The following is a 56,360-nucleotide window of genomic DNA, read 5'->3' as shown; positions in this document are numbered from 1 at the left end:
TTGCGGACCGAAAGCCGAGGGTGGCTGTCCTTCACGACCGGCGCTTCGCTTGCCGTGCGCGCCGCGGCGACGCTGGTCTTCTCGATACGGGCGCCAAGCATCATCTCGACGATCTTTTCCTCGACGCCAGGCTCGATGTCGACGACGCCGACGGTTGCGCCGTCGCGCAGCACTGTGGCGCGGTCGCATAGCGCGGAGATCTCGACGAAACGGTGCGAGATGAAGATGACCGAGCGGCCGCTGTCGCCCTGGCGGCGAACGACTTCCAGCACCTTTTCGGCAAGGTTGGCGGGCAGCGCGGCCGTCATCTCGTCGAGCAGCAGAACGTCGGGCTCGGCGGCGAGCGCGCGCGCTAGGTCGAGCACACGCAGGACGGCCAGCGGAATGTCGCGCGCGGTCTCGCGTATGTCGAGGTTCGGAATGCCGAGCTCGCGCACCCAGGCGCGGAACGGCTCGACCGGCGTGCCGGTGAGCCTGAGATTGGAAAGCACATCGAGGTCGGGGATCAGCGCCGGTTCCTGGTAGACCGGCAGCAGGCCGGCGCGACGCGCGGCGGCCGGAGAGCGGACATCGCGCGCCTCGCCGCGGATCAGGATGCGGCCGGCATCCGCCGGGATCGCACCGGTCAGGATCTTAACAAGGGTCGACTTGCCGGCGCCGTTGGCGCCCATCAGCGCATGGACTTCACCCGGCAGCACCGATAATGATGCGTCACGCAGCGCCGACACCGCGCCGTAATTCTTCGCCACGCCGGTGGCGTCCAGCAATGTATGGTTCGGCAATTCGTTCGTCGTCAAAACCAGCGTTCTCGCATCAAGCGCCAAGGACGGCAGGTTCGCACCTGCCGTCCCGGCGACCCTATCTCCCGCAGCTCCTTATCGCAAAACCGTAGGATGCTTTTTGCGACATCTGCGGAGTTGAAGTCGCTCAGGCGACTATTCGCCCGGACCCTTGCAGGCGACGATCTGCTCCTTGGTGTAGGTGGTCCAGTCCGGGATAGAGATCGAGACCGGCCATTCGGGGCTGAGCGACGGGTCGGCGGCCGCCTTCAGCTTGGCCTTGCCTTCCTCCGTGACATTTTCCCAGAGCTGCGGCTCGACCAGAACGGTTTGCTGCGCCGGCTTCTTGCCGTCGAGGATCTGCAGTGCGAGCGAAACGCCGGCGCCGCCGATCGAGCCGGGATTGGTGACGGCAGCGCCGACCAGACCCTTAACCGTGTTCAACTGACCGACGAAGCCGGCATTGTCGGCGCCGACAACCGGCACCATCGGCGCCTGCTGCTCGACCAGAGCGTCGACGATGACGTTGTCGATGCCGGAGGTCCAAATGCCGTTGATCGGCGTTCCGGTGGCGAGGAAGGACAGGATCTGCTGCTTGGCCTGGTCCTGCTGCCAGCCGGTGAAGACTTCCTGCGCGACCTTCACGTCGGGGAATTCGGCCAGCGCCTTCTTGAAGCCCTTGTCGCGGTCGCTGTCGGCGGAAGCACCGGCGGCGCCGCGCATGTACAGCACCTCGCCCTTGCCGCCCATCTGCTGGAACAGCCACTTGGCGCCGAGATAGGCATACTGTTCCTGGTTGTTGGAGATGATGTATGCGGACGGCTCGGTCACCGCCTGGTCGACAGCGACGACGACGATACCGGCCTTGGTGGCTTCCTCCAGACCGGCCTTGATGCCGGCCGGATCGGCCGGGTTGACGACGATGGCGTTTACCTTGGCGCTGATCAGATTGCGGATGTCCTCGAGCTGGCCGGCGGCGTCGGTGTTGCGGTGGGCGATGTTGAGCTTCGCCACTTCGCCGGAGGCGAGCGCCTGGGCCTTCATGGCGCAGATCATTTCCTCACGCCAGCCATTGCCCTGCACGGTGTTGGAGATGCCGATCGTGTATTTGCCTTCGGCGGACGACACGCCCACCGAGGCAAGCAAGGCAGCGCCGGCAAGCAGCGGGGCCATGGTCAGGTATTTCTTCATTTCAGTACTCCTCCACATTGATTTCAGTTCCTGGGCTCCGAAACGATCGAAGCCTAGCCGTTTGTCCCCTCATTTGACGAAGGGGCGCAGCACGTCGCGAGCCAGCAGAAAACCGCGCTTGACCTTCTCGTCGCTTCCCTCGAACCGGCGGTCCTCATGCTCGATGACCACCGGCCCGTCATATCCAGCCCGGTAAAGGCCCGAAAAGATGCTGCTCCAGTTGATGTCGCCAAGCCCCGGCATGCGTGGCACCTGCCAGCCTATGCCTGCGGAAAGGATCCCGCGCTCATACAAACCATCATGATCGATCATCAGGTCCTTGGCATGCACATGCAGCATGTGCGGGCCGAACTCGCGGATGAAGCGTTCCTTGTCGATCATCTGCCAGACGAGATGCGAGGGGTCGAAATTCATGCCGACGTCGCCGCCCCAGGCCTCGAGAATCCGGCGCCAGACATAGGGCGAATAGGCGATGTTGTGTCCGCCCGGCCATTCGTCATAGCTGAAGATCATCGGGCAGTTCTCGAAGGCGAGCTTGACGCCGTGCTCGCGCGCGTGGGCGATGATCGCGGGCCAGATTTTCTGCGCGGCCTGCCAATTGTCGTCGACAGTCTTCGAGGCGTCGCCGCCGCAGAAGGTGTTGACGGGCGAGACACCCATTCGGCTTGCCAGCACGATCACCTTCTTCAGGTGATCGATCACCGCATCGCGATGCGCCTGATCGGGATGCAACGGATTGGGATAGAAACCGAGACCGGAGATCGTCAGGCCCTTGCCGGCGAGCTCGGCGGCAATGTCCTTGGCTTGCGCGGGGGAGGTGCCGGCGGCGTCGATATGGCTGGTGCCGGCATAGCGGCGGCTGGCGCCCGAAGTCTTCGGCCAGCAGGCGATCTCGAGCGCTTCGAAGCCGGCCGAGTTCGCCCAGTCGGCGACATCGCCGAGGGAAATATCCGGAAATGGTGCCGTGAGCAGTCCAAGCTTCATGATGCCTCCCGCTTCGTACTATGCAGATCGTGCTGGTCGCTTCAACCGTGCATCTGTTGGATCAGCGCACACATGTCTGACAAAGGCCATCGGATCATCTGACAGCAAACCATCGAGGCTGGTGACGACATTTGCGTGGAACATGTCGCTGGCGGCAAGTGACGGATGGAAGATGGCTTCGACGGCAAGGATTGCATTGGCAAGGGCCCTGCTGTCCGAACCAACGCGATCGGCGATGGCCGCAATCTTTTCGGCAAAAGGATCGGACACCTGCCAGGCGCGGCCGAAGCGCGACGATGCCTTGATCAGATAGGCTATCCAGCCCGCGACCGGAACCGACAGCAGCGCGATGCTTTGGCCCTTAGCCAGGCGATCACTGACCGGGTTGAGCAGGCGTTGGACGATCTTCTGCGAGCCGTCGGTAGCGATCTGGTGATTGCGGTGGCGGATCGCCGTGTTGGCGAGGCGCGAAAGGCTTTGCTCGACATAGGCCGACGGCGAGATGCCGGGCACGGGCATCAGCGTCGGCAGCGTCTCTTCCGTCAGCATGCGGCGGACGAAGGTGGCAAGCAACGGGTCGGCCATGGCATCCGATGTGTGCTCGAAGCCGCCCAAAACGCCAAGATAGCTGAGCGTCGTCTGGGCGCCGTTCAGCACCCGCATCTTGAGATGCTCGAACGGCGTGACGTCGTCTACGAAAGCGGCGCCGATGCGGTCCCAGCGCGGCACGCGGCCGGCGAAGCGGTTCTCGATCACCCATTGCCGAAAGCGCTCGCCGACGACGACGGCGCTGTCGCGATAGCCGAAGCGCTGCTCGACCGTCTCGATATCGGCCTCGGTCGTTGCCGGCGCGATGCGGTCGACCATGGCCGAGGGGAAGGCGACATTGGCGGCGATCCAGTCCGCCAAGCCGTTGCCGCGCCGCTCGGCGAATGTCTGCACGACATTGCCGAGGATAGTGCCGTTGGCCGGGATGTTGTCGCAGGAAAGCAGCGTCACCGGGCGGCCATGCGAGCCCATGCGCAGCTCAAGCGCTCGTGCCAGGATGCCGGGCACGCTGCGCGGGGCCTCAGGGTTGGCGAGGTCGTGGACAATGTCGGGATGGTCTAGGTCGAGCGCGCCGCTCGACGGGATGTGGCAATAGCCCTTTTCGGTCACCGTCATCGTGACCATCTCGATATCAGGCGAGGCGAGCACCTCGAGTGCGGGCGCGGCGCTGTGCTGGCTGTCGACCACGCGGACGATGCTGCCGATGACGCGGGCCTCGACCTCGTTGTTCTGACGGATGAGCCGCGTATAGAGGCCGTCCTGCCGGCCGAGCGTCGCGGCGAGCACGGGAGGCCGGATGTTGATGCCGACCAGTCCCCAGCGGTCTAAATCGTCCGCCAGGAGGTCATCGGTGTATTCAGCCTGGTGGCAGCGGTGAAAGGCGCCGACGCCGATATGGGCAATGCCCGGCTGCAGCGCCGAGCGAGCGTAAGCCGGTCTGCGGACTTCAGGCGGCACAACGCCGAGCAGGGCGGGGCCGAGATTGGCGGAGGGTGAGATGCTCACCGGTTCGCTCCGATCACCCATTGCTCCTGGTCGATCAGCGCGCCGGTCATCGGCCCGGCCGCGTCGGAAAGCAGGAAGACGGCGAGGTTCGCTACGTCGGCAACGGAGAGTAGCCGGCCGAAGGGCTGCGCGGCATTGGCCGCGTCTAGCCAGCCCGGGCCGTGGCCGAGCGTTTCGGCCTGCATGACGCGTTCGGCGGGCGTGTCGGTCCAGCCGACATTGATGCCGTTGACGCGGATGCGATCGAAGCGGTGCGCGTTGGCGGCATTCTTGGTCAGCGTCGCCAGAGCGCCCTTGGTGGCGGAATAGACGGCGAGGTCCGGCGCGCCGCAATGCGCATTGATCGACAGGATGTTGACGATGGCGCCGCCTTGTCCGCGCTTTTTCATGTCGGCGATCGCCGCCTGCATCAGGAAGAACGGCGCACGCGCATTGACGGCGAACAATGATGTCCAGTCGTCGAGGCCGGCATCGACGAAGGAGGTCCGGTCGGTCAGAGCCCCTGCATTGACCAGCCCGTCGATGCGGCCGAAGCGCTCGGTGCATGCGGCGGCGAGCAGGGCCGGAGTCTCCGGGTCGCCGAGGTCGGCTGCCAGGAAAGCGGACGGCGCCCCGATCGCCGACAGTTCCGCCGCGACCGCTTCGCCGCGCTGCCGGTTGCGGCCGGTGATCAGCAAAGCTTCGGCGCCGGAACGGGCGGCCGTCCAGGCAATCGCGCGGCCGATCCCTTGCGTCGAACCGGTGATCAACAAGACCTTGCCGTCGAGCCGAACCTCCATTCCTCCTCCCGGAACAAAGTTTCTATTTTCTCGAATATGGAACAGCAGTTCCTTGCAGTCAACTGCGCCGATCAGCCTGTCCGCCGCGCGACGACGCCGTGGACCAAAGCCATGCCGACGGCGAGCGAAGCGGCGAGCGAGCGGAAGCCTGCGAAGTCCTGTTCCACCACTTCCAGCCAGGTGTCGGAGAGTTTCACCAGCGGTGAGAAGGTGCTGTCGGTGATGGCGACGATGCGTGCTCCGCGATCCTGCGCGAGGGCGACCAGGTCTGGGGTGATCGAGTTGTAAGGGCTGAAGGAAACGGCGAGCACCGCGTCGCGCTGGCTTATGCAGCCGACTTGATCGAGCGCGGTCGAGCCGACATTGTCGACCAAGACGTTGCGCACGCCCTGTTGCGACAGCGTCAGCGACAGATAGGTGGTGACCGGGAAAGCGCGCTTGCTGCCGATCACATAGATCAGCTCGGCTCCCGCCAGCAGGTCGGCCATCTTCTCGAAGCTGTCGGTGTCGAAGCCATTGCCGATGCGGTTGAGCGAAGCCTGCGAGGCGCCGACCATGCCGTTGAGGAAATGCAAGTCGGCGTGGGGTTCGGCTGCTGCCGGTTCCTTGTTGTCGCGCGTGCGTCCTTCCGGCCAGGAGCCTTTCATGTGGTCCTTGAACAGGCCCTGCAAGTCGGAAAAGCCGGCATAGCCGAAGATCTGCGCGAAGCGTACCAGCGTCGAGGGCTGCACGCCTGCCTGCGCCGCCACCTGGGCGATGGTGCCAAGCGCAACGTCGCTCGGATGCTGCCATAGGAAGATGGCGACCTGGCGCATCCTTTTCGGGAAATGCACGGTGCCGGAGGAGAGCACCGCGCGCAGCTCCTCATAGGTTTGTGGTTTCGTGTGGCCAAGTGCCGCCAGCGAACGGCCGCGTTTCCGGGTAACGCTCTCGCCGGGTGAGGTTCGTGCGCCGCTCATAAGATGGGCCGGATTTGAGCTGTTGTACGTGAGGCGACCCGAACTTGCGGTGAAGATCGCGAGTCGCCGACGGTTGGAAAAAGGGGAGAATTCAAAACTTGAAGCGATTGTCTTGCTTCCATCGCCTCGACAAGCCGGCGGGTAGCCATGCGACCCTTCACCATCCGAACCCTCCTCCACCGGTCTCGCACAAGGCTAGTGCGGCACGATCGTTTTACAAAACAAAATTTGGAAAGGCTGTTCGAAATTGGGGAGGCGCCTCCTATAGTCCCTGTGCTGGACGGCATCCGGGAGGACCCGAACCATGGTCTACGCAACCGCTGACGGAACCTTACGCAAGCGCCTGACGGTCGGCATGGTCGGCGGCGGTCGCAACGCCTTCATCGGCGCGGTTCATCGGTTGGCCATGCGGCTCGACGACCAGATCGCGCTGGTGGCGGGTGCGCTGTCCTCGGATGCCGAAAACGCCGCGGCATCGGCCGCCGAGATCGGCATCGCGCCGGAGCGCAGCTATGCCGACTACCATGCGATGGCAAAGGCCGAAGCGGCGCGGACGGGCGGCATCGAGGCGGTGGTCATCGTCACGCCCAACCATCTGCATGCGCCGATCGCCACTGCTTTCCTGGAAGCCGGCATCGACGTCATCTGCGACAAGCCGCTGTCGACGACGCTTGCCGAAGCTGAGGCGTTGGTGGCGCTCACCAAGGCGAAGAAGCGCCGCTTCCTCGTCACATTGAACAACACCGGTTACGCCATGGCGCGGCAGGCGCGCGAAATGGTGGCAGCGGGCGAACTCGGCCGCATCCTGTCCGTGCACGGTGCCTACATCCAGGACTGGCTGACGCAGCCGATCGACGCGCAAGGCCAGAAGCAGGCCGAATGGCGCACCGACCCTGCGCGCGCCGGGCAATCGGCGGTGCTTGCCGACATCGGCGTGCACGCCTTCAGCCTGGCGAGCTTCATCTCCGGCTTCGAGGCTGACGCCGTATCGGCGGACCTTTTCACCGCCGTGCCAGGTCGTCGCCTCGACGACAACGCGCATGTCCTGGTGCGCTGGACCGGCGGGGCGCGCGGCACCATCCTCGCCAGCCAGACTTCGCCCGGCCACTACAACGATCTTTCGGTGCGCATCTATGGCGACCGGGCCGGGCTCGAATGGTCGGGCACGCGGCCAGAGGAACTGCGCTTCGCGCCGTATGGCGAGGAGGCCCGCACGCTGGTGCGCGGCGGCCACGGCCCGACGGCGGAAGTCCGGCGCGTCTCGCGCATGCCGGCGGCGCATCCCGAGGGCTATATCGAGGCCTTCGCCAATTTCTACCGCGATGCCGCCGACATCATACGCGCGCATCGAGCGGGCACTGCGGTTGATGTTGGGCGCGCGGCGCAGGTACCGGACGTCGTCGACGGCGCTCGTGGTGTGAAGTTCGTGGCGGCGGCAGTGGAGTCGAACGCGGCTGGAGGAGCCTGGACGCCGGCGCGGTTTGAATAGACGCCGGCTTGGTGCTTTAGATCGTTCAATCCGCTTTACAATGCGCGGCGGCGCGACCGGCCGACGTGTGGCCAATCAGCCGAACGGCCGAGGTCGGCCTCATCGATGACGTCCCGCACCGATATGGCCTCGTGGCCCTGCACCGAGCGCACCCGAGTGCTTGGGAGGCACGTCGTTCTCATCCGGATTGGGAACGGGTTCCTCGTCCGGCAGCCTCTCCGGATCCGGTTCGCGCATCGGTTTTGGGTCGGGAAACGGCGGCGGCGTGGGGACCGGCGTTGGCGTGGGGTCGGGAGTGGGGAGAATAGCCATAAGCTGGTCCCTCGTTGCGCTGGCGGAGCAGTCCGCGAGATGCGGTTTGGGCGACCGGTATCTGCCCGACCAGAACATGATGGGTAGAGCCGCCTCATCCGACGCTTCATCGACACCTGATCACCGGCGGCTGACGCATGGCAGAACGGCCTCGACCGGGGATGGTTCCACAGCGATCCCGCCGCGCTTCGGCGGGGTCGGACACGAATGACGATCAAATGATTTCCCGTCGCCCATTTCGCCCTTGCCGGCGCCATGCAGCGCCTTAGTTCCGTTTGCGGGGCGGGTGATCATCTGCCGACATAGGAGGCGGCCTTGAAGCACCAAACCGTAGACCAACTCAATGCCGTTGCCGACGTTCATGCTGAAGCAGCGGTTCTCATCGCCAGTCGTGGCCAACGCCTCGAACGCTGGGCGCAACTTCTCGAGCAGGATCCCGGCCGGCGCCTTATGGCGCTTGCGGGCACCGAATATGCCACACCCGACGTGCGCGAAAAGATGCGTTCCACCGGATCGCCGATTACTGTCGCCTTCGAAGACCCGATCTTTCGTGCTCAGGGCCTCAAGGACGACACCTACGGCGAAGCAAAGCGCTTCTTCGAACTCAGCGACTGGCAACTGCACGAGGTCGTCTGCCATTGCCATGTCGGCGCCAATCTGCCGGCACGCTGGGCGGCGTCCCGCGTTCGCGCGGCCATCTCTCCAGGCTCGGGCATTCTTGCCTGGCTGAGATCGGTGTTCATGCACTAAGACGACTGCCGCGGTTCGAAGAACCGCGGCAAGTTCAATCCTTATCGGAGACGGAGGGGAGTTGTCCCCAGCCGTCGGTAGCTAGAGCGATTCACCGTTTTGCGAGAACGTCGAACCGCTCTATCTTTTTGCTTTCGCTCATTCGGCTGTTGATGCAATTCCGGGCGAAGTTTGAGACTGTGTCTGGAACTGCTCTAAGGGCTGCCTGCGCCGCACCTCCGCTCAGCGATCGATCTCTCCGAACACGATATCCAGCGATCCGATGATGGCCGCGACATCGGCGATCATGTGCCCGCGCGACAGGAAGTCCATCGCCTGAAGGTGGGCGAAAGACGGCGCACGTATCTTGCAGCGGTACGGAACATTGCTGCCGTCAGAGACAAGATAGACGCCGAATTCGCCTTTGGGCGCCTCCACCGCGGCGTAGACCTCGCCCTGCGGCACATGATGGCCTTCGGTGTAGAGCTTGAAATGGTGGATCGTCGCCTCCATGGAACGCTTCATGGTGGCGCGCGGCGGCGGCGTGATCTTCTGGTTCGGTACGGCGACCGGGCCGTGCCCGTCGGGCAAGCGTAGCTTCTCCAGACATTGCCTCATGATCCTAACCGACTGCCGCATCTCCTCCATGCGCACGAGATAGCGGTCGTAGCAGTCGCCGTGCTTGCCGACCGGAATGTCGAAATCCATTTCGGGGTAGCATTCATAGGGTTGCGCCTTGCGCAAATCCCAGGCCGCGCCCGAGCCGCGCACCATCGGGCCGGAGAAACCCCATGCCCAAGCATCGTCCTGTCCGATCACGCCGACGTCGACATTGCGCTGCTTGAAGATACGGTTTTCGGTCAGGAGTTCATCGAGATTGCTCAATGTTCCCAGGAACGGATCACAGAAATTCCAGATGTCGTCGAGCAACTCTCCCGGCAGATCCTGATGCACGCCGCCGACCCTGAAATAGTTGGCATGCATGCGCGCGCCCGACGCGCGCTCATAAAAGACCATCAGCTTCTCCCGCTCGGCGAAGCCCCAGAGCGGCGGCGTCAGCGCGCCAATATCCATCGCCTGCGTGGTGACGTTGAGCAGGTGCGACAACAGCCGGCCGATCTCGCAAAACAGGACGCGGATAAGCTGTCCGCGCCGGGGAACCGATATTTCGAGCAGCTTCTCGGCGGCGAGGCAGAAGGCATGCTCCTGGTTCATCGGCGCCACATAGTCGAGCCGGTCGAAATAGGGCAGGGCCTGCAGATAGTTCTTGTATTCGATCAGCTTCTCGGTGCCGCGGTGGAGCAGGCCGATATGCGGATCGGCGCGGTCGACGATCTCGCCGTCGAGTTCCAGCACCAGCCTGAGCACGCCATGCGCCGAGGGGTGCTGCGGTCCGAAGTTGAGCGTGAAGTTGCGAATTGCGGTTTCGGCCATGGCGGCCTCTTCGCGGACTCTCGTTTTTTTTGGCGCGCGGCGGCGCCGATCATGTCGTGGTCTGGATGATCAGCGTCAGCGTGCCGTCGCCATCCATGTTGGCGGCGACGACCTGCGAGGAATTCAGCCCGTTCGCATGCAGAACCGATACCGCCTCGGGCGAGGCATCGATCGATTTCTGCAGCCTGGCCAGGTCCGTGGCGGTTGTCCTGGTGACCACGGCTTCGGCCTGGACCTTGATCTCTGCGGGCAGGTCCTCCATCGCCACCACCACGACGTTGGTAACGGTTTGGCCGGAACTTCCCGGATCGGGTTGCACCTGGTCGAGCCGACGTTGTTCAGCCGGGGGCAGAACCTGGGGCGGTTGCGGATCGGCGCGTTGAGCCGAGACCGGCTGCGCCAGGGCAAGGGTCGAAAGAGCGAGCATCATCGTCACCGTCCGCATCGTCTTTCCTTCCATGTCTCGAAGTCTGACGACACAACCCCTCCGCCCGGCGATGGTTCCGGCCAGGAGGGCAAGTGACGGTAAACGTCGGCGGGCGACGGCTGGATATCTCACACAGTCAACACTGACAGCGCGGCAGCCTGCAGGCGTTCGAACGCGGCAAAGCGCCTGTCGTGGCAGGCAGCGAGCGCCGCGTTCGGCGAATAGACCTCGCCCACCTCCGACATCGCCGCCATGGCCGCGGGAAGGTGGGAGTGGCGCCCGGCGGCGACCGCGCCGAGCATCGCTGAGCCGAGCAGCACCGGCTCGGGGGACGTTGGCGCGTAGACCACCTTGCCGGTGGAGTCGGCGATGAGCTGCCGCACGAGCGGGCTCTGCCCTGCGCCGCCGCTGATGGCGATGGTGTCGGCCTTGATGCCGCGGCCATGCATGGCCGCCAGGATCTGGCGGGCGCCATAGCCGAGGCCGCAGAGGCCGGCGACATAGAGCGCGACGAGACTGTCGGCCCCGGTCGCCATGTCCAAGCCGGCGATCAGTCCGCGCGCGTCGGGATTGGCCAAGGGGGCACGATTGCCTAGAAATTCGGGAACGACATGCAAGCCGCCGACCAGTCTGTCCGCCTTCGCCGCACCGCCATGCCGCTCCGCCTCCTGCGCCAGCCACTGGCTGAGGTTCTGGCCGCCTCGCGCCGCGATCCCTGCCAGCCCGACGGCGGCGGGGTGCATGCCGACCAGGCGATCGATGGCGGCGCCCGCGGCCGACTGGCCGCCTTCGTTCAGCCACAGCCCCGGCACCATGGCGGAGAAATAGGGCCCCCACACGCCCGGCACGAAAGCCGCCTGTTCGGTCGTCGTCATGGTGCAGGCCGAAGTGCCGAAGACATAGGCCATGCGCGTGGTCACATCGCCGGCGCCGCCGCGCGCGCCGACCGAGCCGATGCCGCCGGCATGCGCATCGATCATGCCGGCGGCGACCGGCGTTCCGGGCAAAAGGCCAAGCTCGGCCGCCGCCTCGCTCGTCAAGCCGTTGGGCAGCGCGCTCCCCGGCGCCACGACCTCGGTGCCGATCCGGGCAAATTCCTCATCCGCGAGCGCGCCGAGCCCGACCTTGCGAAAATAGCCATCATCCCAGCGTGCCTCATGCGCGAGATAGGTCCATTTGCAAGTCACCGTGCAGGTCGAGCGCGCCAGGCTGCCGGTGGCGCGCCAGGTGAGGAAATCGGCGAGATCCATGAACTGCCATGCCGCGGCGAAGGTCCGCGGCATGTTCTCGGCGAGCCATAAGAGCTTCGGGGTTTCCATCTCGGGCGAGATTGTGCCGCCGACATAGCGCAGCACATCCTCGCCGGTGCCGTTGATCCTGCGCGCCTGCTCGGTGGCGCGGTGGTCCATCCAGACGATGATGTTGCGCTCGCGATCCCCTGACGGGCTGACCGTCAGCGGCTCGCCACCCGGCCCTAGAACGACAAGCGAGCAGGTGGCGTCGAAGCCGATGCCATGCACCGACTGCGCCGAGATGCCGGCAAGCGACACCGCCTCGCGGACGGTCGTAGCAACGGCGCGCCAGATGTCATTGCTCGATTGCTCGACGATATGGCCCTCGGCATGCCAGGTGGCGATGTCGGCCTTGGCGGACGCAAGCATGGCGCCCGCTTCGTCGAAGACGCCCGCGCGGGCACTGCCGGTGCCGATGTCGATGCCGATGAAATGACTGCTCATGACTTCAGATCCTTCGCCCGATCCGTTCGGTTGCTATACGTCATTGCTTTGCCGCAGGATGACAAGGTCGCGGACGGTGATGTCACCTTCGTTCCCTATCGGTGTTGCCGTTCCGGCTAGCGGCGCAGGCAAAGCTTTGCCTTGCCGCGCACGTTTGCCCATGCCAATTCGACGCCGCTGCTTGTCGTGCCGGCTGGCTAGGCCGCTTTCGCCAGGTTGATGTTGTGCAGTGTCAGCCGCCGGAAATGCGAGGGCGTCATGCCCTTTTCGGCGAGAAACTGCCGGTTGAAGTTGGAAAGGGTGTTGTAGCCGACCTCGAAGCAGATGCTGGTGATCGAAGCCTGCTCGTCGCTCATCAGCATCTGGCAGGCCAGGTTGATGCGCAGCCGCTTCACATACTGAACCAGCGTCATACCGGTGTGCTGGCGGAAGGAGCGGGAGAACACACTGGGCGACTGGCCGGCGATGGCGGCCAGGTCCGTCTCGCTGAAGGGCTGGGTCAGGTTCTCGCGCAGATAGGCAAGCGCCTTGTTGATGCCGGCCGACATATAGCCCGACGGATCGGGCAGGTAGCTCGCGCTGGCCAGCATGCGCGCGCCTTCGGCGCGGCTGAGCAGACCCATTATCATCATGAACAGCTCGATGCGGCGCACGCCTTGCGAATTCATGATCTCTTCCATCAGCGGGCCAAGCTGCTTGCTGGTCTGGCGGCTGAACAGCACGCCGCGGCGCGAGGCTTCGAGCACCGGCGTCAGCGCCGCGAGCTCGGGGAAGGTGTTGATTGCGCCGTCGATAAAGCCCTCATTGAACTGAATGATGCGGCAGCGGAGCGGCACCGTCGCGTCCTTCGGCACATCGCTCACCCAGTTGTGCGGCAGGTTGGGGCCGGTCAGCACCAGATTGCCCGGCTCGAACTCGCCGATGAAGTCGCCGACGAAATAGCGGCCGCGGGTGGCGACGATGAGATGCAGTTCGTATTCCGGATGGAAATGCCAGCGCACCGTGCGGAACGGGTAACCGTGCGACCAGGCAGTGAAAGACTCGCCCGGCCTGATCTGCACAACTTCAAGATCGGGTTTCATCGCTGCTCCTCCCGTATTGAAGCCAAGGCGCGTCCCCTCTACGACGCGCCGTCCGGTTTCGGCCTCATGTCAGCCAAGCTATCGAGCCGACAAGATCTTCGCCACCATGTTCGCGCCACTCCATTGGTACTTTTTTGACTATTCTGAGCCTCCACGGCGCTGAGCGGCGCCTCAAACGACGCCGCGTTCCTCGCTCCTTATGCGGAAGGCATCGACGGCGATCGCAAGCAGGATCATCGCGCCGCCGATCATCTGAATGTAATAGGCCGAGACGTTGATGAGCTGCAGGCCGGTCTGGATGACGGTGATGAGCAGCGTGCCGCCGAGCATGCCGATGACGCGGCCGCGCCCGCCGAACAGCGAGACGCCGCCGATGACGGGTGCTGCCACGGCATAGAGCAGCGTCGTGCTGCCGACGGTCACGCTGACGCCGCCGAGATAGGAGGTGTAGAGGAAGCCGGCCACTCCAGCGAGGAAGCCGGAAGCGCTGAAGGCGCCAAGCCTCGCGCGCTTGACGTTGATGCCTGCGGCATTCGCCGCCCGGCGGTTGCCGCCGGTGGCATAGAGGTTGCGACCCCAGGCCGAATAAGCAAGCACGACATGCGCCAGGAGATAGGCGACGAAGAGGGCGATCGGCATTACCGGCCAGCTGCCGATGGTGGCGCTGCCTATGTAGCTGTAGCCTTCATCGGTCACCACCATGGTGCGGGCCTGGGTGGCGCCGAGCACCGCGCCTTGCAGAAAAAGCCCCATGGCCAGCGTCGCGATCAGCGAATTCATGCGCAAATAGGCGACGAAGTAGCCGTTGAGCAGACCGACGAGCACCCCGGCAACGATGGTGATGAGCACGGCCAGCGTCCAGTGGACGCCGAACTGCTGCATGGCATAGGCGCCGATCATGCTCGAGAAGACCAGATTGCCGACCACCGAGAGATCGATCTCGCCGATCAGAAGCGTGAAGGAGACCGCAAGCACCAGCACGCCCAGCGTGGTCGCCTGCACCAGCACGTTCTGCAGATTGCCTTCCGAAAGGAAGAAGGGATTGAGGAAGCCGGCGAGGATGCTGAACACGATGATCAGGATCCAGACCACATTGTCGAGAAGGAATTTCTTGCTGGTCATGTCCGATACTGCCCCTGTCATCGCGCCGCTCTCGCTTCGGCGATCGCATCGATGGTGATCTCGGCGCCGCGCAGCATCCGCGCGATCCGACCCTTGGAGAAGATCACCACGCGGTCGACGAGGCGCTGCATCTCTTCCGGGTCCTGCGCGAGCAGAAGCACGCTAACGCCCTTCTTCGTCGCATCGTTGATCAGGCGGTGGATCTGCTCCTTGGCGGCGACATCGACGCCGACGGTCGGCTCGTCGAGCAGAAGCAATCTCGGCTTGCGTTCCAGCAGCCGGCCAAGCAGCACCTTCTGCTGGTTGCCGCCAGACAACTCGCCGATCTCCTGGGCGCCGCTGCCCATGACGATCTCCATGGCGCCGCGCGCCTCGCTCATGCGGCGGTTCATGCCGGCGCCGCTCACCAGCCAGCCGAGCGATAGCGGCCAATTGCCGAGGTTGAGGTTCTCGGTCACCGACATCGAGCCGACCAGGCCTTCGCCGATGCGGTCATGGGTGAGGTAGGCAATGCCCGAGCCGAGGCTCTGCCCCGGCGAGCCGAGACGCGCTTCCCGGCCATCGATCAGGACGGCACCGGCCTCGATGGGCAGCAGGCCGCCCAGCGCCCGCATCAATTCCTGCGGCCCTTCGCCGAGCAGGCCGACGAGGCCGACGATCTCGCCGTGGCCGATCGCAAGATCGACCGGGCCGCCGCCGGAAAAGGATAGCCCGCTGAGCTCGATGGCCGCGCCATGATCCTTGCGGGCGCGGTGGAATTCGGCGACGTCGGCGCCGGTGATGACGCGCGCCATGGCCTCGGCCGAAAGCTCCGCCGCTTTGCCGCTGGCGGTCACCTTGCCGTCGCGCAGCACCGTGTATTCCGAACAGAGCTGGCGCACCTCGTCGTTGTGGTGCGAGATGTAGATGAAGGACGTGCCGCGTTTGGTGAGGCTTTCGACCCATTCCAGCAGATGGAGCCGCTCGGCCGCCGCAAGGCCTGCCGTCGGCTCGTCGAGAATGATCAGCGAGGCTTCGGCGGCGACCGCCTTGATGATGGCGAGCCTGCGCCTGTCGCTCGCACCGAGGTCGCCGGCGCGCCGCCTCGGGTCGACCGGCATGCCATGGCTTTCGAGCTGGCGCGCCGCCAGGCGGCTGAGCGCGGGCCAGTCGATCAGGCCGTAGCGTCTCGGCAGATCCGGCAGCAGAAGGTTCTCGCCGATCGAAAGGTCTTCGAAGATCTCCGAATGCTGCGACAGAAGGTGGAGTCCGCGCTTCTTGCGCGCCGGCAACGGCAGGACCGACACGTCTTCGCCGTTGAGCAGGATCGAGCCGGTGTCGAGGCGCAACAGGCCGGCGATGATGTTGGATAGCGTCGATTTGCCGGCGCCGTTCTTGCCGAGCAGGCCATGGATCGCGCCGCGCGACACGCTCAGCGAGACGCCGTCCAACACCGCAAGCGGGCCGAAGCGCTTGAAGATGTTGTCGACGGTAAGAACAGCGTTGGCGCCGTCCTGCGCGAGACTATCGGGCACGATCGTGCCGTCGGCGATGACCATTGGGATAACCGGCAATCTCGAAATGAGGTGAGAACGCGATGGGCGCGTTCTCACCCGCCTCGTCGGCTGCGATCTCAGCCGGCGTTCTGCTGCATCTTCCACACCTGGGTCACGACATTGGCCCAGTGGCGCGGGTCGTCGGCATTTTCCTTGGTGAGGAAGTAGGGCGGGATGGTGAGCAGCGGGCCGGACGGGCTGTCGGCGATCGTGCCCTTCTCCCAAAAATACTTCTTGTTTTCGTAAGGTCCGATCGGAACCGGCTTCCCTTTCAGCGTGTACTCTTCCAGCAGGTCAACGACGATCTCGACATAGGCGATCGGGTCCTGCGCAATGTCGGCGTCGATCTCACCCGCCTTCACCCATTCCAGCGCATTCGGCGAGGCATCGATGCTGGTCAGGATGATGTGCTTCTCATGGCCGACCGGAAACAGTCGTTTCTGCGTTTCGAGTGCCTTGCGGGCATCAACAACGAAGATGTCGGTCGGCATGTGGATGGCGTCGAGGTCCGGCCGCTCGCGCAGCGTCGCCGAGACCACGGCGAGCGCCTGCTCATGCTGGTTGTTCTGCGGCCGCGAGATGATCTCGATGTCGGGATATTTGCTCTTAAGCGTGTCCTCGAAACCGTCTTTGCGGTCGCGCAGCGCCACGGCGGTCAGCGAGCCGTAATTGTTGAGCACGCTGCCCTTCGGCGAGCCGTGCTTCTTGGTGAGCAGCTCGGCGGTCTTCTCCGCCGCCATGACGCCCGACAGCTTGTTGTCGAAGGTCACCGAAGCGGCTACCTCTCCGCCGGTAAGCACGGTGTCGACCATGCCGAGCGGCACGCCGAGCGACTTCGCCTTCTTGCTCAGTGGGATGAGCAGCTCCGAATCCAGCGCGTCGGAAATGAGGTAGCGCGGCTTCTGCAAGAGCAGGCTGTTCCAGTCGTTGACCTGCGCGTTGGCATCGCCATTGGCGTCCTTGCCGACGAATTCCAGGCCGAGGCCTTCGACCTTGCGCTTCAGCGCCTCCTGCAGCACGACGAAGAAGAAGAAGCCGAGATAGCCGGTCTCCCAGGCCACAACCTTGGAGGTCGTGCCTTGCGCCGCGGCGCGCTCGCCGCCCGCCAGCAACAGGCCGCCGGCAGTGGCTGCCGCGCCCTGCAAAAGCGCGCGGCGGTTCAATGTTAAGCTCTTGGTCTCGCAACCCATGTCTCGCTCCCTGAAATGGTTGGAATCTTTGCCGGTAGAGCTTTCCACCAAGCCCGCCCGGCGGGGCACTCAGCCCAAACATCCCCCGGAACGTTTCCTCCCCCGGACGATCTGATCAGGCTAGGCGCGCGCTATCCGGCCAGCCACCACGTTCCGGGGCGGGTGTTAGTACTTTTTTGATTCCGCTAGTGAAAGCCGAGGCCGCGATTACGACTGCGCTACAACATGCTCGACCTCCGGCGCGTTGCATTCGGAGTCAAAAATCTATGTGTCGCGGAAAGCGCAACCGGTAGCTCGCTCCGCAAGCCGCGGCTATCTGTGTTGGCGAGGGCCGCGCGCCGAAACCGAAGGGATGGAGAGAATGGAGCACTGGATCGGAACCTGGAGCGCAAGCCCAATGAACGTCTGGCCGGGAGACGCCGTGCTCTATGGCTTCCACCGGCAGACGGTACGCCAAGTCGTGCGCGTCAGCACCGGCGGTGAGAGGTTGCGATTGAGGCTGTCCAACGAATATGGCGCCTCGCCGATTCGTATCGGCGCCGCGACCGTCGCGCTTGCCGCGAAAGACGGCGCGGTCGACGCCGGCAGCATCCGGCAGGTGACGTTCGGCGGCGAACGGCAGACCGATCTGGCGCCCGGCGCGCCGCTGCTCAGCGATGTTGTGGACCTAGCGGTTCCCGATCTCGGGCAGATCGCGATCAGCCTCTATTTCCCCGATTTCGCTCCGATCGAGACCTATCACTACGAGGCGCAGCAGACCGCCTACATCTCCGAAATCGGCGACTTCGCCGGCGCAGCCGAACTGCCGGTGCAGCAGACCTCGACCAGCCGCTATTTCCTCAGCGCCGTGCTGGTCGAGAGCGGGCCGGACAGCGGCTCTCTGGTTTGTCTCGGCGATTCCATCACCGACGGCTTCGGCTCGACCGTCGATAGCAATGCGCGCTGGCCGGACCGGCTGGCGGAGCGGTTTGCGAAAAGCGGCCGGCTGTCAGGCATCGGCGTCCTCAACCAGGGGATCGGCGGCAACCGCGTGCTTGCCAGCCGCGCCCGCGGCGCCAACGCGCTCGCCCGCTTCGACCGCGACGTTCTGGGCTTTCCCAACGTCCGATGGGTCTCGGTGCTGGAAGGCATCAACGACATCGGCTGGCCGGAAACCATGCTTGCCGGCCGTCAGGAGGCCGTCGCCGTCGAAAGCCTGATCGCGGCTTACCGGCAAATGATCGCACGCGCCCGCATCAACGGCATCAAGGTGCTGCTTGGCACGCTGCCGCCCTTCGGTGGCGCCTTCGAAGGCCAGCCGCTCAGAACTTTCTACTCTCCGACCAAGGAGCGCGACCGCGAGGCGGTGAACGCCTGGATCAGGACATCGGGCGAAGCCGATGCCATCGTCGATTTCGAGCGCGCGCTGGCCGATCCCGCCAACCCGTCGAGGCTGCTCGCCGCCTTCGATTGCGGCGACGGCCTGCATCCGTCCGACGACGGCTATGCCGAGATGGCCAGGCTGTTCGAGGAAGCTTTCGAGAGCTTGCTTCGCGGCCAATAGGATTACCTGGTTCTGCGAGTGGCGGCTGCTGCCCGCGCCGGCGCCTTCTGGATGTTGGCGGCGCCGCCCATGTCACCATTCTTGGTGCGACCCGCCCCGGTCGTGCTCCAATATCGGCGCCCGTCGTCGGGTGCAATTCGGCGAAAACACAGATGGCCAACCTCAGAACAGGACGACGAGCACTTAGCATAATGGAGCTGGCAGAAGAGCTCAGCTGTCCAGGAACAAACTGCAAGTCTTTCCGGTTTGGTGACCGAACCGATTGCGGTCACGAAAATGGTTGGACATGGAAGACATAATAATGAGCAGATTGCGCAGCTACTGAGGCGCCAGTTTTCCAGTGAGATAATGAGGCGCCATCTGCGTGCACTTCCGCTGTTTCGGACCGAGAGGTGGCTCCCTGACCGGCTTGCCGGGTTGATGGAGGTTTTAAAGCGAAGTGAGGGTCGAGGACGACGGCGTTGATTCTTGCTTCTGGCCTGAAGCGTCGACGTCAGGCTGGACGCAAAGGTCGTCTTTCGATCCCAATGGAGAAGAGATGGTGAGCAATGCGGCCGCTCGATAAGGCATTGCTTGGGGCTGTGGCAGGCGTCGCGGCGACCATGGCGATGACAGCAACGATGATGCGCCTGCACGCAGTCCTGCCCGACGACGAGCGCTATCCGCTTCCGCCTCGCGAGATCGTCGACCGCACTTTTCCAGCTGTTGACGAGCGCGAAGCACGTTCAAGAACACTGCTTGCGCATTTCGGGTTTGGCGGTCTCACCGGTGCTTTGTTTGCCCTGCTGCCCACCACTCGAGGGAGCGGGATCGCCTATGGTTTATGCATCTGGGCGCTGAGCTATCTCGGTTGGATTCCCGCCGCCCGCATTCTGACCCCGGCGCACCGTCACCCCATCAGGAGAAACATGCTGATGATTGCAGCTCATGTCGTTTGGGGCCTGACGCTTTCGAGATCACTGAGAGAAATGGAACGCGCCGCCATCGAGGCGTTCGACTCCTCCGGCAACCGGCCAACAGGGCGCGACCAGCAAGCCGAGAGGAGAAGCCGGTGACCGGGCGGCGCGTTCTGCGGAACGATCCGACCCTTCGGCCCGCCGCGCTGTCTTGTCCGGCGGGACATCGGCAATGAAGGTTCTCGTAACGGGATCGAACGGTCTCATCGGCACAGCGGTGTGCGCGCGTTTGGTCGCGTCAGGGCACGAGGTCGTGCGGGCCTCACGACGCCGACCAAGCCGGGCGGGGGAGGCGGGAACGGTCGCCATCGATATGGCGAAGGCGCTCGCCCCCGAGAACTGGGGCAGTGCTCTTCAAGGCGTTGACGTGGTGGTGAATTGTGCCGGTGTTCTGCAGGACAGCGCCAGCGAAAATACGACAGGGGTTCATGCATTGGGCCCAGCGGCGCTGTTTCGTGCCTGCCAGCAAGCCGGGGTGCGCCGGGTCATCCACTTTTCCGCTATCGGCGTCGATCGTGAGCAACCCTCGGCCTTCTCCGCCAGCAAATATGCCGGCGAGGAGGCCTTGATGACGCTCGACTTGGATTGGGTCGTGCTGAGACCCTCCGTCGTTCTGGGCCGCCCCGTTTTTGGAGCGAGCGCCCTGTTTCGCGGCCTTGCCGCGCTTCCTCTGCTGCCCTCCATGCCCGGCTCCGGCCGTCTGCAGGTGGTTCAACTTGAGGACGTGGTCGAAACGGTGGCGTTTTTCCTCAGCCCTGACAGCCCGTCACGGATCGCTCTCGACCTTGCTGGTCCGGACGCCTTCGCCATGGAGGAGGTAGTCGCGCATTACCGCAGGTGGCTTGGATGGGACGAGGCTCGCGTCCTGGCTCTCCCGAGATGGGCGGCGCGTCTACTTTATCGGCTGGGAGACGCCGTCAGTGTGCTGGGATGGCGCCCTCCCATGCGCACCAACGCCGCCCTTGAGATCAGCCGGGGAGCAACCGGTGATCCCGGACCCTGGAAGGCGACAACCGGGATCGAGCCGCGAGGTCTCCCGACAGCACTCGCCGCAAACCCAGCCACGGTGCAGGACAGATGGTTTGCCGGCCTTTACTTCATCAAACCCGCGATCTTCACGGTGCTGCCGTTCTTCTGGATCATGACCGGAATCATATCCCTGACAACCGGATGGCTGAGCGGTGTCCAACTCCTGATCGGTACTGCTGTGGGCGCGCTGGCGGCGCCGTTGGTCATCGCCGGCGCGCTGGCCGACCTGGTCATCGGCGTTCTCATCGCGCTTCGCAAAACCGCGCGCGTTGGGCTCCGGGGAGCGATCGGCGTATGCGTTTTTTATGCATTGGCCGGCACGCTCCTGCGGCCCGATCTGTGGAATGAACCGCTCGGCCCGCTGATGAAGATCCTGCCGATCGTTCTTCTGCACTTCGTCGCATTGGCGATCCTGGAGGAGCGCTGATGCTCTACTTCGGTCTCAAATATCTCCATATCGTCGGCGCGGCGGTCCTGCTGGGGACGGGCGCCGGCATCGCCTTCTTCATGCTGCTTGCACACCGGACCGGCAACCCGGCTACCGTGGCCGCTGTCGCGCGCATTGTCGTGATCGCCGATTTCCTGTTCACGGCAACGGCAGTTGTGGCGCAACCGATCACCGGCGTCGCGCTTGCCTGGCTCGTCGGCTATTCGCTCTGGGACGGCTGGATCGCGCTGTCGATCCTTCTCTACGTCGTGACCGGTGTTTTTTGGCTTCCCGTGGTTTGGATGCAGATGGAGATGCGCGATCTTGCCCTGGCGGCGGCGAAAGCCGGCCAGCTGCTTCCGCCGCGTTATCATCGGCTTTTCCGGCTCTGGTTCGTCTTCGGCTTTCCGGCTTTCGGCGCGGTCGCCGCTATCCTATGGCTGATGATCACCCGCCCGGCCATCGAATGGTTCGGGACCGGCTGATGCCGACGGGCCGAGCGAGCTCATCTGAGCTACGCCGGCAGGAGAGGCGCCGGCTTTGATTTCCCGTGCATGGGCAAGAACGACTACACCAGCGCGATCGGCATGTAGCGGATAACCACCTTCTCCTGTCGAAACCACCGCTCGAGTGCGATCCGGCGTTCACGCCAGTCGATGAGATCGACCTCGTTGGCCATGACTTCGAAGATCACAATCTTGTCGGCGTTGGACTCGGCACCCTTTTTCCACAAACCGTCGGCAGGCGCCTGAAGGTAAGCAGTAACGCCTTCGAAGCGACTCGCCAGTTCTTCCTTCACGCGGTCGAAATCTTCTTGAGCGAAAGGCTGGCCGTTGTTGTCCGAGCAGGGGAGCAGGATCTGAACAAGATGCATCACAATTCACCGGTGAAAACTAGCACTTGGTATCGTCAAGATAGTTATGCATGTCGGTGGCTGCGATCGAGGCGTGGCCGAATGCGACAGCAATCTGATTGATTTCGTTGACCACATCGCCAGCGGCATACAGGCCTGGCACGACCGTGCGCTGATGCGCATCCACGACAAGATTTCCAAGCTCGTCGCATGTCGCCCCGAGATCTAGGCCAAGTTGCGACCTTATCGTGCATCCCATGGCTGGATAGACGGTATCGAATGAGGATGCTGTTCCGTTGGAGAGTTGAATGGTGGCCTGCTCTCCCGAGGGTCGTAGCGAATGTGGGATGCAGGGCTCGAGCTGGATTCCAGCTTCGTGGATCAGTCGGCCGGCATCTGCATCAATTTCACTCGAAGCATCGGTCGTCAGTACGGTGACGTCGCGAGTGTAGGTCCGCATGAACAATGCCTTCTTCACCGCCTCTTCCGCCGGGCCCATCACTGCGACCCGCTTATCGATCACCTCATAGCCGTCACAGATCGGACAGAGGCGCAAGGTGCCGGCTCTGATCATATCGTCTGCCGAAGGCGTCTCTGGAAGCTTATCGACAATGCCAGTAGCCAGGAGCGCCGCGCGGGAACGAATGGCTGTCGAACCGATCGCAATAAAATCCGTTCCGTCGCGGCCAATCTCGTGGATTATATCGTGCCTAAGATCGGCTCCGCTCTGCAAAGCCTGCTGCCGCAGCCGATTCAGCAGTTCGGCGCCGGCTATGCCGTCGGGGAAGCCGGGACAGTTGCGGGTAATCGGAATGAGCTTCGCGCGGCTTTGACCGCAATCGACAACGACGACCCGGCGGCGAAAGCGCCCGAGATACGTCGCTGCTGCCAAGCCGGCCGGACCGCCACCGATAACCAAGCAGTCAATTCGTTCCCACTGGCAGACGCTATCGTCTTTGATCACCAAAGAACTCCCGGGAGGTGATGCAGAGCTATTGCAAGCGGCTCGTGCCCGGCAAACGAACTTGTCTGTTGGTGACTAAGACCAAGGGCGTGCGCGACTGCTTCCCGGTTCTCATAAGAATGAGGCCGACACAGATGTCGCTCGTGAGGATGGCCTCGTTTCCTTCCGAACGGACAGAAACGAGGGCGCAAAATCCGGCCTCGACCGCGTGCACCAGTAAGCGCGGGATCAGTTGTTTCGTTATAGGCGACCATCTGCCCCAACCGCGCCCTTGCCTATTGGTTCCGCCGTGCATTCGCGTTGCGCGCCGATCCGTTGTCTCGCCAGACGCTGACGACGTTCGGCTGCCTTCATGTGCCGCAGGCCGCCGTTCTCGCCACGCGGCGGACCGGACGGTGCAAAAGTTCGCTTTTGTGGATCAAAGTAGCCCGGCCTGCCGGGCGGGGTTGGGGGCTTGACATACAGGCCGGGCCCTTACCCCGCGCAGCGGGGCAGAGTTCCATTATGCGCCGCGCTTGCGGCGACCGACATTAACATTTTCTAAGACTTGAAAAGCCCGTCGCAGCTAGTGAGCGTAAGCGACGGGCTTTGTGCTGCCGAGACGGCTACGTCCCAACGGTAAACGACCGCTCCCATAACGAGTCATGGCCGCGCAATCAGTTCCAATCTTGGACAGCCCACCCGAGGAACGTCACGACACCAGCGACGTTCCGGTAAATGGCAATCGACGATGATATCGAAATGGCCAGGCGGCATGTTCACGAAGGCGAGCGGCACCTTCGCCGTCAGCACGAGTTGGTTGCCGACCTCAGCGATCAGGGATTGCCGACCGATGACGCCCTGCGCTCCCTCCAGCTGCTTGAAGACATGCAGGCGATGCATCGGCAGCACTCGTCGCGGCTGCTGCGCAGAGCCGAAAATGGCTAGGAGGATTCCTGCCTTGTCGGGCCGGACCATGGGTGTCTGCACTTGATCTGGTGACAGGTCATGATCTGCCATGAGTGCGCCGGCCGAGACGATCGGAATCTGCAATTCAGCAAAAACTGTAACGCCGACAAGCGCAGGGACTGGACGCCCTGCCTCCAAATGCTCCGACTATTGCTCGTCCTTTGGGGCAACCTGCACCAGCTGCAAAAGCCCTAGCACGATCAGCGCCAAGACTGTGCCAAGAATTGCGATCTGCCAGAACCCGAGACCCACTGCCAATCCAATGGCACCGGCCAGCCACATTCCCGCGCCGGTCGTCAGCCCCTGAACCTCCCCTTTGGAGAAGAATATTAGCCCCGCAGCCAGGAATGCGACGCCGGCAGTTGTGGCTTCAATCAGGCGGATGGGGTCAATGGCTATCTCCTGGCCATCGAAGACGGGGAGATGGGTGATTTCGATGGCCAGGATGGCGATCAAGGCGGTTGCTAGACAGATCAGGATATGCGTCCTCAGCCCGGCCGGCCGGTTACGCCATTCGCGCTCCATGCCGACGAGTGAGCCAAGAACCGCAGCCAGCAAAAGCCTGGCTGAAATTACGGAAAATGGCAGCCAGGTTTGCTGCCCGAAACGTTCAACAAGCTCATCCATGAGCGCCAGAACGTATCTGTGGGCTGCCCGGTTCCTTCCGCAGGACGCCGGGATGTCCCTGCAACGCATATCGCCGGCAAAGCGCCGGAACATTCGAGCTCAGCCCACGTTGGGTTCTGTTCGACTGACAGGGACACACCTCAATGGAACCCAAATCATCGCGCGATCTGCCCGGTCCTAAGCCCCGCAAGGACAAGGAACGGGAAAACCAAAAAGCTGCCGCGAAAACGCCTGACAAGACCAACGATTGGGACCGGAACCAGGTGCATGGCGAGGGCGAGAGCATCGGGATCGACAAGGACGAACCATAGGCCGATCCACACCTCAGAGCGGCGTGCAATCTGAGCCGCCCACGATGAGGCTTGCCGCCATCCCGACCACTGGAGTGCTGGCGGAGAGAGCGTCTTTCGAGTTCGCATCTAAATAATTAAAAAAATTTGGCTTTCGCGCCGGCTCGTTGCGCTGTTTGCTTCACGGTTGCCTTGGATGGCAAGCCTACCTGTCTGAGGTACAGACACGTCTCCATCCCAGTTTCTTATGAATTCGATCAGAATGCCCAACCCAGACCCGGAATGGCTGCTACGCACCCCCCACAGCGGACGAAGAAGATCGAAAACATGCTGCGGTATCGGCCTGGCATCGCAGATTGATCACAAGGGCTCTGACCCCGTTGTCGACCTCAGCCCGGACAAGTGCCAATTGCAGGGTCTTGAGGAAGGAAGAAGCTTCGCCGCTCGCAAGCGGTGAGTTCGCGAGGGACGGTGCGCCGGGCGAACTCAATGAGGTCCCGGGACGTTTGGAAGACGCGAAGGATGCGGACATCTTTTTCGCCGGAAACAATTGCAACGCGGGTGCCGTCGGAACTGAAAGCTGCGCGTGTAAAGCCCAGTAGAATGGTTGCTTCGTCGTGGCTGCCAAGGACAGCAATCTGGCGTCCCGATTGCGTCGCCCAGAGCCGGACCGTGCGATCCTTCGAGGACGCGGTCACGACATACAAACCGTTGGGACTGAACTGGGCGCTGTCCACCGCGCCGCTGTGGCCCCTTAGAACGGCCCTTTCCAGTCCGCCAGCGACGCTCCAGATCCGGATGGTTCCATCGCGCGAGGCGGTCAGCAGCAACTGACCGTTGGGGCTGAAGGCGACGACCGTTACCGCGCCGGTGTGTCCCACTGGCGTTCTGACGTTTGCTCCGTCCGTGGTCGACCAAATGCGAGCCGTGTGGTCGAGTGAGCCCGTGGCGACGAGTTGACCGTCCGGGCTGAAGGCCGCTGCCGTGATGCGATCCTGATGCCCCACAAGAACCCTGAGCTCGGCTCCGCCCGTCGTCAAGAGGTGGCCCGCATTGTCTTCCCTGGCCGAGAGGATCAGATTTCCGTCAGGGCTAAGAATGGCCTGCGGTAGGTTGCTGCTCGTGTTGATGGCGGCTAGCTCGGTGCCGGTCGCCGCGTCCCACAGCTGCGCGGTGCCGTTCATCGATGCGCAGAGAAGCGATTTGCCATCGCGATCAAACTGGATCTGGATCAGGCCGCGATGTGATCGGAACTGGGCGGTCTCGTGTCCCGTGGCCACATCCCAAACACGGACCTGCCCCCCAAGAGATGCCGTCGCGACACGCCTTCCATCTAGGCTGAACGTCGCGCTTTGAACAATCTCATGTGTATCGAGCCGGATTGTCTCGCGCCCGCTCACGATATCCCACAGGTGCGCCGCGCTGTCGCCGCCGCCGGTCAGAAGGTGGACATTGTCGGGACTGAAGACCGCGAAAGTCGGCCGATATTCATGTGAGAGCGAAGTCGTCAGCGCGCCGTCGACATCCCACAGCCGAGCGGTGCCATCGTGTGAAGCAGTGAGAAGAATGTTGCTGTCGACCGGGCTGAATTCCATATGCTCGACCAAGGATTCATGACCGGCGATCGTCGTCACCAACGAGGCGCGTTCAGCGTCCCAGATGCGGATCGGCCCATTGACCGAGGCGGTCGCCAGGAAGCGGTCGTCCGGGGTGAAAGCACCGTTCATCTCCACATCGGGTTCATCCGTGTCGATGTCTGCCTTCAGTCCCGACACCTCCTGGCCGAGCACATCATGCAGCGTTCCCAACGCTCCATCCCAAATCCGGGCAGTGCCATCGAGCGACACCGTGGCGATTCGCTGACCCCCGTGACTGAAAATCACGCCGTTCAATTGCGTATCGCTCTTGCTGCCGGCCAGCTTTGCGATCTCCGTTCCTTTCGACAAATCGAAAAGGCTGGAAGTGTCGCGGTGTGAATGCCAACCCCAGGGGCCGGCCAGCATCCGGCTTCCGTCCGGGCTGAACGCCAGGCTGTAGGGCCAGGAGGTCACTCGGATTGACCGCGTCAGCGCGCCGTCTGCGCTATTCCAGATTGAAACAAAATGCTTGCCTGCCGTCGCGAAGCTGCGGCCGTCTGAACTGAAAACAGCACGCGTATATGCGTCGCTTTTTACACCTAGAACTTTCTTTCCGGTCCGAGCATCCCAGAGCGTTGCATCGCTGTTCTCCCCCGCCGTCAGCACCCGGGTGCCATCCGGGCTGAAGATTGCCGTTGGATAGCTGCCTACCGGGCGCATGATAAAGAGCTGCTCTCCCGAGACAGCGTCCCAGAGACGTGCAGTGCCATCCCTCGCCGCCGTCAGGATACGGCTCCCGTCCGGGCTGAATTCAGCCCTCTCCAAGGCCTCTTCATGACCCATTAGAACTGCAGTTTCGGCTCCGCTGGAGATGTCCCAGACGGCTGCAGTCTTGTCGTAGGATGCGGTGACGATGCGATCGCCGCTCGGATTGAATGCCGTATCCGTCACGCCGGCGCCATGCCGGAAGATTTTGATCTGGTGGTGCGCCAGGAGAGCCTTGTAGAGGGCTGCTTCCGCCTCGAACAGATATGGCCGCTCGGATTGGTCTTTTGAGGGCAGCGCTTCAAGCGCCAACAGGATCGCAGCCTCGGTGCTGCCTGCCCCGGTGGACTGTTCCGAAAGGAAGGACAGCGAAAGGAACTGATTTCGCATCGCCTGGTCGCGTTGCGACCTCGCTTCCTCCTGCGCCCTGAAGGCGACCAGCGCGCCTGCGCCCGCGATGAGAGCGAGCATTATCGCCACAATCGCTGCGTTGCGGGTACGTCGGGAAAGCCGGTTTGCTGCGGCCGCCGCCAGGCTCCGGCGCTCGGCTTCGCGCTCCAGGCGCTCGTGTTTTGCCTCTTCGGCGGCCTCGATCAGCGCTAGCGCTGCGTGCCGGTCCTTCTCCTCTTTCTGCCGATGGGCACGCAAAGACTCCTCGATGTACTCAAGGACATAATCGTCGATCTCCCCCCGTCTCGACAACATTAGTTCTTCGCCCTCCGCCAGACGTTTGCCGGGCGGAAGGAGAAGCTCTCGATTCCTGCTTTCCAGGTGCCATCGGTGGGCATCAGCCCTGAGGCGTTCGCGCGTCTCGAGAAAATTCCGGTTTGCATTCACAATGTCACTTGCGCGCGGCCAGCGTCTCAACAGTGCTTCATGTGCAACGCGCACGAAGACACGCCCTGCGGCGTTCTCGTCGCTGACGAGGAGCCGCGCGTCGATCAGGGCCCTGACCAGCGCCGATCGCGCGGGAGTACCTGCAACTTCGGTGAGCAGGGCTGGACGTGCCGTCACGGTGTCATCGCTCAGACTTGCAGTTGTGAGGGCGCCCAGTACCGTCGGTAAGGCCTCCTGGATCTCGGGCGCCAGTAAATCCACGACTTCATCGGCGCGGCGCGCGATTGCGCCTTCGAGCCCGCCGAGCGCGCGATAATCCGCAAAGGTGAGAACGCGGCGCTGGCGGCCGGCCTGGTACAACGCGTCGAGCACAAACTCCAGAAGCGGCAATGATCCGGGATCGGCAGCTGCTGCCTCCTGCAGCACGTCATCGAGTCGCCCCAACTCGGCATTCTCCTCAAAGCGGAGTCCGGCAACGCCCGCCGGCTCACGGATGATCTGACCGATCTCCGGGCCAGTCGGCGGCAGGAGTTCGTAGCTGGAGAGGCCATCCTTGAGCGCCGAGAACCCCGGGACCTCGCCGCAACGGTGAAAAAAATCTGAACGGATCGCCGCGATCACCCAGGCCAGTCCGCTCGCGGCGAGCAGCGTCATGAGCCGCACGAGAGCCTCGCGCGTCGCCGGCTGCTTCTCCGTCGTGAACAGCTCCTCCAGCTGATCGATGGCGACAACCAATCTGATCTGCGAGCGGGCCGACCCAGCGGCTTTGCCAAGTGCCTGGCGAACCATCGCCAGCGCCCGATCCGGCGCGCTTCTGCAAAGCCGAGCGAGCTCCGCGGCTGTTACTTCGCAGGCCAGTTCCGGCACAGCAGCTTCGCTAAGCAGCGCCGCAGCCAGCACAGCAAATGCATCCGGTCCTTCGGAGAGGCGGATCAGGCAGCGGCGCCACAACGATATGCCCGCCACGGTTCCGGGCCGGATCAATGACGGCAGCAGGCCAGCGCGCAGGAGGGAAGACTTGCCGCAACCGCTCATGCCGTAGATTAGCAGGAATGCGGTGCCGCTTGCTGCCTGCTGCTCCAGTCTTGAAGTGCAGGCAGCAATCGCCCGCGCTCTGCCGAAGAAGAGATCGGCATCTTCGAATTCGAAGGCATCGAGACCGCGAAATGGCGACCTGACCGGTTCCTCTGAAGCAAGAGGTACGCGGTAGATGCGCAGGGCACGTGCGACGTCCTTCAGCTTCTGCTCGCCAAGCTCGATGAATTCCAGCGGGAGCCGGTCTCGAGCCTGGGCATGAACCGCTTCCGTGATGCAAATCCCGCCCGGTCGTGACAATGATTGAACATGGGCTGCGACCTCGACCGCCTCGCCCCCGAGGTGGTCGCCCTCGTCGACGACATAACCGAGGTGAAGCCCGATGCGGAAGCGCAGGCGCTTTGTCTTGGGAACTTGGCAATTCCGTCTGTCGACCTCATGCTGGATGTCGCTCGCACACCGCAAGGCCTCGACAGGGCCTGCGAATTCGGCGACCACGCTCTCTTCGGCGCTCGAGAACACGCGACCGGCATGTTGCACCAGCAGCCGATCGACGATCTGCCTGTACGGCCCGATTGGTACAGCAGCGCCCCGCTCAGCCTCACCTGGCGGCCGACCGTCAGCAGCCAGTTCGGCTGCCAGGATAGTGGCCATTCTTGGCCCGGCGCTTGAAGGACGGACCAGCCTGTAACCGCGCCGAGGCACCGTCTCCACAACAGCCTGCCGACCGTCATTGAGCGCCGCACGGATCTCGTGAATGCATTGCACAAGGCTGTCGTCGGTGACCGCGATCCCGTTCCAGACCGCCCTCATCAGCTCGTCCTTGGTGACGACGCGATCAGCGTTCTCCAGAAGGTGACGAAGCACCGCGAAGGTTTGGTGACGAAGTGCGATTGTGCTGTTGGATTTGTCGCGCAAGGTCTCGCTGCTCACGTCGACGGTAACGCCGTTGAGCACGAACATCGTGGGCGGCGAGCTACTCAAGCCGTTTCCCTCAAGCACGAAGCCGCAGTCCAATGTTTCGATCCTAGCACGGTTTCGCGCTTGCCATCATCATTCACATCGGGCGGGGAGCGCCGATTTCGGCAAATGATCGGAAGCCGTTCGTGACCCCGAGACGCCTCGGACCGACAATCGCAGCGTCAGCGAGAGGCTCACCATGGACGACGAAGTGCAGATTGCTCGAAGTGTGGGCGCAAGGCCGGTGCTCCGGCTCACAGGCGTGTGCCTGATGACCCTGTTCTTGGCAATGGCGCCCCAGGCTCACTCAACCGACCGTTCCCAGGACGGCCTGGTCGACGTCGATCTGCAATTGATCCTTGCAGTGGACGTTTCGCCGTCGATGAGCAAAGTTGAGCAAAGAGTGCAGCGCGACGGCTACGTCGATGCTTTCCGCCACGCGGACATTGCGGGGGCAGTCAAGTCGGGAGAGCGTGGAAGAATTGCAGTGCTCTATCTGGAGTGGGCAGGGCCAAATCAGCAAACCGTCATCGTGCCATGGACAATCGTCCAAAGTCGCGAGGACGCTCTCACTTTGGCAGACAGGCTCGCGGCTTTGTCGTTGACTGAAGGCCGCGGAACGTCGATTTCCGGCGCATTGTCTGCCGCGAATGATCTGTTCGCGAATAGTGGCTTGCGCAGCCCGCGCAGGGTTGTTGATATATCCGGCGACGGACCCAATAATGCGGGAGCACTCCTTGACCCCATCCGGCAGGTTCTTCTCGCGGAAGGCGTGACGATCAACGGGCTGCCTATCGCACTGCCCCGGATTGGCGGGGCCGACGGGTTCGCGAGGTATGGCCGTTCCAACCTGCAATCCTATTTCGAGCGCTGCGTCATTGGCGGACCAGACGCGTTTGCGATCGGTGTCACAGAGCCCGCCATGTTCGCCACCGCAGTCCGTCGAAAGCTGGTGCGTGAAATCGCCATGAACACGGATTTGGTGATCTACGCCACCTACACGGCGCGTTCAGACAGCACGACCGATTGCAACGTGATCGGTCAGCTGCCAGGGCGGTAACCGATCGGCGATAGCGCGACGGTTTCTGGGGCGGGCCGCACGAAACGTCTTTCCGGCCACCTGCCTAACAGCCAATTGCGGACCGCTTTGAGGTGTCTTCCCTCTTCGCTAACAGCTTGAAAATATCATAGTATTAGGAAAATTGATGGCGGAGAGAGCGGGATTCGAACCCGCGTTACGGTTTCCCGTAAACACACTTTCCAGGCGTGCGCCTTCAACCACTCGGCCACCTCTCCGTCTTGCATGTCGCGTCGGCCGGTTTCGCCGCGCGGGTTGGGGAGATGCATCTCCCTCGGGAAGGCCTCTCGGCCTAAATTTGGGGTGCCTTCAACCGGCAGGCAACCCTTTCCCGGCACCTCTAGCCGTCTAGGCAAAACAGGCGCGGGGCTCATCTAGTCGATCCGAAAGCGAATGCCAAGTCATTCCGTGGCTTTTGCCGTGGATGACACGGAAGCTGCCTCGGTGGCCTGCCATGCAGCCGAATGCTGTGCACAGGCCGGCCGGCGGAGTTTCCCGCGCTTGACTTCGGCTCTGGCCGCCTGTCGACTGCCTGAGGCGTTTGTTTTGTGCACCTCCGGACGGAAAACCACGACGCAGTTCCCGGAACTGCTTGGGGCTTTGCGAGGGGCATCGTCCTGACATGGCATCGATCAACCAGCAGCCCGCGGGCCGGCCCGACAGCGGGCTCTCCTTCATCCCGGTGGCGTGGCTGATCATCGTGATGGCGCTTTCGGCCTATGGCCTGATCTCGAGCTGGCGGCTGATCGGCGACTTCAATCTGCCGGAAAGCGTGCTCTTCCTGATCTACGGCGGGCTGACCGGCGGCGTCGTGACCATTCTGTGGGGGCTTTACCTGCTCGGCCTCGCCTTCAACCGGTCGGCGCGTTTCCCGCGTCACTATACGATCTGGCAGGTCGCCATCATCCTTTGGCTCGTCGTGCGTCAGGCCTACACGCTTCTTGTGCCCGATTTCGTCTTCTCGGCCGAAGGGCTGGGCTTCACGGTGGCCGAGATCGCCATCGGCCTGCTCTGCATCTACCTCCTGCGGCGCGGCGCCGGCGCCGACACGGTGTATGCCAATCCCGAGGCCGTACGCCCGCCGCTCCTGGTCTCGCTCGTCGCCGCGTTGCTCGGCATCATCCTTGGCGGCGCCATCGGCGCCTGCATCGGATTTTTCGCGGGGTCGCTGATCGCCGACGCCACCCATATGAGCTGCTTCGAGGGCGCCTGCGGGTTTTTGCTGTCTTCATCGGCTTGGGCGGACTGATCATCGGAGCCGTCGGCGGCCGGATTTTCGCCATCTGGCGCGTCAACCGGCGCAAAGCGGCGCGGAGGGCCTAACTCAAAATCACGTGTCGCGATTGCGTGGCGGTTGTGCACGCTCTATGTCGTTTGGCGGGGCAGACGGGAGTGTTCCCGGGGAGTGCGTTGGATGCTGCGTTTCATCTTTCGGCTGGCGGCCATGGTTGCGTTGTCGATTTCTGTCATCATGGCGGTGATCGACACCACGCGCTCTGTCGCGGCGTCGGCGCTGGTCATGACGCCGCTCAACGCAAGCTGGCTGGCGGTATCGCCCGACACGCGCGCCGCGTTCGAGACCTATGTGCGCGCCAAGGCCAGTCCGCTGGTCTGGGACGGGATCATCGCCTGGGTGCTCGGCCAGCCGGGATTCGCCGTGTTCGCGGTATTGGCATTCCTGCTCTACGCCCTCGGCTACCGCCGGCGGCGCCACGAATTCGCCCCGACCAACTGACGCGGACTCCGCCCGAAACGGTCGGCCTTCACGCTTTTTCCAACAGGTCAAAATTCCACGTGAATTTTGTTTCGGGCCGTGCCAGATTGGCCGCGAGCGGGAGGGGCATACACTTCCTGCCTGACGTCGCATGCCTGCCGGAGAACCGGGCAGGGTGTGCGGTGCAACGGAAAATAACCGACAGGGTGTGGATCACATGAAACGTATCGTTCTCGGCCTCCTGGCCGCAACCGCAATGGTTCTCCCGGCCTTCGCCGCGGATGTCCAGCCGGCCATCCTCTACGATCTCGGCGGCAAGTTCGACAAATCCTTCAACGAGGCTGCCTATAACGGCGCCGAGAAATTCAAGAAGGAAACCGGCGTCGCTTATGTCGAATTCGAAGTCTCCAACGCTTCGCAGCGCGAGCAGGCGCTGCGCCGCTTCGCCGAGGACGGCCGCAACCCGATCGTGATGGCCGGCTTTGCCTGGGAAGATGCGCTGAAGAAGGTCGCGGCCGAATATACCGACCTCAACTTCGCCATCATCGACGATGCCGTCGACCTGCCCAATGTCCGCTCGCTGGTGTTCAAGGAGAACGAAGGCTCCTACCTCGTCGGCATTCTGGCTGCGATGGCGTCGAAGTCGAAGAAGGTCGGCTTCGTCGGCGGCATGGACATCCCGCTGATCCGCAAGTTCGAATGTGGTTATGTCGGCGGCGCCAAGTCTGCCGGGGCCACCGAGGTCATCCAGAACATGACCGGCGATACCCCGGCCGCCTGGAACGACCCCGCCAAGGGCGGCGAGATCGCCAAGACCCAGATCGATCAGGGCGCGGACGTCGTCTATGCCGCGGCCGGCGGCACCGGCGTCGGCGTGCTGCAGGCGGCCGCGGATGCCGGCAAGCTCGGCATCGGCGTCGACTCCAACCAGAACGGCCTGCAGCCCGGCAAGGTGCTGACCTCGATGCTGAAGCGCGTGGACGTTGCCGTCTACACGGCTTTCATGGACGGCAAGAACGGGACCTTCAAGGGCGGCGTCGAAAATCTCGGCCTGAAGGAAGGCGGTGTCGACTACGCCATGGACGACAACAACAAGGCGCTGGTGACGGACGAGATGAAGGCGGCGGTCGAAAAGGCCAAGGCCGACATTATCGCCGGCAAGGTCCAGGTGCACGATTACACCACCGACAACAACTGCCCATATTGATCGGCAACTGAACGAGGCTTCTTAGACCGCCGGGCTTTTTGCCCGGCGGTTTGTTTTTGGGACCAGCATCATGCAACCGATTATCGAAGTCATGAGGGAGCGCGATGTCGAGACGATCGCCAAGCTGCGCCTGGCCGCCTTCTTTGAAGGCACCGGGCGGACGCTCGCAGAGGATATTGCGGGACTTCGCCGGCTGATCGCAGGCGACGGGTTCGAGGCGGCTGTCGTCGCCCGCCTCGGCGGCTCGCCGATCGGAAGTTGCCTCTTCGTCCGCAACGAGATCGACCCGGCGCATGATCTGACGCCGTGGCTCGCCGGGCTTGTTGTTGACGAGGCGTATCGAGGGCAGGGCGTTGGCACGGCGCTGGTCAGGGCCATAGAAGGCCACGCCGCGTCGGCCGGCGTTAACCGGCTCTATCTCTACACCTGGCAGGCACGATCTTTCTACGAAGCGCTTGGCTGGACTGCCACGGAAGCTTTCGAGCAGGAGGGCGAGCCGATGCTTTTGATGTCGTGCGCCCTATAGCGTGCCGGCGAGATAGCCCAGCGCGAAGGCGGCCGCCAGGGCGAGCGCGATAGCCAGGCCGAGCCGGCCGCCAAGGGAATGCAGGCCGACGCCATAAGGCTTGCGCTCGATCTTGTTGATCACGATCGGCTGCGGCTTCGCATCGCCCTTGTCCAGCCCGGCAAACCGCATTTGCGGCAATTCGCCAAGCCGGCGCTGCACAAGCTGCCAGCGCTCATCCGAAGCCGTGGCCGACGCTCCCTGCGGCTCCAAAGCACGCATGCGCTCGGCAAGCCGCAGCACCGCGTCGCGAAAGGCGGGATCGATCTCTAGGTCGCGCTCGGCGCGAGCACGCTCCCGTTCGTCCATCAGGCCGAAGACATAGTCGCCGGCCCTTGCGATGCGGTCTCCTTCACCGGCCATGACCGTTCTCCTCGAACTCGCTCGCTGACCCCGCAGGCTCAGTAGTGCGGCGGCTTGGTCACCGGCACGTCGGGAGCGGCCTGCTCCTCCAGGGCCAGGAACCGATCGGTAAGGGCGGCGAGCTTGCGTTCCATGCGCTCGATCACCGTCCACTGCTCGGCGATCTGGCCGGACAGTTCCTCGATCGTCTTTTCCTGCTCGGCGGCGCGGATTTCCAGCGTCGTCAGCCGATCGTCAGGCATCGTCATCATCCCGGTCTCTGTGAATGTGAAGCTCCCGGCCACCTTCGAAATTGACAAGCGCGGCGGGATTTGTCGAGAGTGAATGGCGTTCCGGCCAATTGGCACGGGCGGGGCATCATGCTAGGCATTTTGACCAAGCGATAAAAAAATAACGAGTGGGACAGGCTGCATGGCGCAAGCCGCAATCGAGCTCATAGGCATCAACAAGAGTTTTGGCGCCGTGCGCGCCAACCGCGACATCAACCTGGAAGTCACGCGCGGCACCATCCATGGCATTGTCGGGGAGAACGGCGCAGGCAAATCGACGCTGATGTCGATCCTCTATGGCTTCTACCAGGCCGACAGCGGCGAAATCCGCGTGGCGGGCAAGCCGGTGTCGATCAACACCCCAAACGACGCGATAGCGCTCGGCATCGGCATGGTGCACCAACATTTCATGCTGGTCGACAATTTCACGGTGCTGGAGAACGTCATCCTCGGCGCCGAGACCGACGCGCTGTTGAAGAGCAGCATCGCCAAGGCGCGCTCCGAGCTCGAACGGCTGGAGCGCGAATACGGCCTCGAGGTCGATCCCGACGCCATCATCGAGGAATTGCCGGTCGGCCTGCAGCAGCGCGTCGAGATCCTCAAGGCCCTCTATCGCGGCGCCGAGATCCTGATCCTCGACGAGCCGACAGGGGTTCTGACGCCAGCCGAGGCCGACCATCTGTTCCGCATCCTCAAGCAGCTGAAGGAACAGGGAAAAACGGTGGTGCTGATCACCCACAAGCTGCGCGAGATTATGGCCGTTACCGACACGGTCTCGGTCATGCGCCAGGGGACCATGGTGGCGACCAGGGTGACCAGGGAAACGACGGTCGGCGAATTGGCCGAACTGATGGTCGGCCGGCGCGTGCTCTTGCGGGTGGAGAAGGGCCAGTCGGAGACCGGTGCGATAAAACTCTCGGTCAAGAACCTGACGGTCAAGGATTCACGCGGCGTCACCATGGTCGACGACGTCTCCTTCGACGTCCGCGGCGGCGAGATCGTCGGCATCGCCGGCGTGGCCGGCAACGGCCAGTCGGAGCTGCTCGAGGCGATCTCCGGCATCCGGCACGCCGTCTCGGGCGAGGTCATGCTCGAAGGCAAGCCAATCGACCTGACCGGCAAGGCCGATCCCGGCGAATTGCGCGACCGCGGTCTCGCCCATGTGCCGGAAGACCGCCACCATGTCGGGCTGGTGCTCGCCTTTGAGGAGAACGAGAACTCGATCCTCGGCTATCACGACGACGAGCGCTATCTCAAGGGACCGTTCCTGAACGTCGATGCCATCATGGCCGACGCGAAGGACAAGATCGAGAAATACGACATCCGTCCCGGCAATCCGCGGCTGAAGACCGCAAATTTCTCCGGCGGCAACCAGCAGAAGATCGTGCTGGCCAGGGAGATGGAGCAGGATCCCGGCGTGCTGATCGTCGGCCAGCCGACGCGCGGCGTCGACGTCGGCGCCATCGAATTCATCCACAAGCGGCTGATCGCCATGCGCGATCAGGGCAAGGCGGTGCTGGTCGTGTCGGTCGAGCTCGACGAGATCCGCTCGCTGTCCGACCGCATCCTGGTGATGTTCGCCGGCCGCATCGTCGGCGAACGCGGACCGGAAGCGACGGAAGGCGAGCTTGGCCTCTTGATGGCCGGTGTCGAGCACCAGGAGGCCGCCGAATGAGCACGCCTTACGCCAAGTTGCCGGCCTGGGCCGATTATGGGTTGATTCCGTTGATCAACCTGTCGGTTGCTTTCATCGTCGCGGGCTTCGTCGTCATGCTGGTCGGCGAAAATCCGTTCCGCGCCGCCGTCATCCTGGTCGAAGGCGCTTTCGGCAAGGGCACAGGCATCGCCTTCACCCTGTTCTATGCCACGACCTTCATCTTCACCGGGCTGTCGGTGGCGGTGGCGGCGCATTGCAGCCTGTTCAACATCGGCACCGAAGGCCAGGCCTATATCGGCGGCCTCGGCATCGCGCTCGTCTGCCTGAGCTTCGACAGCGTCCTGCCCTGGTGGGTGATCTTTCCGATGGCGATCGTCGCCGCGGCGGCGTTCGGCGCGCTCTGGGGTTTCATCCCGGCCTATCTGCAGGCCAAGCGTGGCTCGCACATCGTCATCACCACCATCATGTTCAACTTCATCGCTGCCTCGGTGATGGTCTATCTGCTGGTCGGTCCGCTGAAGCCGGTCGGATCGCAGGCGCCGCAGACACGCAATTTCCTGGCCGGCGCGGAATTGCCGAAGCTCAACTGGATGATCGAATTGTTCGGCGCCAAGATCCGCTCGGCGCCGCTCAACATCTGCTTCCTGCTGGCGCTGGCGATGGCGTTCCTGGTCTGGCTGCTGATCTGGCGCACCAAGCTCGGCTACGAGATGCGCACCTATGGCCATAGTCCGAAGGCGGCGCGCTATGCCGGCATTTCGGAAACCCGCATCATCCTCACCGCGATGATGATCTCGGGCGGCCTGGCCGGCATGATGGCCCTCAACCCCGTGATGGGCGACCAGCACAATGTGGCGATCGATTTCGTCTCGGGCGCAGGCTATGTCGGCATCGCGGTCGCGCTGATGGGCAGGCTGCATCCGGTCGGCATCGTGCTGGCGGCGATCCTGTTCGGCATGCTCTACCAGGGCGGCGCCGAGCTTGCCTTCGAGATGCCGGCGATCAGCCGCGACATGATCGTCATCATTCAAGGGTTGGTCATCCTCTTCGCCGGCGCGCTGGAGCATATGTTCAGGCCCTATATCCAGGCGCTGTTCGCATCGGTCAGCCCGAAATCGGTCGGCATGCAGGCGGTCAAGGGGAAGGGGGCCTGAGATGGACAGTTTCAACGCGATCGTCCAGGTCCTGGATTCCACCATCCGCCTGTCGGTGCCGCTGCTGCTTGCCTGTCTTGCCGGCCTCTATTCAGAGCGGGCCGGCATCTTCGATATCGGTCTCGAAGGCAAGATGCTGGTCGGCGCCTTCGCCGGCGCTGCAGCGGCATCGGTCTTCCATTCGGCCTTTATCGGTCTCGGCACCGCCGTCCTGATCTCGGTCGCCTTCGCCATGGTGCATGGTTTCGCCTCGATCACGCATCGCGGCAACCAGATCGTCTCCGGCGTCGCCATCAACTTCGTCGCCGCCGGCTCGACCATCATCCTCGGCCAGGCCTGGTTCGAGCAGGGCGGCCGCACGCCGGCGCTGCAGCCGGGCGAGCGCTTCGAGGCGATCGTGTGGCCCGGCGCCGAAGCCGTGCGCAACGTGCCGATCCTCGGGCCCGTTTATGCCGAGCTGATCTCCGGCCATTCGATCCTGGTCTACTTCGCCTTCGCGATGGTGCCGTTCACCTGGTGGGTGCTGTTCCGCACCCGCTTCGGTCTCAGGATGCGCGCCGTGGGCGAAAACCCGGCCGCCGTCGACACCGCCGGCATTTCGGTCGCCTGGCTGCGCTACCGGGCGCTGATCTGCACCGGTATCCTTACCGGCGTCGCCGGCGCGTATCTCTCCATGGTCCAGAATGGCGGCTTCGTGAAGGACATGACCGCGGGCAAGGGCTATATCGCGCTTGCCGCGCTGATCTTCGCCAAATGGAAGCCGGTCAACGCGATGTTCGCCTGCCTGCTGTTCGGCTTCCTCGACGCGGCATCGATCCGCTTGCAGGGCTCGCCGCTGCCGATCCTCGGGAAAGTGCCAGTGCAGTTCATGCAGGCGCTGCCCTATGTACTCACCGTCATCCTGCTCGCCGGCTTCATCGGCAAGGCGATCCCGCCGCGCGCCGGCGGCGTGCCCTATGTCAAGGAACGCTGAGGCTCGGGCAGTCTTGGCAACCGGCAATTTGAACAAGATCGTGGGAGAGAAAAAGGAAATGTCGCATGATCTGTTCGAAGCGGCCAGGACGGCGATGGCCAAGGCCTATGCGCCCTATTCCAAGTTTCCCGTAGGCGCCGCGCTGCGCACCGAGGACGGACGCGTCTTCACCGGCGCCAACATCGAGGTGGCGTCCTATCCGGAGGGCTGGTGTGCGGAGACCACCGCGCTCGGTCACTACATCATGGGCGGCGGCGGCAAGATCACCGAGATCGCTGTGATCGCCGAGCGCATGGCCAAATGCTCGCCCTGCGGCGGCTGCCGGCAGCGGCTGGCGGAATTCTGCCGGCCGGAGACGAAGCTCTATCTCTGCGACAATACCGGCGTGGTCGAGACGGTCACCATGGGCGACATGCTGCCATACGGATTTAGGGGCGATATCTTGAAATGAAGGAAGCGCTGGATCATCTGGTCGAGAAACTGGACGGGCTGGCCCCGACCGCGGCGCTTGTGCTGGGCTCCGGCCTCGGTGGGCTGGTCGACCAGGTGGAGGACGCAAGGCGCATCCCCTATGCCGAACTGCCGGGCTTCCCGCGCAGCGGCGTCTCCGGCCACGCCGGCGAGGTGGTGGCAGGGCGTTTCGCCGGCACGCCGGTGCTGATGCTTTCCGGGCGCGCGCACTATTACGAGCACGGCAATGCCGCCGCGATGCGCCCGGCGCTCGAGGTGCTTGCCGGCATCGGCATCTCGCATCTCATCCTCACCAACGCCGCCGGCTCGGTCGATTCCGAGATGGGACCGGGCTCGGTGATGATGATCACCGATCACATCAACTTTTCCGGCTCCAATCCGCTGATCGGCGAGCCGAGCGACCGCCGCTTCGTCGGCCTTACCGAGGCCTATGATGCGGGGTTGCGCAAGGCGATCGAGACGGCGGCCAAGGAGACCGGCACCGCGCTCCACCAGGGCGTCTACATGTGGTTTTCCGGACCATGTTTCGAGACGCCGGCCGAAATCCGCATGGCGCGCGTCATGGGCGCCAACGCGGTCGGCATGTCGACCGTGCCCGAAGTGATCCTGGCCCGCTTCCTCGGCCTCAAGGTCGCCGCCTGCTCGGTCATCACCAACCTTGCGGCAGGCATGACCGGGGCGGAACTCTCGCACCAGGAAACCAAGGACATGGCGCCGGTCGGCGGCGCGCGGCTGGCGACGATCCTGCGGCGCGTCTTCGAGGAAGGTTTGCCGGAAAGCTGATGCTCCCGCAGGAAATCATTCGCCGCAAGCGTGACGGCCACAAGCTCTCGGCGCCCGAGATCGCGGCCTTCATCGAGGGGATCACGGCCGGCACGCTCTCGGAAGGCCAAATCGGCGCCTTCGCCATGGCGGTGTTCCTCAAAGGCATGAGTCGCGAGGAAGCAGTGGCGTTGACGCTCGCGATGCGCGATTCCGGTGACGTGCTCGACTGGTCCGATTTGCCGGGACCGGTCACCGACAAGCATTCGACGGGCGGCGTCGGCGACAATGTCTCGCTGATGCTGGCGCCGATCGTCGCGGCCTGCGGCGCTTATGTGCCGATGATCTCCGGCCGCGGGCTTGGCCATACCGGCGGCACACTGGACAAGATGGATGCCATTCCCGGTTACGTCAGCCAGCCGGATTTGGCGCGGTTCCGCAAGACGGTGCTCGAGACGGGCTGCGCCATCATCGGCCAGACCGCCGACCTGGCGCCGGCCGATCGCCGGCTCTACGCGATCCGCGACGTGACGGGCACAGTGGAATCGGTGCCGCTGATAACGGCTTCGATCCTGTCGAAGAAGCTTGCCGCCGGGCTCGACTCGCTTGTGCTCGACGTCAAGGTCGGCAACGGCGCCTTCATGGAGAAGTCGCGCGATGCGGCCGCACTTGCGAACAGCCTGGTCGAGGTCGCCAATGGCGCCGGCCTGAAGGCTTCGGCACTGGTGACCGGCATGAACGAGCCGCTGGCCTCGGCAGCGGGCAATGCGGTCGAGGTGAAGAACGCGGTAGACTTTCTCACCGGCCGCTTCCGCGACCGCCGGCTGGAGGACGTCACGCTGGCGCTTGCCGCCGAGATGCTGCAATCGGCGGGAATTGTCTCGTCTAACCAGGACGGGATCAGGCGCGCGGCCGAGACGCTTGCCGGCGGCCGCGCGGCGGCGGTGTTCGCGCGCATGGTGACGGCGCTCGGCGGTCCCCCCGACTTCGTCGAGAATCCGGAGAAATATCTGCCGAAGGCGGCAGTAGAAATGGCGGTCAAAGCGGCCGAGGACGGCTTCGTCACCGGGATCGCGACGCGCGAAATCGGGCTCGCCGTCGTTGCGCTGGGCGGCGGGCGCGTCCGCCCGGACGACAAGATCGATCATTCCGTCGGCCTCACCCGGCTGCTGCCGGTCGGCGCGGAGGTGCATGCGGGCGAGGCGCTGGCGCTGGTCCATGCGCGGACCGAGGCCGACGCCGAGGCTGCCGCCGTCGCGGTGCGCGCCGCCTATACGGTCGGTCACTCGAAGCCGACCGCAGAAAAGACGGTGCTCAGGCGGATACTGCCTCTGTAAAATCGCGCCTATTGAACGAGCAACAGCGCGCCGTCCTGCACTTCGTATTTCTGCAGCCGCTGCAGGAAGCTCATGCCGATCAGGTTGGTTTGCAGCCCTCGATCGTCGAGCACCACCGCCTGGACGTTGTCGAGGGAAATCTTGCCGATCTGCAGACGGTCGACGGTGACCACGGCAGCCTTGATGGCGCCGTTCGCCGTGTTCACCTGTTGATTGAAATCCGACTGGTTGAGCGAGATGCCGATCCGGCGCGCCGTCGATATGTTGATCGCGACGAGCGTCGCGCCGGTGTCGATCATGCCGTCTATCTGACGGCCGTTGAACTTGAAGGCGGAAGTGAAATGGCCGCGCTGGTCGGCATTGACCAGCACCTGGCGGCCGAGCGGCATCGGCGCCGCCGGCCTGGCTGGAACCGAAGCGAGATTGACGTCCGGCTGAGCCTCAGGCGGCGCCGGCTTCGAAGCAACCGCCGATCTCAGCAGGCTTTCCACCATCTGCGGGTTCGACTGATAGACGATCGGAATCGACGCCGAGCTTCCGACAAAGACGCCAAGGAGAAGAAGCTTGCGCAGCATGGATCGACCTTCGTGAAGGTTCGATCCTTAAGCCGACATGGTGTTTTCGGCTTTAACGCACGCCGGAACCACGGCGTTTCGTAAACGAGCGGTTAAGAAAAGATCTTACTTGGTTCCGTACATGCGGTCCCCGGCGTCGCCGAGGCCAGGCATGATGTAACCCTTGTCGTTCAACTGGCGGTCGATCGAAGCGGTGAAGATCGGGACATCCGGATGCGCCTTGGTGAAGCGCTCGATGCCTTCGGGTGCCGCCAGCAGGCAAAGGAAGCGGATGTTGGTGGCGCCGCGCCCCTTCAGCTTGTCGATCGCCGCGATCGCGGAATTGGCGGTCGCAAGCATCGGATCGACCACGATCACCAGACGGTCGGCAAGGTCGCTCGGCGCCTTGAAGAAATATTCGATCGCCTCGAGCGTCTCATGGTCGCGGTAAAGGCCGATATGGGCAACGCGCGCCGCCGGCACCAGATCGAGCAGGCCTTCGAGCAGGCCGTTGCCGGCCCGCAGCACGGAGGCGAAAACCAGCTTTTTGCCCTCCAGCGTCGGCGCTTCCATCTCCTCGATCGGGGTCTCGATCGTGGTGGTCGTCAGTTCGAGGTTGCGGGTCACCTCGTAGCCGAGAAGCAGGGAGATCTCGCGCAGCAGCCGCCTGAAGCCTGCCGTCGAGGTCTCCTTCTTGCGCATGATGGTCAACTTGTGCTGGACAAGGGGGTGGTCGACGACGGTGACGCCCTGCATGGTCTTCTCCAGTGAATGGTGAGTAGTGAATAGTGAATAGTGAGCCGGTTTGCGAGTCCTGATAGGCCGATGATTGCGGTTGACAGGCCGAAGGGCCCGCGAACCATTCACCATTCACCATTCACCGGCCTTTGGGGTCGAGCCGGCTCATCAGCATCGCCTTGGTCTTTCGGTCGACGAAGGCGGCCTCGATGGCCGTCCTGGTGACGGCGGTAAGCGCCTTGTCGTCCATCGCGAAATGCTCGGCGGCGATGTCGTATTCGCGCTTCAGCGAGGTCCAGAAATAGGGCGGGTCGTCGGAATTGAGCGTCACCTTGCAGCCGGCCGCGCGCAACGCCGGAAAAGGATGCGTGGCGAAACTATCGAACACCTTGAGCGCGATGTTGGAGCCGGGGCAGCATTCCAGCACCACGCCCTCGGCGGCGATGCGGCGAACAAGGTCCGGGTTCTCGATGGCGCGCACGCCATGGCCGATCCGCGATGGGCGGATATGGTCGAGCGCTGCCGCCACGCTTTCCCAGCCCATCAATTCTCCGGCGTGGATGGTGATGCCGAGGCCGGCCTCGCGCGCGATCTCGAAAGCCCGCACATAGTCCTCGAAATCGCCGATCCGCTCGTCGCCGGCGACGCCGAAGCCGGTGACCAGCGGATGGCCGCAGCGCGCCGCAAAGCGCGCCGCCTGCTCGATCGCCTCGACGCCGACGTGGCGTACGCCGGTGACGATCATGCGCCCCTCGATGCCGGTCCTCGCCTTGGCGCGGGCCATGCCTTCGCCCAGCGCGTCCGTATAGGCCTTGGGCGAAAGCCCGGCCTTTTTCGCGTGATCCGGCGAGGTGAAGACCTCGGAATAGATGGCGCCGTCGCGGGCGAGGCTGGTGAGATAATGATCGGTCAGACGGGCGTAATCCTCCTCGGTGCGGAACAGGTCGGAAGCAAAATCATAGGCGGCGAGGAAAGACGTGAAATCGTGCCAGACGAAGGAGCCGTTCTGGATGTAGGGCGAAGGGTCCTTGCCGTATTTGCGGGCCTGGCTGACGACGAGGTCGGGCGCCGCTGCCCCTTCGATGTGGCAGTGCAATTCGGCTTTCAAGATCATGCGGCCATCCCGTGCGGTATTCTTCTGTCGTGGCGCCGATTCCGGGTGGAAAATCGTGGCAAACTCTTCCCCGACCCGTTCTGAAAGCGCGGCCGAAAACCGCGCCTTGGACAATAGCGCCCGCCCCATCGATCGGCTATGGTCCCGCCGGTTTTATGGCGGATCGAAATAATGTCAGTTGAGAGAACCACGGCCGCGGGCGGCATGGAAACCTCCTATGGTTTCAGGAAGGTTGGCGCGGGCGACAAGCAGTCGCTCGTCAATGACGTCTTTCACAAGGTGGCCAATCGATACGACCTGATGAACGATCTGATGTCGGGTGGGTTGCATCGCGTGTGGAAGGACGCGATGGTCGCCTGGCTCAGCCCCCCGAAGCGGCCGGGCTGGAAGGTGCTCGACGTCGCCGGCGGCACCGGCGACATCGCCTTCCGTATCATCGAGGCAAGCCAACGCCAGGCGCATGCCACGGTGCTCGACATCAACGGCTCGATGCTCGAAGTGGGCCGCGACAGGGCCGAGAAGAAAGGCCTCTCGGAAAACACCGATTTCGTCGAGGCCAATGCCGAAGCGCTGCCCTTCGATGACGGCACGTTCGATGCGTACACGATCGCGTTCGGCATCCGCAATGTGCCGCGCATCGATGTGGCGCTGAGCGAGGCTTTTCGTGTGCTGAAGCGCGGCGGGCGCTTCCTATGCCTGGAGTTTTCCGAGGTCGACATGCCGCTGCTCGACAAGGCCTACGAGGCCTGGTCGTTCAACGCCATTCCCAAAATCGGCAGGGCGGTGACCGGCGACGGCGAGCCCTATTCCTACCTGGTCGAATCGATCCGCAAGTTCCCCAACCAGCAGAACTTCGCGGCGATGATTGGTCGGGCCGGCTTCGATCGGGTCACTTTCCGCAACTATTCGGGCGGCATCGCGGCGCTCCATTCGGGCTGGAAGCTTTGAGGCAGGGCGTCCGATGACCAGCGTTGGCGCCGGCTTCCGGCTCGCCAGGGCCGGCTGGGTGCTGGTCCGCGAGGGCGTCGTCGCGGCGCTGCCCGGCGAAGAGCTTTCCGGTATGCCGAAGCTCGGCTGGCGGCTGGCGCGCGTGCTTACCCGCCGCCGCGCCCGAAGCCATCTGCGCGGCGACCGGCTGGCGCAGGCGGTGGTGCGGCTGGGGCCGTCCTATGTGAAGCTCGGCCAGTTCCTCGCCACGCGGCCCGACGTCGTCGGCAACGACATGGCGGTCGACCTTGCACTGCTGCAGGACAAGATGCACACCTTTCCGAAGGCGGAAGCGGTCGCGGCGATCGAAGCCTCGCTCGGGCGCAGGATCGAGGATCTCTACGCAACCTTCGGCGAGCCGGTCGCGGCGGCATCGATCGCCCAGGTGCACGGCGCCGAAGTCGTTCGCGACGGAAAGGCCTCACGAGTCGCGGTGAAGGTCATCCGCCCCGGCGTGCGCCATCGCTTCTTCCAGGATCTCGAGAGCTACTTCCTCGCCGCCCGCCTGCAGGAGAAGTACATCCCCTCCTCGCGCCGCCTGCGGCCGATCGAGGTGACCCAGACGCTGGCGCAGACCACCAAGGTCGAGATGGACATGCGGCTCGAAGCGGCCGCGTTTTCCGAGCTCGCTGAGAACACCAAGGATGATCCGGGCTTCCGCGTGCCGGCGGTCGATTGGGAGCGGACCGGCCGAGACGTGATCACCATGGAGTGGATCGACGGCGTCAAGATGAACGATCTGACCGGCCTTGCTGCCGCCGGTCACGACCTCAAGGCGATCGCAGCCAATCTCGTCCAGTCCTTCCTCAGGCATACGCTGCGCGACGGCTTCTTCCATGCCGACATGCATCCGGGCAACCTGTTCGTCGAACCGGACGGCACCATCGTTGCCGTCGATCTCGGCATCGCCGGCAGGCTCGGCAAGAAGGAGCGGCGTTTTCTGGCCGAGATCCTCTACGGCTTCATCGTGCGCGACTACCGGCGCGTCGCCGAGGTGCATTTCGAGGCCGGCTATGTGCCGCGTCAGCACAATGTCTCGGCCTTCGCGCAGGCGATCCGCGCCATCGGCGAGCCGATCCACGGCCAGTCGGCCGACACGATCTCGATGGCCAAGCTTCTGACGCTGCTGTTCGAGGTCACCGACCTCTTCGACATGGCGACGCGGACCGAGCTGGTGCTTTTGCAAAAGACCATGGTGGTGGTCGAAGGCGTGGCCCGCACGCTCGATCCGGCGTTCAACATGTGGAAGACTTCGGAGCCGGTGGTCAGTGACTGGATCGCGGGCAATCTCGGCCCGCGCGGCGTGCTCTCGGACGCGCGGGACGCCGGCAAGGCCTTGATCTCGCTGGCGAGGCAGGCGCCGGACATTGCGGTTCGCACCGAGCGGCTGTCGCGTGAGATCGACCTGATGGCGGAGCACGGCCTGCGCTTCGACGAGGCGACCGCGCGCGCGATCGGCAAGGCGGAGGCGCGCTACACCCGCTCCGGCCGCGTGGCGCTGTGGATCATTGCGCTGACGCTGATTTATATCGCGTGGCGGATTTTCTGACCGCCCGCCGCCTTGCTGCGGTTTGATTGCATTGCTATCATTGCCAGCGCTAGTTTGAAGCGGGTGCAATCAGATGGCCAGCATCACGATCCGCAACCTTGACGATGGAGTTAAGGACCTGCTGCGCCAATTGGCTGCCGAAAATGGCTGCTCGATGGAGGAGCAGGCCCGGGCGATGATCAGGGCGGCGGTTGAGGGCCGGGCAGGACAGGCCGACCGCATCGACCAGATCGAGAAGACGTTGCGCGCGCTGACCGGCCCCGGCCAGCAAGCACCGCCTATCGCCGACATGCCCGGCAGGCCGTCAGTTCGCGGAACGCTCTCCGGCAAACGCGTCCTTCTCGTCATCGGCGGCGGGATCGCCGCCTACAAATCGCTCGATCTGACCCGGCGCCTGCGCGAGCGCGGCGCTTCTGTCCGGGTGGTAATGACATCAGCCGCGCAGGAATTCGTCACCAGGCTGTCCGTCGGCGCGCTTTCGGCCGACCATGTTTTCACCGAACTCTTCGACCGCAATGACGAGCACGATGTCGGCCACATAAGGCTGTCGCGCGAGGCCGATCTGCTGGTCGTGGCGCCGGCCACCGCCGACCTGATGGCGAAGCTCGCCAACGGCCATGCCAATGATCTTGCCTCGACGGTGCTGCTTGCGACCGACAAGAAAGTGCTGATGGCGCCGGCGATGAATCCGAAGATGTGGTCGCATCCGGCGACGCGGCGCAACCGGGCGACCCTGCAGAAGGATGGCATCGCCTTTGTCGGGCCGGCCAGGGGCGAGATGGCGGAAAGCAACGAGGCGGGCGAAGGCCGCATGGCCGAGCCGCTGGAAATCGTGGCCGCGATCGAGGCGATGCTCGACGAGAAGCCGCAGCCGCTTGCGGGCCGCAAGATCATCGTCACCTCGGGGCCGACGCATGAGCCGATCGATCCGGTGCGCTACATCGCCAACCGTTCGTCCGGCAAGCAGGGCCATGCGATCGCGGCGGCACTGGCGAAGCTCGGCGCCGATGTCCGGCTCGTGTCCGGTCCGGTCAACATCGCCGATCCGGCCGGGGTGAAGACCACGCATGTGGAAACAGCGGCCGAGATGAAGGAAGCGGTCGAGAGCCTTCTGCCGGCGGACGCGGCTGTTTTCGTCGCGGCCGTCGCCGACTGGCGCACCGCGAATGCCGCCGGTGAAAAGATCAAGAAGGTGGCAGGGAAGGGCCCGCCGTCGCTCAAGATGGTCGAGAATCCCGACATCCTGGCGGGCGTCGGCCATCATGCGCAGAGGCCCGGCCTTGTCGTCGGCTTTGCCGCCGAGACGCAGGACCTCATCGGCAATGCCGAGGCCAAGCTCAGGAAGAAGGGCGCCGATCTCATCGTCGCGAACGACGTCTCGCATGGGAGCGGCATCGGCCCTTCCGGCGTGATGGGTGGCGACCGCAACAAGGTGCGCATCGTCTCGCGCACGGGCGTCGAGGAGTGGCCGGAGATGGGCAAGGACGAGGTGGCGACACGGCTCGCCGCATCGATTGCCGAGCGGCTGAAAGCGACAGTGGTTTAGCTGGCCGCTGCCTGCGGTCGCATTGGCGGCAGTGCGATCCGCAGCGCGGCGATGCAGCCGAGGATCCCAAGCGGCACGAAGGCGAGGAAGAGCCAGCCGGCCACGCCTGCGGCCGCGTCACGATTGAGGCCTTGCGAGAAGCCGCTGGCGTTGGCCACAATGCCGGCAACGGCCGCGCCCACCGCGTAGCCGATCCGCTGCATGGTCGGCACGGCGGCGGAAGCGATCGTCTGCTCGCCGTCGCGGGCCGAAGCGACGATGACGCGCGTCAGGAACGGCCAGCAGACGCCGAAGCCGCCGCCCTGCAGCAGAGCGCAGAGCAGGATCAGCGGGATCGAACCTGCGGGGATGGCATAGGCGAAACCGGCAAGACCGGAGGCGATCATCAGCGCCCCGACGACGATGATCAGTCTTTCGCGCTCCAGCGGCGCATTGGCGATGAGGATCGACAGGATCGACCAGGCGACGGATTCGGCAGCGATGATATAGCCGGTGGTCAGGATCGGAATGCCGTGCAGCGTGGTGAGCAGCAGCGGCCCGTAAATGGTGAACGTGCAGGTCGCTACCGAGAAGGCCGCAACCATGGTCATGCCTGAGCCAAGCGGCGAGCGCCATGAGAACAAAGGTGCCGGAAACAGGCGCGAGCGCGGCCTGAGGGCATCGATGCGGAAGAAAAGCACCAGGCCGATCAGCCCGACGGCCAGCAGCAGCGACGAGCGCAGCAGGGCGATGTCGATGCCGGCGGCAGCGATCAGCACGACGGCGATGGCGAGACAGGCAAGCGCCGGATAGGGAAAGGGCGGCGCCGTGCCGCTGCCCGCCTGCGGCCTCGTCGCCTCCGGCGTGTCCAGCACGATAAAGCTCGCCAGCGCCATCGCCGCGCCGCCGAAAGTGAAGACGCCAAAGGCCCAGCGCCACGACAGGAACTCGGTCATAACAGCGCCGAGCATCGGTCCGCTGAAGGCGGCGACGCCCCAGATCGCCGACATGATGCCGAAGAGCTGCGGCCAGATGTTGCGCGGAAAGAGACGCTCGACCGAAACGAAGGCGAGCGACACCAGCGCGCCGCCGCCAAGTCCTTCGACCAGCCGCCCGGCGAGGAAGAACGGCATGGAGGGTGCCGCCGCGCAGATCAGCGCGCCTGCTGCGTAGAGCAGGGCGGCGACCATCATGTTGGAGCGCAGCGCGACATAGCTCACCAGCCGCCCGGCGGCCGCACCCGCGACGATGGCGCCGAGCTCATAGATCGCCAGCGACCAGCCAACGAGCTGCACGCCGGCCAGTTCGCCGACCATGGCCGGCATCACCGTCGCCACCATAGTCTCATTGGTGGCATGCAGCAGGATGCCGAGACTGACAAAGCAGAAACGCGCCAGGTCGCCGCTTGCCCACAGTGCTCGCCAGTCCACCTTGTTGCCGGCCACCTTGCCGCCGCCTGCTGCCGTCACGTCGATCTCCCGCTTGTTTTCCGCAACCTCATCCGCATTGCGAACGAAGCGCCAGATCCAGTTCGGCAGGGCTTGTAGAACCTCAAGCGCAGTTGAGCTCAAGAGGCATTTTCGGCGATGTCAGCGAGCAAGCGCGCTAAAAATTCGGCCCGGGAACGAGCGTCCCGGGCCGTATCGGTGCTAATTGATTTGAAAGTTCACTTATAGGAGTGGACGAGGTCCAGCGAAGCCACGGCAACAGCGAGGTTGACGCCGGTCTGTGCCTGGACGCTCAGCGGCTCGAGCATGAAGGCGCCGTCGAGGCCACCGACCAAAAGATTGGCGCCGCCGCCGGTCACGACGCTCGCCTCCGCGTTCACGCCGTAATAGCTGCCGGCGAGATCGCCCGCGTCATGGTGGCGGGTGGCGGCGAGAACCGCCCAGACAAGCTGACCTTGATGCGTCCGGCCGATATCGACGCCGAGCTTGGAGATCATGCCCGTATAGAGCTCGGCCGGGCCGTGATGATAGGGGCGGAAGACGCAGGACACGCCCTTGTTGGAGGTGATGACGTAACCGGTGCCCCCGTCGATGGTGCAATCGAGCGTGCCGAGCCGGAGTGTGCCGGCGCTGACCGGAGAAGCGAGGACCGTGGCGGCAAGCGTGGCGGCGGCACAGGCAAGTGTCTTGATCATCGGAAATGTCCTTTCGCAACAAACGGCCCCGGTTAAACGGTCGAGGTGCGAGGAGCGTTCCGCCCAAAACTTGGCGCGAGCATGGCGAGCCAACGCATCGCCGTTGGCGGCTGACGGCCACATCGGCGTGTCAGCGCCGCAATAGACCCATCGCGGGCGACCGGACCCCCGGGCGGCCTTAGCTTCCGATCAGCTGGCGCCGGCCGAGGTGCGCGACAGGCCGTCCTTGGCGGGTTGGTAGTTCGGGTCGAGGTGGACAGCCTCGCGGTAGGACTTGGCCGCCCTTTCCTTGTCGCCGCGTCGCTCGTAGATCAGCGCCTGGTTGGCCCAGGCCTCGGCGTTCTTGCCGTCGAGCTTGATGGCCATGTTGAAGTCGGCGAAGGCGTTGTCCTCGTCATTCATGGCCAGATAGGACAGGCCGCGGCCGTTGTAGGGCTCGGCTGCGTCCGGCGCCAGCGAGATGGCGGTCGAGAAATCCTCGATGGCGAACTTATGCTGGCCCTGGCTCTGATAGATCAGGCCGCGATTGTGGTAGGCGCGGGCGTCGGTCGTGTCGAGTTGGATCGCCTTCTGGAAATCGTTGAAGGCGTCGTTGACGCGGCCGGCCTTGCGATAGAGATTGCCGCGGCCGATATAGGCGGCGTCGTAATTGGCGTTGATCTGGATCGAGCGGTTATAGTCGGCAAGCGCTGCTTGCTGGTTGCCCAGGAAACGCTGGATGAGCGCCCGGTTCGAATAGGCCTGATAGAAGTTCGGATTGAGCTGGATGGCGGTGTCGAAATCCTTGAGCGCCGCCTGGTACTGGCCGCCGCGGCCATAGGCCGAGCCGCGCACATTGTAACCCTCGGGATCCTGAGGATTGCGCTGGATGACAGCCGACAGCGAGGAGATGTTCTCGGTCGAGCCTTGCGCCTTGTCGATACTGTTGAACTCCCCCGTCGGGGCCGTCTGGCATGCTGCAAGGGTCAGGCCCGAAAGCAGGGCCGCCGTCAGGGCGAAGCCGCGAAAAGCGGTTCTGCGCTCCACGGTAATTGCGTTCATCTCAGTCCTCACTGGCGCCGCGCCGTCAGGTCCGTTCCCTCTCCGAACCGGCTCGAACACATAAACAAAAAGGTGGCGGCGATTCCGCATCGCGCCACCCTCGGTATCCTTCGAAAAGGACGAAAAATTGACGGTATCAGCGCGGCGAACGCGATGCGCCGGCAGCACCAGCCGGAGCCGGGCGCGGGGTCATCGGCAGCAGGCCTTCGCGCTGGGCGCGCTTGCGGGCCAGCTTGCGGGCGCGGCGGACGGCTTCCGCCTTCTCGCGGGCACGCTTCTCGGACGGCTTTTCGTAGTGACCGCGCATCTTCATTTCGCGGAAAATACCTTCGCGCTGCATCTTCTTCTTCAGCGCGCGAAGCGCCTGATCAACGTTGTTGTCGCGGACGAGTACCTGCACGTGCAATCCTGTCTTCGGGTTTGAAATCTCAGGCAAGCAGCCCATAGCCGCATGCCTCCGCAGTGACCTGCACCGCGAATTGTGCCGGCTGATAGCAGAATCAGGCCGTGCTGTCCACCGTTGATTGCAGGAAACCGCGATCGGAAGCCCGAGCGCCGTGCCTTGCCGGTCTGAGCCTTAGGCGGTCGCCAGATGCAGACGGGCGAAATCCTCAAAGAATTCGCCATAGTCGCAAGTGATTTCCTCGCCGGCCGCGATATCCCGGGTCGCTGTGGCGCCACCGTATTGGGAGAAATCCGTGTTCGGCCGCTCGGAATGGTTCATGAAGCGGCCATTGTCGACCTCATATACCATGAAACCCGGCTTGTCCGGGCTCGGATAGGCGTAGCGGTCGAGCAATTCCTTGAGATGCGGCGGCGCCTTCTCGTATTTCTCCATCGGGATCAGCCGGTCGAAATCGGGATCGAGCCGCCAGATGGAGGCGCCTTTCCTGACCGGCTCGGCGGCGAAAACGCCGACGCCTTCGATGGCGCTCTGGGCGACATAGGTTCTGATCAGCAGCATCGTTCCGGTCCGTTTTCGACGGGAAACCAAATCGTCAAAATGGACCGGAATGCAAGGCCCCGTCGCGCTATTTCAGCGGATGAGCATGGCTGCCGACGTCAGACGACTCACGTCCGATTGATCGACACCCCACCATCGGCAAACAGTGCCGTGCCAGTGGTGAAGCTTGAGGCGTCCGAGGCAAGATAGAGCGCTGAGCGAGCGATCTCCTCGGGCTGCGCCATGCGCTTCAGTGCATGGATGCCTTCGACGAAGGCACGCGCCTCGGGCGTCGTGGTCGTGGCGCCGGGCGTGTCGGTGCCGCCGGGCAACAGCGCGTTGACGCGCAGCCCTTTCGGTCCGTATTCGGCGGCCAGCACCTGCGTCAGCCCGATCAGCCCCGCCTTGGCGGCGGCGTAGGCCGCCATGCCCGGCATGCCTGCGGTATAGCCGACGAAGCTCGAGGTGAAGATCAGCGAGCCGCCGCCGCGCTCCAGCATCGCCGGGATCTGGTGCCTGGCAGCCAGGAAGGCGCTGGTCAAATTGGTGTCGATCGTGTCGTGCCAAGTCGCCGGCGCCATCTCCGGGACCGGTGTCATGAAGCCGACGGCGCCGGCATTGTTGAAGGCAATGTCGAGGCCGCCGAACCTTTCGACTGCAAGCTCGACCAGAGCCCTGGCATAGGCTTCGTCTCGGACATCGCCGGCGAGTGCAATTGCGGTTCCACCTGCCGTCTCGATTTCGCCGACGAGTGCATCGAGTTCGGCCCGGCGGCACGCCGCGACGACGAGACTGGCGCCCTGCTCGGCGAACAGACTGGCCGTAGCGCGGCCGATGCCGGAACTGGCGCCGGTGACGATGGCGACCTTTTCGGTGAGTGCGAACATTTCACATCCTTTCTCTATGCCGGTCCAGCCTCTATGCCGGTCCAGCCGGTGGTGGGATGCTTGGTCGCAAATCGGCATTTCGGCAGCCACCCGAAAGCTGACTTGCCGATCGGAATGCGAGTTGTCGGGCATGCGCCGCGCAGCCGCGGCGCAAAACGGCAAGCGCCGTCGCAAACAGCGCAAGGGTGGCTGCGCGCTTTCGCTAGTGATACACCACGCGCGCTGGGGGATGCCCGGCCGAGATCCGCGATTTTTGGCGCGAGGCTGAACGTGAAGAAATACTCCGTATTCGCCATTGCCCGCGAGGCGATGCGCGGCCACAAGGGCTGGGAAGAGCAATGGACCTCACCCGAGCCGAAGAAGGAATACGACGTCATCATCGTCGGCGCCGGCGGCCACGGCCTGGCCACCGCCTATTATCTGGCGAGCGAGCACGGCATCACCAATGTCGCGGTGCTGGAAAAGGGCTGGCTCGGCGGCGGCAACACCGGCCGCAACACCACCATCATCCGCTCCAACTATCTCTATGACGAAAGCGCCGGCATCTACGACCATGCGCTGAAGTTGTGGGACGGACTGAGCCAGGAGCTCAACTACAACGTCATGTATTCGGCGCGCGGCGTCATGATGCTCGCGCACAATGTGCATGACGTTCAGGTGTTCAAGCGCCACATCCATGCCAACCGCCTCAACGGCATCGACAATGAGTGGCTGACGCCGGAACAGGCGAAGGAGTTCTGTCCGCCGCTCAACATTTCCAAGGAGGCGCGCTATCCGGTCATGGGTGCCGCGCTGCAGCGCCGCGGCGGCACGGCCCGCCACGATGCGGTCGCCTGGGGTTATGCGCGCGGCGCCTCGGCGCGCGGCGTGCACATCATCCAGAACTGCGAGGTCACCGGCGTCAAGCGCGCGGCCAACGGCGCGGTCACCGGCGTCGAGACAACGCGCGGCTTCATCGGCGCCAAGAAGGTCGGCGTCGTCGCGGCCGGCCATTCGTCGGTCATCATGGATATGGCCGGCGTGCGCATGCCGTTGGAGAGTTATCCGTTGCAGGCGCTGGTCTCGGAGCCGGTCAAGCCGGTGGTGCCATGCGTCATCATGTCGAACACGGTGCACGCCTACATCTCGCAGTCGGACAAGGGCGAGTTGGTCATCGGCGCCGGCACCGACCAGTATATCTCCTATTCGCAAACCGGCGGCCTGCACATCCTGCAGCACACCCTCGACGCCATCTGCGAAATGTTCCCGATCTTCACCCGCATGAAGATGCTGCGCTCCTGGGGCGGCATCGTCGACGTGACCCCAGACCGCTCGCCAATCCTGGCTAAGACGCCGGTCAAGGGCCTCTATGTGAATTGCGGCTGGGGCACGGGGGGCTTCAAGGCGACGCCAGGTTCGGGCAACGTCTTTGCCCACACCATCGCCAGGGACGACCCGCACCCTATCAACGCGCCCTTCACGCTCGAGCGCTTCCGCACCGGTCGTCTCATCGACGAAGCGGCGGCGGCGGCGGTGGCGCATTGATGGTTGCCGAGATGGCCTGCCAGAAGGTTTGCGATCAACCCGGCCGGCGCCCGCGTCGGCCATGGCGAATTGTAGGATCAACCTAGATGCTTCTCATCCGCTGTCCCTATTGCGAGGAAGAGCGCCCGGAACTCGAGTTCCGCAATGCCGGCGAGGCGCATATCGCGCGCCCGACCAACATTGCCGCCGAAAGCGAAGACGATTTCGAGAAGTTCTTCTTCATCCGCTCGAACCCGAAAGGCGTCATCTATGAGCGCTGGCGGCATATCCATGGCTGCGCCCGCTTCTTCAACGCCGTGCGCGACACCGTCACCGACAAGTTCGTCATGACCTACAAGGCCGGCGAGCCGAAGCCCGCGAAGCTGCCTGGAGCCTCGAAATGAACGCGTCGTTCCGCATCTCCGGCGCCGGGCGCCTCAGCCAGGCCAAGACCGCCTCGTTCAGCTTCGACGGCAAGTCCTATCTCGGCATCGAAGGCGACACGCTGGCCTCGGCTTTGCTTGCCAACGGCGTCCATCTGGTCGGCCGATCCTTCAAATACCATAGGCCGCGCGGCTTCCTGTCGGCCGGTGCGGAAGAGCCCAACGCGCTGGTGCAGATCGTGCGCGACGACGCGCGCAAGACGCCGAATGTGCGCGCGACCGTGCAGGAGCTCTATGACGGGCTCACCGCCAGTTCGCAGAACCGCTGGCCCTCGCTCGCCTTCGATGTCGGCGCGGTCAACGACATTGCCTCGCCGATGTTCTCGGCCGGCTTCTACTACAAGACCTTCATGTGGCCGAAGTCGGCCTGGTTGAACTTCTATGAGCCGAAGATCCGCGCGACGGCCGGCCTTGGCGTTTCCCCCGACCGGCCGGATCCTGACCATTATGCGGCGCGCTACGCGCATTGCGACGTGCTGGTGCTGGGCGGCGGTGCGGCCGGCATCGCCGCGGCGCTTGCCGCAGCCGAAACCGGCGTGCGGGTAATCCTCGCCGACGAGCAGGCCGAATTCGGCGGCAGCCTGCGCTTCGAGAGCGGCGCCAGGATCGATGGCGAGGACGGCTTTGCCTGGGCACAAGCCGCGATCGCCAAACTCAGGGCGATGGACAATGTCCGAGTGCTGTCGCGCACGACAGCTTTCGGGTACTACGCGCAGAACTTCGTCGGCCTGGTCGAGCGGGTCAGCGACCATCTCAAGAGCCCCGGCCGGGAGCTGGCGCGCGAGCGCCTGTGGCAGGTTCGCGCCAAGCGGGTCGTGCTCGCGACCGGCGCCATCGAGCGGCACATGGTGTTCGCCAACAACGACCGGCCGGGCGTCATGCTGGCATCGGCGGCGCGCACCTACCTCAACCACTATGGCGTGGCGGTCGGCAGGAATGTCGGCGTCTATACGGCAAACGACTCGGCCTACGCGGCCGCGATCGACCTGAGGAAGGCCGGCGTCAATGTCGCTGCCATCGTCGACCTGCGCGACAACCCCTCGGGGGCGGTGATCGACGAAGCGAGGAGCCTCGGCATCGAGATCAATTTCGGTCGCGCCGTGGTTAGCGCCGGCGGCAAGCTGCGCGTATCGTCGATGACGGTGCAGCCGAAGAACGGCGGCGGCGAGCGCACGATCGCGGTCGACGCCATCCTGATGTCCGCCGGCTGGACGCCGTCGGTGCATCTGTTCTCGCAGTCGCGCGGCAAGGTCGCCTTCAACGAGGAGGC

At 63.9% G+C, this 56,360-nt stretch carries 54 protein-coding genes and 1 tRNA gene (2 of these 55 running past the window's edge); 24 read left to right on the top strand and 31 right to left on the bottom strand.

Translation table 11 applies throughout. The features are described from left to right. The 6 genes from CK218_RS02700 to CK218_RS02675 form a co-directional block, all read right to left on the bottom strand. Positions 1-782, bottom strand: partial view of a sugar ABC transporter ATP-binding protein gene (locus CK218_RS02700; protein ID WP_095826871.1) — the 5' portion only. 766 nt of this gene lie to the left of the window's left edge; only the first 782 of its 1,548 coding nucleotides appear in the window; it begins with the start codon at positions 780-782; its stop codon lies beyond the left edge, outside the window. A 153-nt stretch (positions 783-935) separates the two neighbouring features. Continuing rightward, a complete protein-coding gene (locus CK218_RS02695) occupies positions 936-1,970 on the bottom strand; it encodes an ABC transporter substrate-binding protein (protein ID WP_095783499.1) in 1,035 nt (344 codons plus the stop codon). Positions 1,971-2,039: 69 nt separating this feature from the next. Then, positions 2,040-2,954 (bottom strand): sugar phosphate isomerase/epimerase, encoded by a 915-nt coding sequence (locus CK218_RS02690; RefSeq protein WP_095826764.1) that lies wholly within the window; start codon positions 2,952-2,954, stop codon positions 2,040-2,042. Between the two features lie 18 nt (positions 2,955-2,972). Next, complete coding sequence (locus tag CK218_RS02685; RefSeq protein ID WP_245434847.1) at positions 2,973-4,508, bottom strand: mannitol dehydrogenase family protein; 1,536 nt, start codon at positions 4,506-4,508, stop codon at positions 2,973-2,975. After that, the gene (locus tag CK218_RS02680; RefSeq protein ID WP_095826762.1) at positions 4,505-5,287 is read right to left on the bottom strand and encodes an SDR family oxidoreductase; all 783 of its coding nucleotides are present in this window, start codon (positions 5,285-5,287) and stop codon (positions 4,505-4,507) included. Before CK218_RS02680 ends, CK218_RS02685 begins: the two co-directional genes overlap by 4 nt. A 71-nt stretch (positions 5,288-5,358) precedes the next feature. After that, positions 5,359-6,246 (bottom strand): MurR/RpiR family transcriptional regulator, encoded by an 888-nt coding sequence (locus CK218_RS02675; RefSeq protein WP_095826761.1) that lies wholly within the window; start codon positions 6,244-6,246, stop codon positions 5,359-5,361. Between the two features lie 304 nt (positions 6,247-6,550). Here CK218_RS02675 and CK218_RS02670 point away from each other — a divergent pair, with 304 nt between their 5' ends. Continuing rightward, the gene (locus tag CK218_RS02670) at positions 6,551-7,735 is read left to right on the top strand and encodes a Gfo/Idh/MocA family oxidoreductase (protein WP_095826760.1); all 1,185 of its coding nucleotides are present in this window, start codon (positions 6,551-6,553) and stop codon (positions 7,733-7,735) included. Positions 7,736-7,834: 99 nt separating this feature from the next. Here the strand turns inward: CK218_RS02670 and CK218_RS31020 are convergent, their stop codons facing one another. Further along, on the bottom strand, positions 7,835-8,047 hold the full coding sequence (locus CK218_RS31020) for a hypothetical protein (RefSeq protein ID WP_095783597.1): 213 nt from the start codon (positions 8,045-8,047) through the stop codon (positions 7,835-7,837). Positions 8,048-8,362: 315 nt separating this feature from the next. On the opposite strand from CK218_RS31020, the gene CK218_RS02660 reads away from it, so the two are divergent. Further along, the gene (locus tag CK218_RS02660) at positions 8,363-8,797 is read left to right on the top strand and encodes a hypothetical protein (protein WP_067003930.1); all 435 of its coding nucleotides are present in this window, start codon (positions 8,363-8,365) and stop codon (positions 8,795-8,797) included. Between the two features lie 222 nt (positions 8,798-9,019). On the opposite strand, the gene CK218_RS02655 is transcribed toward CK218_RS02660, so the two are convergent. The 7 genes from CK218_RS02655 to CK218_RS02625 all read right to left on the bottom strand — a co-directional run bounded on the left by CK218_RS02655 (position 9,020) and on the right by CK218_RS02625 (position 17,302). Further along, entirely contained in the window at positions 9,020-10,210 is a 1,191-nt protein-coding gene (locus tag CK218_RS02655; protein WP_067004196.1) for an NADH-quinone oxidoreductase subunit D, read from the bottom strand. Positions 10,211-10,259: 49 nt separating this feature from the next. Further along, positions 10,260-10,640: a hypothetical protein gene (locus CK218_RS02650; protein WP_245434845.1), complete on the bottom strand. Its 381-nt coding sequence runs from the start codon at positions 10,638-10,640 to the stop codon at positions 10,260-10,262. Between the two features lie 125 nt (positions 10,641-10,765). Beyond that, entirely contained in the window at positions 10,766-12,373 is a 1,608-nt protein-coding gene (locus CK218_RS02645) for an FGGY-family carbohydrate kinase (RefSeq protein WP_095826759.1), read from the bottom strand. A 197-nt stretch (positions 12,374-12,570) separates the two neighbouring features. Beyond that, positions 12,571-13,455 carry an AraC family transcriptional regulator gene (locus CK218_RS02640; RefSeq protein ID WP_067003926.1) on the bottom strand — a complete coding sequence of 295 codons (885 nt, stop codon included), beginning with the start codon at positions 13,453-13,455 and terminating at the stop codon, positions 12,571-12,573. Positions 13,456-13,626: 171 nt separating this feature from the next. After that, on the bottom strand, positions 13,627-14,577 hold the full coding sequence (locus tag CK218_RS02635; RefSeq protein WP_164746842.1) for an ABC transporter permease: 951 nt from the start codon (positions 14,575-14,577) through the stop codon (positions 13,627-13,629). Between the two features lie 17 nt (positions 14,578-14,594). Continuing rightward, positions 14,595-16,115 (bottom strand): sugar ABC transporter ATP-binding protein, encoded by a 1,521-nt coding sequence (locus CK218_RS02630; protein WP_095826758.1) that lies wholly within the window; start codon positions 16,113-16,115, stop codon positions 14,595-14,597. Between the two features lie 74 nt (positions 16,116-16,189). After that, entirely contained in the window at positions 16,190-17,302 is a 1,113-nt protein-coding gene (locus CK218_RS02625) for a sugar ABC transporter substrate-binding protein (RefSeq protein ID WP_095826757.1), read from the bottom strand. Between the two features lie 397 nt (positions 17,303-17,699). On the opposite strand from CK218_RS02625, the gene CK218_RS02620 reads away from it, so the two are divergent. The 4 genes from CK218_RS02620 (at position 17,700) to CK218_RS02605 (ending at position 21,742) form a co-directional block, all read left to right on the top strand. After that, the gene (locus tag CK218_RS02620; protein WP_179294416.1) at positions 17,700-18,845 is read left to right on the top strand and encodes an SGNH/GDSL hydrolase family protein; all 1,146 of its coding nucleotides are present in this window, start codon (positions 17,700-17,702) and stop codon (positions 18,843-18,845) included. A gap of 548 nt (positions 18,846-19,393) precedes the next feature. Beyond that, on the top strand, positions 19,394-19,900 hold the full coding sequence (locus CK218_RS02615; protein WP_095826755.1) for a hypothetical protein: 507 nt from the start codon (positions 19,394-19,396) through the stop codon (positions 19,898-19,900). A gap of 73 nt (positions 19,901-19,973) precedes the next feature. Then, a complete protein-coding gene (locus CK218_RS02610) occupies positions 19,974-21,257 on the top strand; it encodes an SDR family oxidoreductase (protein WP_095826754.1) in 1,284 nt (427 codons plus the stop codon). Continuing rightward, entirely contained in the window at positions 21,257-21,742 is a 486-nt protein-coding gene (locus tag CK218_RS02605) for a DUF2269 family protein (RefSeq protein ID WP_095783489.1), read from the top strand. Before CK218_RS02610 ends, CK218_RS02605 begins: the two co-directional genes overlap by 1 nt. Positions 21,743-21,825: 83 nt before the next feature. Here the strand turns inward: CK218_RS02605 and CK218_RS02600 are convergent, their stop codons facing one another. From CK218_RS02600 to CK218_RS02585, 4 genes are all read right to left on the bottom strand, one after another. Next, positions 21,826-22,131 carry a hypothetical protein gene (locus tag CK218_RS02600; RefSeq protein WP_067318770.1) on the bottom strand — a complete coding sequence of 102 codons (306 nt, stop codon included), beginning with the start codon at positions 22,129-22,131 and terminating at the stop codon, positions 21,826-21,828. A gap of 19 nt (positions 22,132-22,150) precedes the next feature. Beyond that, positions 22,151-23,074 carry an NAD(P)/FAD-dependent oxidoreductase gene (locus tag CK218_RS02595; RefSeq protein ID WP_245434842.1) on the bottom strand — a complete coding sequence of 308 codons (924 nt, stop codon included), beginning with the start codon at positions 23,072-23,074 and terminating at the stop codon, positions 22,151-22,153. A 642-nt stretch (positions 23,075-23,716) separates the two neighbouring features. Continuing rightward, positions 23,717-24,073: a hypothetical protein gene (locus CK218_RS29925; protein WP_143749595.1), complete on the bottom strand. Its 357-nt coding sequence runs from the start codon at positions 24,071-24,073 to the stop codon at positions 23,717-23,719. 96 nt (positions 24,074-24,169) lie between these two features. Then, entirely contained in the window at positions 24,170-24,649 is a 480-nt protein-coding gene (locus tag CK218_RS02585; RefSeq protein WP_067319603.1) for an MgtC/SapB family protein, read from the bottom strand. 143 nt (positions 24,650-24,792) lie between these two features. Here CK218_RS02585 and CK218_RS30480 point away from each other — a divergent pair, with 143 nt between their 5' ends. Beyond that, positions 24,793-24,960 carry a hypothetical protein gene (locus CK218_RS30480; protein WP_164746634.1) on the top strand — a complete coding sequence of 56 codons (168 nt, stop codon included), beginning with the start codon at positions 24,793-24,795 and terminating at the stop codon, positions 24,958-24,960. A 368-nt stretch (positions 24,961-25,328) separates the two neighbouring features. On the opposite strand, the gene CK218_RS02580 is transcribed toward CK218_RS30480, so the two are convergent. Continuing rightward, entirely contained in the window at positions 25,329-30,170 is a 4,842-nt protein-coding gene (locus CK218_RS02580; protein WP_143749594.1) for a winged helix-turn-helix domain-containing protein, read from the bottom strand. Positions 30,171-30,312: 142 nt separating this feature from the next. Here CK218_RS02580 and CK218_RS02575 point away from each other — a divergent pair, with 142 nt between their 5' ends. Continuing rightward, on the top strand, positions 30,313-31,173 hold the full coding sequence (locus tag CK218_RS02575) for a DUF1194 domain-containing protein (RefSeq protein WP_095826751.1): 861 nt from the start codon (positions 30,313-30,315) through the stop codon (positions 31,171-31,173). A 146-nt stretch (positions 31,174-31,319) separates the two neighbouring features. Here CK218_RS02575 and CK218_RS02570 read toward each other — a convergent pair. Further along, positions 31,320-31,409: transfer RNA gene (locus tag CK218_RS02570), tRNA-Ser, on the bottom strand. A 404-nt stretch (positions 31,410-31,813) separates the two neighbouring features. Between CK218_RS02570 and CK218_RS02565 the strand changes: the two genes are divergently transcribed. The 4 genes from CK218_RS02565 (at position 31,814) to CK218_RS02550 (ending at position 34,638) form a co-directional block, all read left to right on the top strand. After that, entirely contained in the window at positions 31,814-32,440 is a 627-nt protein-coding gene (locus CK218_RS02565) for a hypothetical protein (protein ID WP_245434839.1), read from the top strand. A 165-nt stretch (positions 32,441-32,605) separates the two neighbouring features. Then, the gene (locus CK218_RS02560; protein WP_067002648.1) at positions 32,606-32,926 is read left to right on the top strand and encodes a hypothetical protein; all 321 of its coding nucleotides are present in this window, start codon (positions 32,606-32,608) and stop codon (positions 32,924-32,926) included. 196 nt (positions 32,927-33,122) lie between these two features. Then, positions 33,123-34,112: a BMP family ABC transporter substrate-binding protein gene (locus CK218_RS02555; protein ID WP_067325733.1), complete on the top strand. Its 990-nt coding sequence runs from the start codon at positions 33,123-33,125 to the stop codon at positions 34,110-34,112. Positions 34,113-34,182: 70 nt separating this feature from the next. Further along, positions 34,183-34,638, top strand: coding sequence for a GNAT family N-acetyltransferase (locus CK218_RS02550; protein WP_095826750.1), 456 nt, complete (start codon positions 34,183-34,185; stop codon positions 34,636-34,638). On the opposite strand, the gene CK218_RS02545 is transcribed toward CK218_RS02550, so the two are convergent. Beyond that, on the bottom strand, positions 34,633-35,040 hold the full coding sequence (locus CK218_RS02545; protein ID WP_095778792.1) for a hypothetical protein: 408 nt from the start codon (positions 35,038-35,040) through the stop codon (positions 34,633-34,635). The genes CK218_RS02550 and CK218_RS02545 overlap by 6 nt on opposite strands. Positions 35,041-35,078: 38 nt before the next feature. Beyond that, entirely contained in the window at positions 35,079-35,288 is a 210-nt protein-coding gene (locus tag CK218_RS02540) for a SlyX family protein (RefSeq protein WP_095826868.1), read from the bottom strand. A gap of 163 nt (positions 35,289-35,451) precedes the next feature. On the opposite strand from CK218_RS02540, the gene CK218_RS02535 reads away from it, so the two are divergent. The 6 genes from CK218_RS02535 to deoA are packed head-to-tail and all read left to right on the top strand — an operon-like array spanning position 35,452 to position 41,663. Beyond that, positions 35,452-36,984 carry an ABC transporter ATP-binding protein gene (locus tag CK218_RS02535; RefSeq protein ID WP_095826749.1) on the top strand — a complete coding sequence of 511 codons (1,533 nt, stop codon included), beginning with the start codon at positions 35,452-35,454 and terminating at the stop codon, positions 36,982-36,984. Next, positions 36,981-38,120, top strand: a complete 1,140-nt coding sequence (locus CK218_RS02530; protein WP_095826748.1) for an ABC transporter permease — start codon at positions 36,981-36,983, stop codon at positions 38,118-38,120. Before CK218_RS02535 ends, CK218_RS02530 begins: the two co-directional genes overlap by 4 nt. A 1-nt stretch (position 38,121) precedes the next feature. Continuing rightward, positions 38,122-39,093 (top strand): ABC transporter permease, encoded by a 972-nt coding sequence (locus CK218_RS02525; protein WP_095778796.1) that lies wholly within the window; start codon positions 38,122-38,124, stop codon positions 39,091-39,093. Between the two features lie 58 nt (positions 39,094-39,151). Then, positions 39,152-39,544, top strand: coding sequence for a cytidine deaminase (gene cdd / locus CK218_RS02520; RefSeq protein ID WP_067325754.1), 393 nt, complete (start codon positions 39,152-39,154; stop codon positions 39,542-39,544). Beyond that, positions 39,541-40,347 (top strand): purine-nucleoside phosphorylase, encoded by an 807-nt coding sequence (locus CK218_RS02515; RefSeq protein WP_095778797.1) that lies wholly within the window; start codon positions 39,541-39,543, stop codon positions 40,345-40,347. The genes cdd and CK218_RS02515 overlap by 4 nt, the downstream gene beginning before the upstream one ends. Beyond that, entirely contained in the window at positions 40,347-41,663 is a 1,317-nt protein-coding gene (deoA, locus tag CK218_RS02510; RefSeq protein ID WP_095826747.1) for a thymidine phosphorylase, read from the top strand. Before CK218_RS02515 ends, deoA begins: the two co-directional genes overlap by 1 nt. Positions 41,664-41,671: 8 nt before the next feature. Here deoA and CK218_RS02505 read toward each other — a convergent pair whose 3' ends face one another. The 3 genes from CK218_RS02505 to CK218_RS02495 all read right to left on the bottom strand — a co-directional run bounded on the left by CK218_RS02505 (position 41,672) and on the right by CK218_RS02495 (position 44,069). Next, entirely contained in the window at positions 41,672-42,238 is a 567-nt protein-coding gene (locus CK218_RS02505; protein WP_095826746.1) for a TIGR02281 family clan AA aspartic protease, read from the bottom strand. Positions 42,239-42,343: 105 nt separating this feature from the next. Then, complete coding sequence (gene upp, locus CK218_RS02500) at positions 42,344-42,973, bottom strand: uracil phosphoribosyltransferase (protein WP_067002624.1); 630 nt, start codon at positions 42,971-42,973, stop codon at positions 42,344-42,346. Positions 42,974-43,094: 121 nt separating this feature from the next. Further along, complete coding sequence (locus CK218_RS02495; RefSeq protein ID WP_095826745.1) at positions 43,095-44,069, bottom strand: adenosine deaminase; 975 nt, start codon at positions 44,067-44,069, stop codon at positions 43,095-43,097. A gap of 171 nt (positions 44,070-44,240) precedes the next feature. Between CK218_RS02495 and ubiE the strand changes: the two genes are divergently transcribed. The 3 genes from ubiE to coaBC all read left to right on the top strand — a co-directional run bounded on the left by ubiE (position 44,241) and on the right by coaBC (position 48,151). Beyond that, positions 44,241-45,017: a bifunctional demethylmenaquinone methyltransferase/2-methoxy-6-polyprenyl-1,4-benzoquinol methylase UbiE gene (gene ubiE / locus CK218_RS02490; protein WP_095826744.1), complete on the top strand. Its 777-nt coding sequence runs from the start codon at positions 44,241-44,243 to the stop codon at positions 45,015-45,017. A 13-nt stretch (positions 45,018-45,030) separates the two neighbouring features. Further along, a complete protein-coding gene (gene ubiB / locus CK218_RS02485) occupies positions 45,031-46,605 on the top strand; it encodes a 2-polyprenylphenol 6-hydroxylase (protein ID WP_095826743.1) in 1,575 nt (524 codons plus the stop codon). A 73-nt stretch (positions 46,606-46,678) separates the two neighbouring features. Next, entirely contained in the window at positions 46,679-48,151 is a 1,473-nt protein-coding gene (gene coaBC / locus CK218_RS02480; RefSeq protein WP_210201055.1) for a bifunctional phosphopantothenoylcysteine decarboxylase/phosphopantothenate--cysteine ligase CoaBC, read from the top strand. On the opposite strand, the gene CK218_RS02475 is transcribed toward coaBC, so the two are convergent. From CK218_RS02475 to CK218_RS02450, 6 genes are all read right to left on the bottom strand, one after another. Continuing rightward, positions 48,148-49,599 (bottom strand): MFS transporter, encoded by a 1,452-nt coding sequence (locus CK218_RS02475; RefSeq protein WP_245434836.1) that lies wholly within the window; start codon positions 49,597-49,599, stop codon positions 48,148-48,150. The genes coaBC and CK218_RS02475 overlap by 4 nt on opposite strands. A 197-nt stretch (positions 49,600-49,796) precedes the next feature. Next, complete coding sequence (locus CK218_RS02470; RefSeq protein WP_095826742.1) at positions 49,797-50,273, bottom strand: DUF992 domain-containing protein; 477 nt, start codon at positions 50,271-50,273, stop codon at positions 49,797-49,799. Between the two features lie 189 nt (positions 50,274-50,462). After that, complete coding sequence (locus CK218_RS02465) at positions 50,463-51,314, bottom strand: tetratricopeptide repeat protein (protein ID WP_095826741.1); 852 nt, start codon at positions 51,312-51,314, stop codon at positions 50,463-50,465. Positions 51,315-51,450: 136 nt separating this feature from the next. Next, on the bottom strand, positions 51,451-51,714 hold the full coding sequence (gene rpsU, locus CK218_RS02460) for a 30S ribosomal protein S21 (protein WP_040969057.1): 264 nt from the start codon (positions 51,712-51,714) through the stop codon (positions 51,451-51,453). 177 nt (positions 51,715-51,891) lie between these two features. Further along, on the bottom strand, positions 51,892-52,278 hold the full coding sequence (locus CK218_RS02455) for an SET domain-containing protein-lysine N-methyltransferase (protein WP_095781084.1): 387 nt from the start codon (positions 52,276-52,278) through the stop codon (positions 51,892-51,894). Between the two features lie 107 nt (positions 52,279-52,385). Beyond that, positions 52,386-53,144, bottom strand: a complete 759-nt coding sequence (locus CK218_RS02450; RefSeq protein ID WP_095826865.1) for an SDR family oxidoreductase — start codon at positions 53,142-53,144, stop codon at positions 52,386-52,388. Between the two features lie 270 nt (positions 53,145-53,414). Between CK218_RS02450 and CK218_RS02445 the strand changes: the two genes are divergently transcribed. The 3 genes from CK218_RS02445 to CK218_RS02435 all read left to right on the top strand — a co-directional run. After that, positions 53,415-54,668 carry a sarcosine oxidase subunit beta gene (locus CK218_RS02445; protein WP_095781086.1) on the top strand — a complete coding sequence of 418 codons (1,254 nt, stop codon included), beginning with the start codon at positions 53,415-53,417 and terminating at the stop codon, positions 54,666-54,668. An 86-nt stretch (positions 54,669-54,754) separates the two neighbouring features. Further along, the gene (locus tag CK218_RS02440) at positions 54,755-55,051 is read left to right on the top strand and encodes a sarcosine oxidase subunit delta (protein WP_067002607.1); all 297 of its coding nucleotides are present in this window, start codon (positions 54,755-54,757) and stop codon (positions 55,049-55,051) included. After that, a protein-coding gene (locus CK218_RS02435) for a sarcosine oxidase subunit alpha (protein ID WP_095826740.1) crosses the window boundary here: on the top strand, positions 55,048-56,360 show its beginning. It continues 1,696 nt past the right edge of the window; only the first 1,313 of its 3,009 coding nucleotides appear in the window; its start codon is at positions 55,048-55,050; its stop codon lies beyond the right edge, outside the window. The genes CK218_RS02440 and CK218_RS02435 overlap by 4 nt, the downstream gene beginning before the upstream one ends.

It is taken from the genome of Mesorhizobium sp. WSM3879 (genome assembly GCF_002294915.1).
Lineage (GTDB): Bacteria > Pseudomonadota > Alphaproteobacteria > Rhizobiales > Rhizobiaceae > Mesorhizobium.
The sequence above is the reverse complement of the archived record's forward strand: the minus strand, read 5'-3'. Positions and strand labels throughout refer to the sequence as shown.

Bases quoted from the DNA above. Each gene is read 5' to 3' on its own strand.
- CK218_RS02695 (WP_095783499.1), bottom strand. From the start codon at position 1,970: ATGAAGAAATACCTGACCATGGCCCCGCTGCTTGCCGGCGCTGCCTTG.
- CK218_RS02690 (WP_095826764.1), bottom strand. From the start codon at position 2,954: ATGAAGCTTGGACTGCTCACGGCACCATTTCCGGATATTTCCCTCGGC.
- CK218_RS02680 (WP_095826762.1), bottom strand. From the start codon at position 5,287: ATGGAGGTTCGGCTCGACGGCAAGGTCTTGTTGATCACCGGTTCGACG.
- CK218_RS02675 (WP_095826761.1), bottom strand. From the start codon at position 6,246: ATGAGCGGCGCACGAACCTCACCCGGCGAGAGCGTTACCCGGAAACGC.
- CK218_RS02670 (WP_095826760.1), top strand. From the start codon at position 6,551: ATGGTCTACGCAACCGCTGACGGAACCTTACGCAAGCGCCTGACGGTC.
- CK218_RS31020 (WP_095783597.1), bottom strand. From the start codon at position 8,047: ATGGCTATTCTCCCCACTCCCGACCCCACGCCAACGCCGGTCCCCACG.
- CK218_RS02655 (WP_067004196.1), bottom strand. From the start codon at position 10,210: ATGGCCGAAACCGCAATTCGCAACTTCACGCTCAACTTCGGACCGCAG.
- CK218_RS02650 (WP_245434845.1), bottom strand. From the start codon at position 10,640: ATGATGCTCGCTCTTTCGACCCTTGCCCTGGCGCAGCCGGTCTCGGCT.
- CK218_RS02645 (WP_095826759.1), bottom strand. From the start codon at position 12,373: ATGAGCAGTCATTTCATCGGCATCGACATCGGCACCGGCAGTGCCCGC.
- CK218_RS02640 (WP_067003926.1), bottom strand. From the start codon at position 13,455: ATGAAACCCGATCTTGAAGTTGTGCAGATCAGGCCGGGCGAGTCTTTC.
- CK218_RS02635 (WP_164746842.1), bottom strand. From the start codon at position 14,577: ATGACCAGCAAGAAATTCCTTCTCGACAATGTGGTCTGGATCCTGATC.
- CK218_RS02630 (WP_095826758.1), bottom strand. From the start codon at position 16,115: ATGGTCATCGCCGACGGCACGATCGTGCCCGATAGTCTCGCGCAGGAC.
- CK218_RS02625 (WP_095826757.1), bottom strand. From the start codon at position 17,302: ATGGGTTGCGAGACCAAGAGCTTAACATTGAACCGCCGCGCGCTTTTG.
- CK218_RS02620 (WP_179294416.1), top strand. From the start codon at position 17,700: ATGAACGTCTGGCCGGGAGACGCCGTGCTCTATGGCTTCCACCGGCAG.
- CK218_RS02615 (WP_095826755.1), top strand. From the start codon at position 19,394: ATGCGGCCGCTCGATAAGGCATTGCTTGGGGCTGTGGCAGGCGTCGCG.
- CK218_RS02610 (WP_095826754.1), top strand. From the start codon at position 19,974: ATGAAGGTTCTCGTAACGGGATCGAACGGTCTCATCGGCACAGCGGTG.
- CK218_RS02605 (WP_095783489.1), top strand. From the start codon at position 21,257: ATGCTCTACTTCGGTCTCAAATATCTCCATATCGTCGGCGCGGCGGTC.
- CK218_RS02600 (WP_067318770.1), bottom strand. From the start codon at position 22,131: ATGCATCTTGTTCAGATCCTGCTCCCCTGCTCGGACAACAACGGCCAG.
- CK218_RS29925 (WP_143749595.1), bottom strand. From the start codon at position 24,073: ATGGCAGATCATGACCTGTCACCAGATCAAGTGCAGACACCCATGGTC.
- CK218_RS02585 (WP_067319603.1), bottom strand. From the start codon at position 24,649: ATGGATGAGCTTGTTGAACGTTTCGGGCAGCAAACCTGGCTGCCATTT.
- CK218_RS30480 (WP_164746634.1), top strand. From the start codon at position 24,793: ATGGAACCCAAATCATCGCGCGATCTGCCCGGTCCTAAGCCCCGCAAG.
- CK218_RS02575 (WP_095826751.1), top strand. From the start codon at position 30,313: ATGGACGACGAAGTGCAGATTGCTCGAAGTGTGGGCGCAAGGCCGGTG.
- CK218_RS02565 (WP_245434839.1), top strand. From the start codon at position 31,814: ATGGCATCGATCAACCAGCAGCCCGCGGGCCGGCCCGACAGCGGGCTC.
- CK218_RS02560 (WP_067002648.1), top strand. From the start codon at position 32,606: ATGCTGCGTTTCATCTTTCGGCTGGCGGCCATGGTTGCGTTGTCGATT.
- CK218_RS02555 (WP_067325733.1), top strand. From the start codon at position 33,123: ATGAAACGTATCGTTCTCGGCCTCCTGGCCGCAACCGCAATGGTTCTC.
- CK218_RS02550 (WP_095826750.1), top strand. From the start codon at position 34,183: ATGCAACCGATTATCGAAGTCATGAGGGAGCGCGATGTCGAGACGATC.
- CK218_RS02545 (WP_095778792.1), bottom strand. From the start codon at position 35,040: ATGGCCGGTGAAGGAGACCGCATCGCAAGGGCCGGCGACTATGTCTTC.
- CK218_RS02540 (WP_095826868.1), bottom strand. From the start codon at position 35,288: ATGACGATGCCTGACGATCGGCTGACGACGCTGGAAATCCGCGCCGCC.
- CK218_RS02535 (WP_095826749.1), top strand. From the start codon at position 35,452: ATGGCGCAAGCCGCAATCGAGCTCATAGGCATCAACAAGAGTTTTGGC.
- CK218_RS02530 (WP_095826748.1), top strand. From the start codon at position 36,981: ATGAGCACGCCTTACGCCAAGTTGCCGGCCTGGGCCGATTATGGGTTG.
- CK218_RS02525 (WP_095778796.1), top strand. From the start codon at position 38,122: ATGGACAGTTTCAACGCGATCGTCCAGGTCCTGGATTCCACCATCCGC.
- cdd (WP_067325754.1), top strand. From the start codon at position 39,152: ATGTCGCATGATCTGTTCGAAGCGGCCAGGACGGCGATGGCCAAGGCC.
- CK218_RS02515 (WP_095778797.1), top strand. From the start codon at position 39,541: ATGAAGGAAGCGCTGGATCATCTGGTCGAGAAACTGGACGGGCTGGCC.
- deoA (WP_095826747.1), top strand. From the start codon at position 40,347: ATGCTCCCGCAGGAAATCATTCGCCGCAAGCGTGACGGCCACAAGCTC.
- CK218_RS02505 (WP_095826746.1), bottom strand. From the start codon at position 42,238: ATGCTGCGCAAGCTTCTTCTCCTTGGCGTCTTTGTCGGAAGCTCGGCG.
- upp (WP_067002624.1), bottom strand. From the start codon at position 42,973: ATGCAGGGCGTCACCGTCGTCGACCACCCCCTTGTCCAGCACAAGTTG.
- CK218_RS02495 (WP_095826745.1), bottom strand. From the start codon at position 44,069: ATGATCTTGAAAGCCGAATTGCACTGCCACATCGAAGGGGCAGCGGCG.
- ubiE (WP_095826744.1), top strand. From the start codon at position 44,241: ATGTCAGTTGAGAGAACCACGGCCGCGGGCGGCATGGAAACCTCCTAT.
- ubiB (WP_095826743.1), top strand. From the start codon at position 45,031: ATGACCAGCGTTGGCGCCGGCTTCCGGCTCGCCAGGGCCGGCTGGGTG.
- coaBC (WP_210201055.1), top strand. From the start codon at position 46,679: ATGGCCAGCATCACGATCCGCAACCTTGACGATGGAGTTAAGGACCTG.
- CK218_RS02470 (WP_095826742.1), bottom strand. From the start codon at position 50,273: ATGATCAAGACACTTGCCTGTGCCGCCGCCACGCTTGCCGCCACGGTC.
- CK218_RS02465 (WP_095826741.1), bottom strand. From the start codon at position 51,314: ATGAACGCAATTACCGTGGAGCGCAGAACCGCTTTTCGCGGCTTCGCC.
- CK218_RS02455 (WP_095781084.1), bottom strand. From the start codon at position 52,278: ATGCTGCTGATCAGAACCTATGTCGCCCAGAGCGCCATCGAAGGCGTC.
- CK218_RS02450 (WP_095826865.1), bottom strand. From the start codon at position 53,144: ATGTTCGCACTCACCGAAAAGGTCGCCATCGTCACCGGCGCCAGTTCC.
- CK218_RS02440 (WP_067002607.1), top strand. From the start codon at position 54,755: ATGCTTCTCATCCGCTGTCCCTATTGCGAGGAAGAGCGCCCGGAACTC.